Origin of the sequence: Pradoshia eiseniae (assembly GCF_002946355.1) — a bacterium.
In the GTDB taxonomy this organism is placed as follows: domain Bacteria; phylum Bacillota; class Bacilli; order Bacillales; family Pradoshiaceae; genus Pradoshia; species Pradoshia eiseniae.
Window position 1 is genome coordinate 1 of the sequence record NZ_PKOZ01000008.1, and the last position, 57,671, is coordinate 57,671.

A 57,671-nucleotide genomic window follows, 5' to 3' on the forward strand; every position below is an offset into this window, starting at 1 on the left:
TAGCTTGATCCGTTATAGTGTGCGATTGCGAAATTAGAGCAGTCGCTTTTTTACTAACGGGGCAGGTTAGCGGAAGAAGAAGGAAAACCAACTGCTATAATCGAATAATTAATAGAGTTATAAATAACAATCGTTCTGGGGGATATCTTTATGTTTGTAGTTAATGTAGAGGGTGCAATTTATCGTGATGAAAAATGGCTATTAATACGTCGTAGTGTAAAAGAAGAACACGCAGGGGGTTCGCTTTCTCTAGTTGGTGGAAAGTGTGAAATAGAGGGTGATTCAAAAGATATTTTGGAAAGAACTTTACGAAGGGAAATTCTTGAAGAAGTTGGAATTGAGGTAACAGTCTCTGGTTATGTGAATAGCTCATCATTTGTTACTGCTTCTGGAGTGAATGTGATAGACATAGTTTTTCTATGTAAGCATAAATCAGGAACTCCTTTTGCTAAAAGCATTGATGAAGTTGATGATGTTATTTGGTTGACAACTTCAGAGATTTTATCACGGAAAGATTCACCATATTACTTAAAAGACAATATAAGTCTTGCGGATAATTTATTAAGAAAAACCCAGCAAATATATTAAAAAGTGTTCAATTAACAGTAACGATTGTGAAATACAGTCGTTTTTTTACTAACGGGCAGTTTAGTTGAAGAAGAATTGTTGCAAAAAACAGGAATGAACTATAATGTTGTCGAAATATAAACTGTTAAAGCTGAAGAAATACAAAGGTTTTTTTAATAAAGGAGGTCAATGTTTTTGTACGATTACAAGAGTAACTTTGGGAGAAGTATAGGTGCAAAATAATGTATGCTAAAAAGAAATTTAGACTCTTAATGATTATAAGAAATTGTTTTCTACTTATCATTGCAATTATTCTAATTTGGTTTATTTTTCACCAAGTGATGAACTTGTATGAAAAAAAGCATTATTCTCCAATTGGCAAGAGATTCAATATAGAGGAATATAATATGCACGTTTATATGAAGGGTGAAGGCGAAAATACAATTGTTCTATTGCCTGGACTGGGTACGGCAGCTCCTGCATTAGATTTTCAACCATTGGTAGAAGAGATGTCAAAAGATAATAGGGTTATAGTTGTAGAGCCATTTGGATATGGATGGAGTGATATGACTAATAAAGAACGGACAGTAGAAAATATAGTTGAAGAAATAAGGTTGGCTTTGCAAAAAGCAAACATAGAAGGTCCGTATATATTAATGCCGCATTCTATTTCAGGAATTTATAGTATGTATTATGCTAATAAATACCCTGACGAGGTTAATGCGGTAATCGGAATTGATGCTACTTTACCAAAAGCAACTCAATATTTTAGTGAGGACGTCCCCACTATGCCTAAATTTATGAGATATGTAGCACCGACTGGATTGGCAAGAATAGCATTATATATTGAACCAGATGATTACCTCCCCTTAGCTGAGGATGGAACATATTCCAAAGAGAATTTACAGAATACCAAAGCGATTTCAGCTAGGAAAGCTTATAACAAGAATGTAGTTAATGAAGCAAATGAAATAAAAAATAATATTGATAAAACCAATCATATGTCATTCCCAACGGATATGCCTGTTTTATTTTTTGCTGCAAAAAAAGATAAAGTAAATGCAGAAGGTAAAACAAATGTTACGTTTTATCAAACTCAATTAACGAAATTTCCTACAAGTAAAATAGTCACATTAGAAGGACATCATTATCTTCATTGGACTCATTACAAAGAGATGAGCGATGAAGTAAACGAATTCTTAGTATCTATTAATGCTAATTAAGTTATTTGTTCTTTTCCTTTAAGGGCCATTGATCTGAGGAAGATTAATGCCCTTCCTTTTATGTTGAACTTCTTATGGAAGTAAAGGGGCAGGTTAGCGGAAGAAGGATTTCCTTCATCAACTCTAGAATAGTAATAACAAGGTATTTTAAGTAAAAGATATTAAAGAACAGCAAGGGATGAGAAGAATGACAAAAACAGGACTTATCATTATTCGCATTATTGGCTGGGTTTATAGTATTTTTCTAGGGATAAGTTATGCTTACTTTAAGGATGACCTTTCGTTCATAACTACTGATATGCCCAGTGCATTTATTTTTTTTATGATTGGTTTGTTTTTAATCATTTATGATTTTGGATACAGTAAGAACAACTGACTGCCTTATCGGCATTGATCCAAGGAAGGATTAATGCCTTTTTATGTTGAATTTCTTATGGAAGAAACGGGGCAGGTTAGTTCTAGAAGGAAATTTGAAGGAAGTAAAGAATTGTATAGGAAGGGGTGAAATTAAATGGATAAACTGCTTCAACAGTTACAAAGAGTTGGTGTGCATTATATAAAAAGTGATAGTGTAATCATTTTAGAAATTCTAGAAAATAGACATAATCAAGCTGATGAAATAGATATGCTAATAAACAAGCTATTAGCTCAACTAGAAAGCAGTAAACTGAAAAAAGTAAAGTTGGAGTGTCCTAAAACATTTTTGGATAGTTTAAATTTTACTAGAACTAAAATGAAAATTGTTGGTGAAAGGGTTATATATACGAGAACTCTTTCAACACCGTTAAATGTTTCGATACCAGATTATGAGGTTTGGTCGATTTCTGAGAATAAATCTATCTCTTTTTTATCGGAAGTGATGGATAAAAATTTTATTGATACCGAGAAGTTTTTAATAGGAATGAGGACGGAACTTCCATCGCAAGCAGAGAAAATGTATACAGTTTATTTAATAAATAATGAACCTGTTGGTGTAGTTTTTCCTCATATAGAACCAAATACAGATAGAGAAGGTCGCATTTTTTGGATAGGAATTCATCCTAATTTTCTCGGGACAGGATTGGGTAAGAACTTACATTCAATAGGATTATACAGATTGAAAAATGATTTTAAAGCAAAATCTTATCTAGGGATAACTCAAGTTGATAATATTCCAATGAGAAATATTATGGTTTCAAATGGATGCATTCAAAATAAAAGTACATTAATTTCTTTACAATATTCTATTTAGTTTTCGTTGAGTAATTATGTATGGGGAGGTACTATGGAACAAGTTAAATTTTTTGAAAGTAGTCTTTTTTCGGCAGATGTAGAGAAAACTTTTTTAGTACATAAAAAGATGATTAAAGAATATCTTCCAGAAGCCGATGTTCAGCACGTTGGAAGCACTGCGATACCTAACAGTTTGACCAAAGGTGATTTGGATATACAAGTACGTGTCACATCTGAACACTTCTCAAAGGCAGTACAGATACTTTCATCATTGTATGAAAGTAATAACGGTAGTGTGAAAACGGATTGTTTTAGAGCCTTCAAAAATGATTTGACCAATCCTCCTTTAGGAATTCAATTAACAGTAATCGGCTCTGAATATGATTTCTTTTGGAAATTTCGGGATGTTTTATTACTTAATGAAGTTTATAGAATCCAATATGATGACTTAAAGAGGGAATTTGAAGGAAAAGATATGGATGAGTATAGGAATCATAAAAGTATTTTCTTTAATAAACTAATGAATACTCCCGAATTTAAAAAACTTTAATCAATATTATGATCTCCTGTATTACTATTTCCGTAAGTTCAAAATGATAATAGAGTTTGTTAAATATTGCACTTAAACAAACAGGGGCGTTAGTTAAACAACGGAGACAGCAAAAATGCTGTCTTTTTCTTATGGCACTAGCAACAATCCTTATAAAAAAGCAAAAATAAAAAACGCGGGTGCCATTTGGAGAGCACCCGCAGGGAATTTTATTTTGTTGCCTTGCTTTGGAAAAGGAAGGCTGAGGCAAAAAATTGAAGTGCTTTAAGCAGGATATAACCCAAGAGCCCTCCGATTGTGTTTAGAATTATGTCGTCCACATCAAAGCCGCCTACATGGAAGGTGAGCTGGATGGTTTCTACTATGAGGGAAACGAAAAAGGATAGGACGGTAATTCTGAAGGCTCCTTTCAATCGCTTCGAAAGCAGAGGCAGCAAAAAGCCAAGCGGCATAAAGGCAGCGATATTCCCGAACAGATTCGCAAACCACGCATGAAAGCTGAAATAATCCATATAGACGATGTACATTTTTATTGTATCAAAAGGTGTTAAATTGTAATCCTCGACGCGGACGTCCTGCCGATAGAAGCCAAAAAACAATAAATAGGACAGGAGCAAAAGGTACATGACAAACAAAAGAGTTAGGATGACGGTCGCAATTCTGCTGTTCGCTAGTTGTTGAAGGAGCTTCATAGTCTGCATCCGCCTCCTTATTGTTTTGATTTTGCATTCAAGGCGGCATTGATTCCTGCTAAGCGGCCGGTGACTAGAGCAGAAGTGATATTATATCCTCCCGTGTAACCATGTATATCTAATATCTCGCCGCAGAAAAATAGTCCGCTCATGAATTTGCTCGCCATAGTCTTGGGCTCTACTTCCTTAACTGAAATTCCGCCGCCGGTGACGAACGCCTTGTCAAGGGAGAGTGTCCCATTGACGGCTACAGGGAATTTCTTGATATCCTGACAGAATGAGCGCCATTTATCATGAGAGATGGTAACCCCTTGTGCTGTCGGGTCGATTTGATTCCTTTCTAGCAGGAATAATAAATAGCGTTCAGGAAGGAGTCCTTTCAAGCTATTTTTGACAGCCTTTTTATCATCTGTCTTGATGGTCGCAATGACATGCTGGAACAATTGCTCACCATTCATGTCTGGAAGAGCGTCAATCTGGACGATGACTTCTTTTAGATTCCATTTCTTTTGTGCCTTTACGACAAACTGGCTGCATCTAAGGATGCCTGGTCCGGATAATCCAAAATGGGTAAAAATCATGTCCATGCGATGGGTGATAAGCGCCTTACCTTTCGGATTTAGTACACTGATGGAAACATCGCGCAGGGATAGACCTTGTAACTCCTTCTTTTGAATAAACGGTTCCTGTGAGGTTAATGGTACCTCTGTTGGGAAAAGCTCGGTAATTGTATGGCCGGCTTTTTCTGCCCAGGCGTACCCATCGCCAGTTGAACCTGTATGGGGGACTGATTTGCCGCCGACAGCAATAACAACTGATTCCGTTTCGATTATCTCACCTTGCTTGGTTTGAACGCCTTTCACTTGGCCATCTTCATAGATGACATCGCTGACAGGAGAGTCTGTCCGTACATGTGCACCAAGTTCAAGCAGACGCCCAATCATCGCATCAACGACAGATTGCGCCTTATCATTGACAGGGAACATACGGCCGTGATCCTCTTCCTTCAGTTCCACACCAAGTTCCTTAAAGAAGGAAATAATCCCTTCATTATCAAATTCAGAAAAAGCCCCATATAAAAACTTCCCGTTTCCAGGAATATGGCGGATGATTTCATCAACAGGGAGACGATTCGTTACATTGCAGCGGCCGCCTCCTGAAATGGCCAATTTTCTGCCAAGCTTTGAACCTTTATCAATTAGCAGGGTAGCGGACCCTTTCTCTGCGGCAGCGATAGCAGCCATCAGACCGGAGGGGCCGCCCCCAATGACAATAACATCATATTTCATCTATTCCACTCATTTCTAACATGCTTATAAGCTCTATTATAAGGGAATCTAGCGATAAGGCAAAAGGGAGAGCAAGGAATAGATAAGTATATATTGGTAATCCTGCTAATGAAGCTTGTCAGGAACTTAAGTTATCTCATTGTCAAAAAGAATGGAAAAGAGTAAACTACAGAATAGTGAACATACAAAGAATAATTTCTACTATATAAGTGAAAGTGCGAAAGGGTATGAAGCATGTCATCGAAACTGATTAGAGGAACATTTATTTTGACTATTGGCATGGTTTTTTCGAAGATGCTCGGATTATTCTATGTCATTCCTTTTAATAAAATCGTAGGAACTGAAGGTATTGCTCTATATGGGTTTGCCTATACGCCGTATACGATTTTCATTAGCATTGCAACGGCAGGAGTTCCGATGGCTGTAGCAAAGTTTGTCGCGAAATATAATGCGATGGGTGAATACGCAATCGGCAGAAAGCTTTTTGAATCAGGCCAAAAGGTCATGATGATGACAGGGGTATTTGCCTTTTTGCTCATGTATTTCTCCGCTCCTGGACTAGCTTCCGTCATGGAAACGCAGTCTTATTCCGTTGAAGAGGTCACCACGGTCATCAGGGCTGTGAGCTTTGCCTTGATTCTCGTTCCTTCTCAGTCCTTGTTCCGCGGATTCTTCCAAGGAAATGAATCAATGGGACCAACAGCTGTCTCACAAGTGATTGAGCAAATTGTCCGGATTATCTTTATGCTGGCGGGCGCTTATGTTGTCTTGAATATATTAAATGGAAGCATTGTAACGGCCATGGGTGTCGCAGTATTTTCGGCATTTGTTGGAGCTATTGCAGGTTTGGTTGTGCTGCTTTGGTATTGGAGAAAAAGAAAAGTACATATGGATGCCATGCTTCAGGAAAGCAAGAATGAAGTGGATATCTCTATGGGGGCTATTTACAAGGAGATTGTGCTCTATTCAATTCCCTTTATCTTTGTCGGCTTGGCGATGCCGCTTTTCCAAATGGTTGATACCCTTACCTTTAACAGGGCAATGGTATCGATTGGGCTCGATGAAATTACTGATACGGCTTTTGGTGTGCTGAACGTAACGGCTCAAAAGCTCGTTCTTATTCCAATGACACTAGCTACTGCCTTCTCTCTCTCTATCGTGCCGAGTGTTACGAAATCATTTGTGGAAAAGAAATGGAGCTTATATAATCAGCAGTTAACGGAGACGTTCCAGGTGCTCTTATTCTTGCTTATTCCAGCGGTTATGGGAATGAGTGTGCTCGCTGATAGCGTTTATGGGTCCTTCTATGGTTTTTTTGAACTCGGATCTACTGTCCTCTCGGTTTATGCACCAGTAACGATTCTATTCGCGTTATTTTCTGTGACCGCGGCGATCTTGCAGGGGATCAACCAGCAACGGTTTACTGTGCTTAGTCTCTTGACGGGTATCCTGGTCAAGCTAAGCTTAAATATCCCGCTCATAAAGATGTTTGAGACAAATGGGGCTGTCTATGCGACAGGCTTGGGCTTCTTAGTCGCTATTTTGATTAATTTATATATCATATATTATTTTTCTGGGTATAAGCCGGGACTGGTCATTCGCCGCTCCATGCTTGCCCTCCTTATCGCTTTAGTGATGGCGGTTGTCGTAAAGATGCTCGATATCCTCCTGGCTGGCTGGCTGGGTTCTGGAGGCCAGATGATTGCAATCTTACGTGTAGCTATTACTGTGCCGGTCGGAGTTCTTGTTTATCTCCTTCTCTCATACAAGACAGGTCTTCTTAAGGCGGTGCTTGGCGAGAGGACGGATGATTTGATGCGCAAGTTTCGTTTGAAGAAATAGATCATGGAAATGAGGATGGCCTGCTTTATTAAGCAGGCCATCCTCAATAATAATACCTCATGCCGAGCATGTTTTCGATTCGGTTCACGCGGCGATTTAGGCTGTTAATCTGTTTTTGCAGCTGTTCGATGCGTGCGTTTGTTCCACCTCCCGTTGGCGGGGCAGGAGGGCGAGGAGGCGGTGGTCCAGGCGGGCCGGGAGCATGCTTCTGCTGAGGAGGCGGCGCTTGCTGGCGGCTTTCCTGCTCTACCGACATGGGGTGATAATAGGAAGAATAATACATGGGAACACTCCTTATGTTTAAATTTGTACGATACAGTTTATTCAAGTAAAGAAAAGTGGGTGATTAATAATGAGGATTGATAAATTGCTTGCCAATTCCGGCTTTGGAAGCCGAAAGGATGTCAAAAAATTATTGAAATCAGGAGCAGTGCTTTGTAATGACGCGAAAATCGCAGACCCTAAGGCGCATGTTGACCCGGATTCAGACCAGATTACCGTTTATGGGGAGCCAGTTCAATACAGGGAATTTATATATTTGATGATGAATAAACCGAAGGGCTATATTTCGGCAACGGAGGATGATCGCCTGAAAACGGTGCTCGATTTATTAGAACCAGAGGATGCCCATATGAAGCCGTTCCCAGTCGGTCGGCTCGACCGGGATACGGAGGGGCTGCTGGTCTTAACCAATGATGGCCAGCTGGCCCATGACGTCCTTGCGCCAAAGAAGCATGTGCCCAAAACGTATTATGCAATTATTGATGGAGCAGTGGACGAGGTGGATATCGAACGCTTCAAACAAGGTGTTACTTTAGATGACGGTTATGTGACGAAACCAGGGAAGCTTACGATCATTAAAAGCGGTCAGCAATCGGAAATCGAGCTGATTATTACGGAAGGGAAGTTCCATCAAGTGAAGCGGATGTTTGAGTCAGTTGGGAAGAAGGTTCTCTACTTGAAGCGAATTGCCATGGGGGCGCTCGTGCTTGATGAGAGCCTTGAGCTTGGTGAATATAGGGAAATGACAGAAGAGGAATTAGCGCTATTGCAAACGCGCTCATGAGAAAAAGAAGACCGGAGGCGGTCTTCTTTTTCTCTTAAGGAAAGACTACGAGGTTAATTTAACTTTCTTTTGGGTGGTGGTCCACTTTCCACGACTGGGACTAACAACAAGTTCGTTATAAGCTAACACATTTAAGTCCCTTTGGATAGTGCGCGGCGTAATACCAAATTCATCGACCAGTTCTTGGGTGGTCACGGTACCATTTCGTACAATAAACATGTAGATGGACTTAATTCTTGTAAGCATACGGTTTGTTGAAGGTTTCAAAAAACCACTCCTTATGGATAGTTTCCGATGGCAACATCATACATTCTGCTTCTGTATTACTTGTTTACCATAACCACCTCTTTAAGTTATCACCTTTTCAGTACACCTTATATCTGATGCTTCATCCCTGAAGTCTTTCTAGTACTATAATACCCCTCCCTCTTGTTGAATTCCATAGATTTAACCAAAAAAAGTGAAAATTCATTTAATTATACATATAATGGGCTGGTACCATTTATGCCATTCTTTATAAATAAAGTATCCAAAAATCCGTATTATATTGAATGGCTGGATATAAAAATATATTTTCAGCGTACATGATATAATAACGGTATTGAAGGATAGCGAATGAAAAGAGGTAACGCGGATGCAAATCAATTGGCAAAAAGAAGTTGAACAAAGAAAAGAACAGTTAATTAAAGACACACAAAGATTGCTGCAAATCAAGAGCACCCTTGATGAAGAGACAGCAACTGAGGAAATCCCTTTCGGCAAGGGAATTAAAGAAGCGCTTGATTTCATGCTCGATCTTGGGGAAAAGGACGGCTTCTCTGTGAAGAATGTTGATAATTATGGCGCTCATCTTGAAATGGGCCATGGTGAAGAGCTGCTTGGAATCTTAGGGCATCTTGATGTCGTTCCTGAAGGAGAAGGCTGGACCACGGACCCGTACTCCGCTGATATTCGCGATGGCCGAATCTATGCGCGCGGTGCGATGGATGACAAGGGGCCAACGATGGCGGCCTATTATGCAATGAAGATTGTGAAAGACTTAGGTGTTGATGTCAATAAGCGTGTCCGTCTTATCCTAGGGACCGATGAAGAGAGCGATTGGCGCTGCATGGACCATTATTTCGAGAAGGAAGAGACACCAACGGTCGGATTTGTGCCAGATGCTGATTTCCCGATTATTTATGCGGAGAAGGGGATTGCTGATTTCACCTATGAGTTTAATGGATCTGTCCATGAAGGGGCAGAAGCCACTTTATTAAGCTTTTCCGCAGGACAGCGCTTTAATATGGTTCCTGAATTTGCTGAAGCTGTGGTTACTTCCGACAGCGTGGAAGCTGGTCAATGGGAAGAGCGATACAGCCGATATTGTGAAGATCACGGCCTGAGCGGGACATTCTCGGCAAAGGAAGGAACAGTGACCTTTACGATGGACGGGATATCTGTCCACGGCATGGAACCTGACCTCGGTGTTAATGCCGGCCTGCGGTTGGCAGAGTTCTTGGTTACGCTCCCGTTTATAGGAGATGATGAGCGCTTCTTGTCATTCATTAGCCAATTTTGTAAGGAATCAAGGGGCCGAGAGCTTGGGGTTGCGTACAGTGATGATATTACGAAAGATTTAACGATTAATTATGGAATTCTTTCGTACGAACATGGCGGTAAGGGCAAGATTGCGTTCAATATGCGCTACCCGGTGACATTTGACTTTGCAAACGGCTGGTCTGTTCTTGAGAAAGTAGCCTCTGATCATGGATTCTCCATTCAAATGAAGACCCATTTAGGTCCCCATCATGTAGATGCGGACAGCGATCTGGTTAAAACACTTCAAAAGATTTATGAGGAACATACTGGGCAAGAGGCTGAACTGTTAGCCATTGGGGGCGGAACATATGCACGTGCAATTAAGAACGCCGTTGCCTTTGGTCCCCTTTTCCCAGGCAGGGAAGATGTGGCCCATCAAAAGGATGAATATATTATTATCGAGGATATGTTAAAGGCGACAGCGATGTACGCACAAGCTATTTACGATCTAACTAGATAAAGAATCCTATTACATGGACAAAAGGGGAGAGGGAACATGAGTTATATTGTTTTTAATGGGGAGCTTACAAAAAGAGACACAATATCCATTGATATTGAAGACCGAGGATATCAGTTCGGTGATGGGATTTATGAGGTTGTCCGCGTCTATAATGGCCGCTTGTTCACATGGGAGGAGCACGTGGAGCGCCTGTACGCGAGTGCAGAAAAAATTCGCATGACTGTTCCTTATGCGAAGGAAGAAATGAAGGCCGTTATGGAAAAACTGATTGAGAAAAACCAGCTAACTGACGGGACAATCTATCTGCAGCTGACAAGGGGAATAGCGCCAAGAAATCATGCCTTCCCAGGCAGTGACGTCCAAGCCGTTTTAGTCGCTTACACAAGGGTTAGCGACAGACCGGTTGCACTAATGGAAAAAGGTGCCGATGCCTTAGTTGTCGAGGATAAGAGGTGGCTTCATTGTGATATTAAGAGCCTGAATCTGCTTGGCAATGTATTGGCCCATCAAGAAGCCCTTGATGCTGGATGCTATGAAGCAATCCTGCATCGTGACGGAGTTGTTACGGAAGGAAGCCATACGAATATCTCCATTGTTATGAACGGAACGGTGTATACACACCCTGCCAATAACCTCATCTTAAACGGAATTTCACGCAAGGTTATGCTAAAAGCATGTGATAGTACAGCCACCTCGTATAAGGAAGAGGCTTTTACGGTGGAACAGCTTTTGAAGGCTGATGAGGCTTTTATTACGTCTACCACTCTTGAGATTACGCCGATTCGGAGAATAAATAATCAGCCAATAGGCATTGAGGGTGAATATAAGGTTATAAAGAAGCTGCAAGAGGCTTTTACGGCAGACATTGAGGCTGAATGCGGTCCGCTTCATTAAACCTCAGAAAGCCTGGAATAATTCATTCCGGGCTTTTTTTGCATAAAGGTATGGCAATTGGCGGTTAAAATAAGTGTAAAATAATAAAGGAGTAGAACCGATGAACAGAAGAAGTCATTTTTTCTTTGCACTGGAATTGCCGCAAGCCTGTAAAAGGGAGCTGAACGATTGGGCAGCAAGGACAAGAGAAGTCTATTCCTTTAAGACCTGGGTCCATCCTGAAGATTACCATATTACCTTGGCCTTTTTAGGAGCTGCTGAGGAAGAGAAGTTAAAAAAAGCATGTGAACTTATTGCGGAACGAAAAAAGGGTTTTGGATCATTGATGATTCAAATAAAAGGATTGGGCACCTTTGGCCAGAAGAACAGTCCTCGAATACTATGGGCGGATGCGGAGGAAACAAAAGTGATGCTCCCCGTACGTAGGATGGTGTATGATGCTTGCCTTGAGGCAGGATTTGAATTGGATACAAAGCCCTTTGTCCCCCATATTACTTTGGCTCGAAGAAGCAGGAATAACATTGAGCCAGAAAGCATGATTGAATGGGGCAGACAATTACCTGCCATTGAGCAGCAAAAAATCAATCAGATTGTCCTTTACAGGACAGATACAGAGAAACTGCCAAAGTATGAACCAATCGCCCGTTTTACATTGGAAGAATGACTAGCCGTATAAAGGGGAGAGGACGGAGCTAATGAGTCAGTTGATTAAGCTACAAGACTTCATTTCCCGATATGAACAGGATATTTACCATTATTCATCCCAGTATGTCAGCGTTAAACACCAAGAATGGTCTCAACTAAAGCGAGCCTTTGATGCTGGTGATTTAAGCTCCTATCTTATTAAGGAAAAGATGGATTTACCTGTTATAGCTGAATTACCTGAAGAAGGCTCTTTTAGAAAGAAAGTCATAAGATTGTTTCGGAAAGATAGAGGAGCAGGTAAGGAAGCCGAGGATGTGAGTTTAAGTGAAACAGAAGATGAAAAAACAGAGCGCAAAAAGCGCTTCTTGCGTACAGTTCCGGCTGATGAGCAGGAGCTAAAGCAGGCATTTCTGAATTATTTTTATTCTTTTCAGCTGAAGTGGGCTATGTCAGCAAGTGATGATTCCTTTACCCATTTAGGGCGCTATCAATTCGATGAGCAGCTGCGCTTTGTCCTTCAGCGTTTCCCGGATAATTGCCTTGTGCTTTACAGGCCTGTGCTTGAGGTGAAGAATGTATCAGTGGAGCTTGATGTTATCCTCCTAACGCCAACAGACACTTGGTGCCTCGTCTTTCTTGAAGCGGAGGATGATTCTGTATTCACGAGGGGAGAGGGGCGCTTTTGGACCAGAACTCATCATAATAAAGCTGCTAAAAAGGTGCTTGATCCGCTGATAACACTGAACCGCATGCAATGGATTATTGAACAGATTTTTACTGCTAAGGGGATTTCATTTCCCGTAAGAAAGGCCGTTATTTGCCGGAACGGCTATATTAATAATCCAAATGCTGATTTAGAAGGAATCATCGACAAAAGAAAATTTACGAAATGGTTCGATTCAATTCGTCATAATCATTCCACAATAAAGCATCTGCAGCTAAAGGCTGCTAACGCTTTGTTGATGCATGGCAGCGGAATGAATAGGGAAAGAATGAATAAAGAAGAGGAGTTAAGTGGAAATCATGGGGAAAGTGGAAGCTGGTAGAGACCCTTTTGAAAGAAGAACCTATTATTTCATCATTAATCCTGTTGCAAAAAACGAGGGCAGCCTAAAAATTTGGGAGAAAACGATGGAGACACTTGAGAGGGAAGGGATAACCTATAACTACGCCTTTACCGAATATAAGGGGCATGGCGTTGAATTAGCCAGGGAGTTCCTGCGAAGGCAAGGGGATGCCATTCTGGTCGCTATTGGAGGGGATGGCACCATCCATGAAGTCGTAAACGGGGCCGCTGGTTTTCCGTCAGCAAGGATTGCCTATATACCTGCTGGTTCGGGCAATGACTTTGCCCGCGGTGAGGGAATCAATTCTCGCCCATCGAAGGCATTGGAAGGTTTGCTGCATTCTGAGAGGGAGCGTATCATTGACTTGGGATATTATAAAACTAGCAGTGAGGGTTATTTTTTGAACAGTTTGGGTATTGGATTGGATGCAGCAATAACAAGAGTCGTTAATCAATCACAAATGAAACGCTATTTTAATAAAATTGGAGCAGGGAAGATTATCTATTTTGCGTATTTCCTTTGGGAATGGATGACCTATAAGCCTGATGAGATGGAAGTGGTAATTGACGGGGAGCGTCATACCTTCACGAATACCTGGCTTGTTAATATTTCTAATCATCCATATTTCGGGGGAGGAATTAAGATATCTCCAAATGCTAAACCAGATGACGGAATTTTTCATATACTGGTCATACATAATATTCCAAGGCTTAAGCTGCTGCTGATGTTCAGTACTGTTTTATGGGGCGGTCATTTAAGGATTAAGGGCGTGGATTCCTTTGAAGGAAGGACCATCCGAATCACTTCTTCGAATGGAGCGCCAATTCAAGCAGATGGCGATAATGTTGGTGCGGGTGATGTTTGTATTGATATGCAGCAACAGATGGTGAAACTAGTGGTTCAAGGAGAGTGAAGACAGTGTATACAGGCAGGTTTTCTGCTTTTTTGGATGCCTTAGACAAAATTACGATTCTTATCCCTCAATCCTATCGTGCAAACGAAAAATTAAATTTCACGCTTTTTTTTGAGGGACAAAAAATGGGAGAGCTACTAGTTGATGATGTTATTCAAATCGAGCATTATACCAAGTACATATGCACAGCCCCATTCGAAGTTCCGCTTGGAGAAGAGTATCAAATAGAAGACGATAAGGGGATGGTTTTTGCCCTGCAGACAGGTGCGGTCATTCGGACCCCTGAGTTCGATGAGCTTTATTATTATGACGGCGATGATTTAGGAGCAGTTTATACGGAGGATAAAACAATCTTCAAATTATGGGCACCTACAGCCACGAATGTGAAACTGAAGCTCATAAGCGAATTTGGGACTGAAAAGGGAAGCATTCCAATGCAAAGAGGGGAACGGGGTGTATGGTCCTTGACGATTCCCCAAAATCTTGAGAATTGTTTCTACTCCTATTTGATACGGGTCAATTATATTTGGCGTGAAGCAACGGACCCTTATGCGAGGGCTGTTTCGGTTAATGGGCAATATAGTGCAATTATCGACCTGTCGAAATATCAGAGATATGAATATAGCCTGCCGAAGCTTGAAAGCCCAGTTGATGCCATTATTTATGAAACCCATGTGCGGGACTTTTCCCATCATGCTAATAGCGGTATGAATGCAAAGGGGAAATATGCCGCATTCAGGGAGAACGGGACGAAAACAGCCCAAGGCTACTCAAGCGGTATTCAGTATTTAAAGGAATTAGGTGTGACCCATATTGAACTCCTGCCGGTCAATGATTTTTCTGGTGTGGATGAGACCATGATCGACAAGGAATATAATTGGGGCTATAATCCAAGGCATTTCTTTGCACCAGCAGGCAATTACAGCGCTGATCCTCATTTGCCGGGGAAACGGATTGAGGAATTGAAACAGCTCATAGCGAGTCTGCACGAGCATGGCCTAGGTGTTATTGTGGATGTGGTCTACAATCATGTTTTCCAGAAGGAAATCTCGAACTTCGAGAAAATCGTGCCGGGATATTATTTCCGCTATGACGTGAATGGAATGCCATCCAACGGCAGCGGCTGCGGCAATGATCTCGCATCAGAGCGCTTAATGGTCAGAAAACTCATTGTATCTGCTGTTAAGTATTGGATGGAATTCTACCAAATCGATGGATTCCGGTTTGATTTGATGGGTCTTCTTGATTTAGAAACGATGAGGGAAGTTGAAAGAGTCGTTCATTCTATAAAGCCGGATGCGATTATCATAGGGGAAGGCTGGGACTTGCCAACCGCCCTTACTGGTTCTGATAAGACGACAATTGGGAATTCCCATAAAATTGACCGAGTTGGTTTCTTTAATGATAAGTTCAGGGATACCATCAAAGGAAGCAATTTCAATTTAAAGGATGCAGGCTATGTTTCCGGGAAGGGACTTAGCCATGAGGAATTCTATCATCTTGTCCTTAATATCGGGTATGACTATCCGCTCGGACCTGAGCAATCCGTCAATTTTGTGGAGTGTCATGATAACCATACCCTTTGGGATCGACTGCAGCTAGCAAACGGAGCTGAATCAAATGAGTCACGAAAGAGACGCCATCGTTTTGCTACAAGCATTGTTATCCTCTCTCAGGGAATTCCATTCCTGCACAGCGGTCAGGAATTCTTCAGGACAAAGCATGGCATCGAGAACAGTTATTGCTCACCTGATTGGATTAATGAATTGAATTGGGATTTGCGTGAGCAAAATGAGGAGACCATCTCATATTTGAGATGTCTGATGGCTATCCGCAAAAGTCACGGAGCATTCCGTCTCCGGAGCAGAGAGCAAATCGAAAAGCATGCAAAAATGGTTGATTTAGGTCCATCTTGTCACAGTCTCCTCTATGATAATGTCAGCGAATATGGCAGGTGGAGCCGCATCCTTGTGGTCTATCATCATGGGGAGCAGCAAACGGCGGTAGATCTTCCTGGTGACAAGAAGTGGGGAATGCTTTGCGGGGACTGCGGATTTGCAGCGAATCAAGGTATTGAGATGAACATGAAGGATTTCCTGCTAGAACCGTTAACGACGTATGTCTTTGTTCAGGAATAATTGTTGCTCGAACACTTGACGAAAGCGGTATAAACCTACTAAAATTTAAGAAGATGGCTATTGAGGAAAAGCAGTCAATGGCTGTCTTTTTTATTTATATGGAAATCATGCCATACAAGTTTACGTTATTGAAGGTGAATACCATGGATTATTTAGGGCGAGAATGGGAGATTACCCCTGCCGGAGGGGCGACAGGTGAAGCATTCATTGCCAGGCATGATGGGCAAAAGCTGTTTTTGAAGAGGAATTCTTCTCCTTTTTTGGCTGTGCTATCTGCCGAGGGGATTGTGCCAAAGCTCATCTGGACAAAAAGAATGGAGAATGGTGATGTGATCACAGCTCAGGAATGGATGAATGGAAGGGAATTGTCTCCTGCAGAAATGTGTGAGGAATCCGTTGCAGAATTGCTGCAGAAAATCCACCAATCTACTCCTTTGTTAAACATGCTCCGACGCCTGGGAAAAACAGCCCAAACGCCTATTCAAATCCTGGCTTCCGTGAAGAATTCCCTTGATGGAGAGCTTCGGGAAGACAAAGCCATAAAGGAAACAATACAATTCCTTGAGCAAAAGGTTAATGATGTGAATTGCGATCATTATGTCGTATGCCATGGAGATATTAATCATAATAATTTGCTTTTAAGTGATTCAGGAAATCTTTATCTCATTGACTGGGATGAAGCAATCATAGCTGATCCTGCTATGGATATCAGCATGCTTTTATATTCATACGTAGAGAAAGACCAATGGGAGGAATGGCTAGCCAAATATGGCATGAGCCTGACACAAGAGCTGAGTTTAAGGATGAAATGGTTTGTCCTCGCCCAAACGATTCAAACAACTGTATTGCACAAAAAGAAAAACCGGCTCAATGACATGAACCGGTGCATTGAATATTTAACCTTTGCTCAGGAATATTGAGTGATATCCTCAACCCACCCGGCAAGCTTCTGTTGATGAGACTCAATGTGATTTTCTAGATTGGCGGCATGGATGCCGCTTTGGCTGTATTGATAGATCTCTTGCAGCACAGACATGGTTTCTTCAGCAACTTCAGGCTGTCTCATAAGAGACATCACTGTCCGCTCCAGTTGTTCACATTCAGATTGAGAACCGCAGCAATCCTCCTGGTGATTATTCAAGATATCTTTAAGAAGCATCCAGCTATGATTTTGTGACAGTGGCATAGTATCCCATTCCTTTCCCTTATTGAATATCTATAGCTTGTGAAACTTAAGAACCGATTATTCATGATAAATCCGGCCTGTAAGCCGGTTTTTTGTTTTGTTCTGAGGGCAATTTAGACATATAGCCCCTAGTGAAAAGAAGCTAGCATGGAATTTCTATTCAGGATGTGCTACTCTTTTTACGTAAATTCAGCGGAGGTGCACGATTTTGAGACAAAGATACAAACCATGGGCAAAGGAGAAACTCCAAAATAACCCATATTTCTGCATACAAGAACCAGCAAAGCATAAAGGCGCTTGGTCTGAAGTGTTTGGGAATGATAACCCAATCCATATTGAGGTTGGAACAGGGAAAGGCCAATTCATCAACGGGATGGCCCAGCAAAACCCTGATATCAACTATATTGGCATAGAGCTGGCAGACCGTGTCATCGTAACAGCACTTGACCGACTGCTTGAATCCAATCTGCCGAACGTAAAACTGCTCAATGTGAATGCGATGGAGCTTCCGGATATTTTTGCCGAGGGCGAAGTTTCGCGGGTTTATTTAAACTTCTCTGACCCATGGCCAAAAACACGTCATGAGAAGAGAAGACTTACGTATAAAACTTTTCTTGACTTATATAAAGGAATTTTGCCGGAACATGGAGAAATTCATTTTAAGACAGATAACCGCGGGTTGTTCGAATATTCCCTTGTGAGCTTCTCACACTATGGGATGAAATTAAATTATGTCAGCCTTGATCTTCATAATAGTGACTTTGAAGGTAATGTCATGACGGAATATGAGCAAAAGTTCTCCGCAAAAGGCAATCCGATCTATCGCTGTGAGGCAGCCTTTTAATATCTGTCCTTCATACTATGATGAGCAATCCATGATAAAGGAGAGAAACCATTGGAGAATTTGCAGTTCGGGAAGTTTGCATTGACATGGCTTAATGGCGGAGATACACATATGGATGGAGGGGCCATGTTCGGAGTTGTGCCGAAACCTTTATGGTCCAAAAAGTATCCTGTCAATGAAAGAAACCAAATCGAATTGAGAACTGATCCCATATTGGTTCAGACAGAGGGCAAGAATTATCTGATTGATTCCGGAATTGGCAAAGGAAAATTGACGGAAAAGCAGCTCCGCAATTATGGCGTGAGTGTAGAATCGGAGCTTGATGAGGGTTTAGCTAGCCTAGGTCTGACGGTTGAAGATATTGATGGTGTCCTTATGACTCATCTTCATTTCGACCATGCCTGTGGCTTGACTGGCTATCAAGATGGTGAGCTGAAAAGCGTATTTCCCAATGCGGTCATTTATACATCCCAGGTTGAATGGGATGAGATGAGAAATCCGAATATACGTTCAAGAAACACGTATTGGGAAGAGAATTGGAAGCCGATTGAAGACCAGGTCAAAACCTTCGAGGAGGAACTGGTTATCACTGATGGCCTCAAAATGATTCACACCGGCGGTCACAGTGACGGTCATAGCATCATCATCATGGAGCAAGAAGGGGAGATGCTCCTTCATATGGCTGACTTGATGCCAACCGTTGCCCACCAGAATACGCTTTGGGTGCTGGCATATGATGATTACCCGATTGATTCGATTGCTGCGAAGGAAAAATGGGTGAAGCATGGTATCAAGAGCGGTGCCTGGTTCACTTTTTATCATGATTACGCCCATCGTGCAGTCAAATGGGACGATGGCGGCAAGGAAATTATTGAGAAGATAGAGCGAGATAGAGCATAAAGATGAAAGTCCTGCATAAGACCTCTAACGGCTTGTGCAGGACTTTTGTTGCGGAATAGATGGTAAATAGGCATGAGAAGGAATGAAGAGGTATAAACTATGTTTGCTTAAAACTTGGATTAGGGTCTTACTGCCATTAGCTTTTTAAGGGGCCAGAAAACAAAGATTATGAACGAGAAAAAAACCAGTCCCGGTATGGAACTGGCTGCTAGCGATAGAATGTTATTTGGTTTCAGCCTGCTTGGTAAATGTCTAGGATAGTGCCGGTATTGGCGTCTGCGATGAATTCGAATTGGGAGGATTCATGTCCATCAACTTTTGTTAAACCGCCTTTGTATACATCGTAATCAAGATAGTTTCTCGTATATTTCTCTGGTTTCATCATAATCCAGGAACCGCGGATATTGGTTCCTTCATCCCCAAGTGTGGTTTTAATGGTTGTTAGAACCTTCTCAGGAGATACCATGCCCTTCTTGTTAGACAGCTCCTTGACTACATAGCCAGCGGCAAAACCTGCTGCCGCGCCTGTGATAAATGTTTTCCAGTTCATTTTTATTCCTCCAATCACAATGGTTCGTTCATAGCTCTGTTATTCTATTCCCATCCATTATACAGATTAAGCGTATGTGAAGCTATTTTTTCAATATCTTCCAGATTGATAAGTTATCCGCTCAGCATGTACAATATGGATGAGTGAAAAAAATGGTAAAGGGGAACAGACGCATGAAGCAATCAACATTGGAATTATTTAAGACCCTGACCGAGCTGCCGGGAGCACCGGGATATGAACATGAAGTACGGGCTTTCATGAAGAAGCAAATGTCGAAATATACCGACGAGTTTGTGCAGGATGGACTCGGAAGCTTATTTGGTGTCAAAAGAGGCGATGAGGAAGGCCCGAAAATAATGGTCGCAGGCCATATGGATGAGGTTGGATTTATGGTGACCTCGATTACTTCTGAGGGATTGTTGCGCTTTCAGACACTTGGGGGCTGGTGGAGCCAAGTTTTGCTGGCTCAGCGCGTGCGAGTTTATACGGATAAGGGCCCGATAGTCGGGGTTGTCAGCTCCATCCCTCCTCATTTATTGAGTGAGGCCCAGCGGACGAAGCCGATGGACATTGCGAATATGCTCATTGATGTTGGGGCAGATGACAAGGATGACGCGATTGCGATGGGCATTAAACCAGGTCAGCAAATTGTGCCCCATACAGAATTCACCCCAATGGCAAACGAGAAAAAAATCCTGGCGAAAGCCTGGGATAATCGCTACGGCTGCGGTTTGGCGATTGAGCTTTTAGAGGAGCTTCAAGGTGAAAAGCTGCCGAATATCCTTTATTCCGGCGCTACTGTCATGGAAGAGGTTGGTTTGAGAGGAGCAGGGACAGCGGCAACTATGATTGATCCTGACTTGTTCTTCGCGTGTGACGCTAGCCCAGCAAATGATATGTCCGGGAGCAAGGATGTATTCGGCTACTTGGGCAAGGGGCCTTTGCTTCGTATTTATGACCGTACAACGGTTATGCATAAAGGTATGAGAGAGTTTATTCTTGATACGGCTGAATCTAATCATATTCCTTATCAGTACTTCGTGGCTCCAAACGGGGGAACCGATGCTGGCAAGGTCCATGTGACAAACCGCGGGATTCCAAGTGCGGTGATTGGTGTCTGCTCCCGTTATATCCATACTTCTGCATCCATTTTGCATGTGGATGATTATGCAGCAGCGAAAGAACTGCTTGTAAAGCTAGTAAAAGCTTGTGATAAGACAACGGTGGAAACAATCAAGCAAAATGGATAGCAATGACATGGAGGCAGCTGAAGCTGCCTTCTTTTTCAGAAAGGAAGTAAAGCAGGAATGTTGAAGATAGCCATTGGAACAAAGAACCCAGCAAAGGTTAAGGCTGCAAATCTGGCCACGAAGGAGTTAGGCGGGGAGTTACTTTCGGTTAATGTGCCCTCAGGAGTATCAGAGCAGCCTTTTTCAGATGAAGAAACGATGGATGGTGCCCTGAATCGCGCAAGAAACGCCTTAAAGGAAACCGGTGCTGATCTTGGCATAGGACTAGAGGGCGGGGTCGTTAGAACGCCTTATGGGCTATTTATTTGCAATTGGGGAGCGCTTGTTACAAAAGCAGGGGAATCCTTCATAGCCGGAGGAGCGAGAATAAAGCTGCCAGAAGAAGTGGCCCAAGAGCTCTTCGGCGGCCGTGAGCTTGGACCGGTCATGGATGAATATACGAAGAAGCAAGATATCCGAAAGTCCGAGGGGGCTGTTGGCATATTCTCGAACGGGCGTATTACAAGAGACAGGATGTTTGAGCATGTTATGGAGCTGTTAATTGGCCAGTATGAATATAGCAAGAGAGCTTAATATTTTTCCTCTCTAGAGGAGTTCATGATGTCCTCGTGTTTATCGGCCTTTTTTCGCAGAACCATCAGGATGAACTTGAATAATAGTTGAATCAATGATTTTTTCATACAGGAACCTCGGAATGGACCGCTTTATTAGCGGTCTTTTATATTAATAATACTTGTTTCATAGGAAAGATGAAATCGAATGCTGCAATTATTTGCTGACAGGTGTCTTGACAGCTGACTAGACAAATAGTATTCTTTCAAATTAGATGGTCAGAAAAAACAGAAAATGGGTTTGGGGGAAGAGTAATGGAAATGGCCTTTGAGCAAAAAAAGAAGGCAATGCCTAATAAGCTGCTAGGCGTTGCAGGTCTTGCCTGGCTTTTTGACGCGATGGATGTGGGAATCCTCTCCTTTGTTATCGCCGCCCTGCAAGAGGATTGGGGATTGACATCCCAGCAGATGGGGTGGATTGGCAGTGTCAATTCCATCGGCATGGCTGTTGGAGCACTTGTATTTGGATTATTGGCGGACCGAATCGGCAGGAAGAATGTGCTGATTATCACGTTAGTCTTATTTTCAGTTGCCAGCGGCTTTTCAGCATTGACAACGAGCCTAGCTGTCTTTCTTTTCTTTCGCTTTTTGATTGGGATGGGTCTCGGCGGAGAGCTGCCGGTGGCATCAACACTTGTATCTGAGAGTGTGCCGGAGGATAAGCGCGGACGGGTTGTCGTCCTGCTAGAAAGCTTTTGGGCTGGGGGATGGCTTGTCGCTGCGCTGATCTCCTATTTCATCATCCCGCTTTATGGCTGGCGTGTGGCCTTATTGATTAGTGCGCTTCCGGCATTTTATGCGATTTATCTACGGATTCATCTTCCGGATTCATCCAGGTTTGCGAACGTAAAAAAGGAACAGAGACTGTCTGTCCCGGCTTCGCTTGCCATGCTATGGAAGAAGGAATATGCAAAGCGCACTTTCATGATGTGGGTTCTTTGGTTCAGTGTCGTATTCTCCTATTATGGAATGTTCCTATGGCTTCCAAGTGTTATGGTACTGAAGGGATTCACATTAATTCAAAGCTTCCAGTATGTCTTGATTATGACCCTGGCCCAATTACCCGGCTATTTTACGGCAGCCTGGTTTATTGAGAAGTTTGGCCGCAAGTTTGTCCTTGTCACGTATTTATTCGGAACAGCCGTAAGTGCGTACTTCTTTGGCAATGCCGAAACCCTCGGCGCATTGATGACAGCAGGCTGTTTCCTTTCATTCTTTAATCTAGGTGCATGGGGTGCTTTATATGCCTATTCTCCAGAGCAATATCCAACTGTTATCAGAGGCACAGGAACAGGCATGGCAGCCTCTGTTGGCCGAGTAGGAGGGATATTAGGACCCCTCCTTGTTGGCAGCCTGCTGAATAGTGGAACATCGATTGAAACCATTTTCTTGATTTTTGGTGTTTCTATCCTCATTGGGATGCTTGCTGTTCTCTTCTTAGGAAAAGAAACAAAAAATGCAGCCTTGGATTAGCCAATCCGCTTTATTTTGGGTATAGTATTTATACAATACTGACCAATGAAGTGGAGGAACGATGATGAATAAGCTAGAAAGCATGGAGCAATATGAGGAATTAAAGGGAAACAGCAAGGTTATCTTTCTGTTTTCTGCTGATTGGTGTCCAGATTGCCGGTTTATTGACCCGTTTATCGATGACGTGGCTGCAGCATATCCGGAATTCACCTTTGTCTATGTCGATCGCGATAAGTTCCTGGATTTGTGCATCCAATTGGATGTATTTGGAATCCCTAGCTTTGTAGCTTTTGAACAAGGGCGTGAGTTAGGAAGATTCGTCAATAAGGATCGCAAGACACGGGAGCAAATTGAGGAATTCATTGCTTCATTGTGAAAATTAGACTCCCCGCCGGGGGTCTTTTTTTATTTTATTTAGGAGTAATGATGATATACTAACCGTTGATTGCACTCCAAAGGCGGCCGACTCCTGCGAGAACCCGCCAAGCAGGGTAAAACAAGCTCCAAGGCATAAGCTTTGACTGCAACAAAGATTCACACATCAGTTTAGCAAAACCTTTTTTGATAGATTTCTAAAAATGGGTAATCCCTAGAAAAGAATGCAGACAATTTGGCATGAAGTCCAAGTAAAATGGGCAAAAGTACGCTATAGTAATCTATAAGGAGGAATCATGATGAAAATGACGACAACGAAGATGAAAAACATACTGATGGAAAGACTCTCTAAAGGTTCAAGGACCTTTTCATATAATCGAGACCAGGAAGAATTAAGGATAGAAGATAAGGAAACGAAAAAGGGCATAACGGTGGCTTTGTCCCCGTTATTGGCTAAATATGATCAATCAGGTGAAAAAGCGATAGAAGAGCTCCTTTATTATGTGGAGGAATCCTTAAATGTGATGGGCAAGGAACAGGCACTAGAAGGAAACGAAAAGAAAATCTACCCAGTCATTCGCTCGGCCTCTTTCCCTAAAGAAGCAAAAGAAGGCGTTCCGTTCGTCATAGATGAACATACAGCAGAAACAGTCATTTATTATGCGGTCGACTTAGGAAATACGTATCGGATGATTGACCAGGAATTGATGGACAAAGAGGGCTGGGATAAAGAGACCATCCGCTCGATGGCCATGTTTAATGTCCGCTCACTGCCAGTTAAAGCGAAGAAGGACACAGTCAGGGGGAATGATTTTTATTTCATCAACCATAATGATGGATATGACGCATCCCGAATACTGATAGATTCTGAGTTGAAGAAATTTAAAGACGGCATGAAGGGGTCCATGGCAGTAGCTGTCCCTCATCAAGATGTGCTTATTATTGCGGATATTCAAAATAACGCCGGTTACGATATATTGGCTCAGATGAATATGCATTTCTTTACGAATGGCAATGTACCTATTACAGCCTTGCCGTTTTTATACGAGGATGGGGAATTGGAACCAATCTTTATCCTTGCGAAAAATAGACCAATGGAAGACAGCTAACCGTATAGGAAAATGATACTAATTCATAAGAAAACCCCTTAATAACATGAATTTTTTGATAAAATAAAGACTTATCATGAATAAAGAAAGTGTGAGGAAAGGTATGAGCTTTTTCAAAAAGATTGTTGATTGGTTTCATGATGATGTGGAAGACGAAGTTGAAGTCTATGACCAAGAGCCAAAACCTCAAAAGCCAAAGGATAATCGAAGCAAGCCGCAGGCTGAGAAAGAGACTGGAATAGAAACGAAAATTCAATATAAATATCCAAAAGATAATTTTAAATTTCCATTGATATCGGATGAGGAAATCAAGCGTTTGAATGAGCGGAAGAAAATGCAGAAGGCCGGGAGCAGAGAAGCATATAGCGAGTATAGCGAGTGGACGCCTGTTGCTCCTTCCTTAGAGAAAAGGCCGCTCCCAAAAGCGGAGAAACCCGTCGCGAAGGCGGCAAGGCAAAAGAATGTCCCGTCAACGATCCAGCCAAACAATACGCCATTCAGGAGAACGGAAATCCCGTCCCCTATATATGGGTTCCAAAATAGGGCGGCTGGGACGAAAAGACAAAAAACAGTTGAATATGAGTTGTCTACACAGCCTACGCTGGATTCTGTATTAGCCTTGATGAAAGGAAAGGGTCCGAATAAAGCCATCATGGAGAAAGAAGCAGCCGAGGCGCATCATACATATGAGAATGATGGTGCATTTAATGAGCAAAATCAGGAATGGAAGGAAGAGCGTCTTGCGACCAAAGAAGAGAGGTCGCTGATTCAGCAGGCCAATATGCCTGCCTATCCGGATATGCCAATAGCAGACATCCAGCAAGAAGAGCAGGATATACCTGCAAAGAGTGTTGCGTTCCATCCCGCTGTGGAGAATCATGATATCCATGAATCCTTTAAAGATGAGGCTGTTTTTGAACTAGAAGAAACAGCCCAAACTGATAATACTCAATTCCAGTTGGCAGAGGAAAATGATGCTGTCAAGTTCGTTAAAGAAGAAGAGGAACAGCCTCTTGAAGCGTTTAGGGAAGAGGCAATGCATATACCTGTGGAGACCAAGGCAATAAATACAGAAGAGACAAAAATGCCGGAAGAAAAGGTGGCTTTATCTGCAGAATGGAATGATTCTGAGTTATTGGTTGAGAGTTCAAGCGCAGAAGTGCAGGAGCTGCCGCCTTTAATGAGGATAGATGAAAGCAATGAGTCAGAACTAGAGCCAAATGATTTAGCAGTGAATGAGGCGATTTTTGTTGATGAGCCTGATACAGAAGAGAAAAAGGAAAACATCTTATCTGATATAGCTCAAGATGCTGCGGAGACAGTAAAAGAAATCCAGCTTGAGGATAGTGTGATAGAGGCTGTTGAGGCGCCCGTACAAGAGGAGGCTAATGGATTTGGCCAAGCGGAGGAGCAATCGTCTGTTGAGCCATCCCGAGAACCAAAGCTTGAAGTTATCACTAACCGGGTTGAGGAAGATGATGAGCGCAAAGCAGAACGTGCGAGAAGGATTCAGGAGCGAAGAAAGCATATTCCTTTTAATGTTTTAATGCTCAAGCAGGACAAGGCAAGGCTTACAACAGGCCAAGCAGGTGAAAAACCGAAACAAGCACAGCAGGAGCCGGCCGTCCTTGCGGATAAAAAAAAACTGATTGATTCCGATTACTATAACTATCCGGATATCTCTATCCTAAAGCCTAAAATGGCTGCTCAAGAAGATTCTGATTGGCTAGCTGAGCAAGCGGAGCTGCTTGATCAGACGCTAGAACAATTTAATGTGAAGGCAAAAGTGTTTGCCTACTACCAGGGACCTTCTGTTACAAGATTCGAGGTACAGCCTGAACCTGGAGTTAAGGTGAGCAAAATCACGAATTTGAGTGATGATTTGAAGCTTTCACTCGCTGCAAAAGACATTCGAATTGAGGCGCCAATCCCAGGCAAGCGCATGATTGGCATTGAAATTCCGAATTTGCGCACACGCCCCGTCTATTTACGTGAAGTATTAGAGGAGAATGTTTTCGTTCAATCGGAATCTCCGCTCACGACAGCGGTTGGGCTTGATATTTCAGGCAATCCAATCGTGACGGATTTGAAGAAAATGCCGCATGGACTAGTAGCCGGTTCTACAGGTTCTGGCAAGAGTGTATTCATCAACTCCATTCTTGTTAGCTTACTTTACAAAACTAATCCAAGTGATGTCCGCTTGCTGTTGATTGACCCGAAAATGGTCGAGCTAGCACCATATAATCATATCCCTCATTTGGCTGCGCCTGTGATTACGGACGTGAAGGCGGCAACGGCTGCCTTAAAATGGGCGGTTGAGGAGATGGACCGGCGTTATGAGCTTTTTGCTCACTCCGGGTCTCGTGACATCGTTCGCTATAATCAAAAGGCAACCGAGTCAGGACAGCTTGAACATAAGCTTCCTTACTTGGTCATCATTATTGATGAACTAGCAGATTTGATGATGATGTCCCCAGCCGATGTAGAGGAGGCGATTTGCCGAATTGCCCAAAAAGCAAGGGCATGCGGCATTCACTTGCTCGTGGCTACACAGCGTCCATCAGTCGATGTCATTACTGGTCTAATCAAAGCCAATATTCCTACGAGAATTGCTTTCTCTGTCTCCTCACAAGTGGATTCAAGGACGATCTTGGACCAAGGTGGAGCGGAGAAGCTGCTTGGACGAGGTGATATGCTCTTCTTGGAGAATGGCACATCCAAAGCCGTTCGTTTGCAAGGTACCTTTGTAACCGATGATGAAATTGAGAAGGTCGTAGAGCATGTTAAGGAACAGGCAAAACCGCATTACTTATTTGAGCCAGCAGACTTAGTTAAGCATGCCGATGTGCAGGAGGAGAAGGATGAGCTCTATTTTGAGGTTTGTGAATTTGCCGTAGAAATGGGCGGTGCTTCTATATCTAGTATTCAGCGCCGTTTCCGAATCGGCTATAATCGTGCCGCAAGACTAATCGATATCATGGAAAGAAAAGGTGTTCTTTCTGAGGCAAGGGGAAGCAAGCCTCGAGAGGTGCTTATTTCAGAGGCAGATTTGGAAGCCATCCAGGATTCTCACTTATCATATTAACGGTTTAATTTAATCTTTGGGATTCCTTTCGATAGAAGGAATCCCAAAAGGTTTTTCAAAAAATAAAGAAGATGAGCAATAAAGACATAGATATGTCATCTCTTTGGATAGAATAAAGGGTATAAAGTAAAAATGTTCCTCTAAAAAGAAGGAACGAAAGAAAAAGTGTACTAAATCATCTAATAGGTTTATAATCATACGAGTTGTGGTTATTATTCTATGTTGATTTATTATGTGTTTTCGTATATCCATTTTATAATAAGAGATCGAACAGAAAATTAGCAAAAAAATGAAACCGTCATATACTGTTATACAGGATAGACGTTTGTTGGAGGTTCATTCTATGACAGTTTATCACTTCGTAGGGATAAAAGGATCGGGGATGAGTGCACTCGCCCAAATCCTGCATGATATGGGATACCAGGTACAAGGATCCGATTATGAAAAACGTTTTTTCACTCAGGTTGCTTTAGAAAAAGCAGGCATTAAAATCCTGCCATTTAACAAAGAAAATATTCAGCCAGGCATGACCGTTATTGCGGGAAATGCTTTTCCAGACAGTCATGATGAGATCATGAGAGCCCTTGAATTAGGACTGCCGGTTATTCGTTACCCTAGATTCCTTGGAGATTTTATTAAAAAGTTCGTCAGCGTTGCGATTACGGGAGCGCATGGCAAAACATCCACGACTGGCTTGATGGCTCATGTTATCAGCGGTGCCGAGCCAACATCCTATTTGATTGGAGATGGGACCGGGAAGGGTCAGGTCGACTCAAAGTACTTTGTCTTTGAAGCCTGTGAATACCGCCGTCATTTCTTGTCCTATCAGCCGGATTATGCCATCATGACGAATATTGATTTTGACCACCCTGATTATTTCGCTAATCTTGAGGATGTATTCTCTGCTTTCCAAGAAATGGCCCTTCAAGTTGAAAAGGGAATCATTGCTTGCGGAGATGATGAACAGCTCCAAAAAGTTCAGGCGAAAGTTCCGGTCATTTTTTACGGCCTCAATGAGGAGAACGATTTCCAAGCGAAGAATATCGTTACATCCGAGTTGGGCACGACGTTTGATGTGCATGTGCGCAATAATTATTATGAAACATTTACCATCCCGATGTTTGGCCGTCATACAGTCTTAAATGCGCTGGCTGTAATCGCGCTTTGCCATTATGAAGGGATTGATGTGGAGGTTATCAAGGAACGTCTCTTGACATTTAATGGTGTTAAAAGAAGGTTCTCTGAGAAAAAGGTCGATAACCAAATCTTAATTGATGATTATGCCCATCATCCAACCGAGATTCGTGCAACGATTGATTCTGCGCGCCAGAAGTATCCTGGGCGTGAGGTTGTGGCAGTATTCCAGCCGCATACGTTTTCAAGAACGCAAAAGTTTTTGGATGACTTTGCTGAGGTGCTTGCGGAGGCGGATAAGGTTTACTTATGTGAGATATTTGGCTCTGCGCGTGAACTGAATGGCAAGCTTTCTGTCAAAGACCTGTGCGAGAAGATTGAAGGAGCAGAAATCATTCAAGAGGATGATCCTTCTGTATTAAAAAATCATTCCGATGGCGTCTTGCTGTTCATGGGAGCAGGAGACATTCAAAAGGTTCAGGCCGCCTATGAGAATCTAATCACAAATTAGTCAGTAAGACCCTCCAGAATTTTTCTGGAGGGTCTTCAATTTATCTTGACAGTGTTACGGCCTGAAGATGGCCGTCCGTGCGGTTGTGCCGTGTCCTACAGCTGCCAATGCCTTTATTTTAGATTTTCAGGGTTTAAGGCCAAGAGATCAGGATGCACGAAGATGCCATCCTTACGGATTAATTGGTCATCGAAATAAATTTCGCCGCCTCCATAATCCTTACGTTGGATGTTGACGAGATCCCAATGAATGCTAGATTGGTTTCCGTTATAGGCTTCTTCGTAGCATTGGCCAGGTGTGAAGTGGAAGCTGCCATCAATTTTTTCATCGAAGAGAATATCCTGCATTGGCTCTGTAATGAACGGGTTGACGCCAATCGCAAATTCTCCCACATACCTAGCTCCTTCATCTGTATCAAAGATTTGATTAATGCGATCAGTATCATTCGCTTCCGCTTTGACAATCTTGCCATTTTCAAATGTGAGTCGCACATTTTCGAAGGTAAAGCCTTGATAAGGAGAAGGCGTATTATAGGTAATAGTCCCGTTAACGGAGTCCCGTATTGGTGCTGTATAAACCTCCCCGTCAGGAATGTTTCTTAAGCCTGCACATTTAACGGCAGGGATATCCTTGATTGAGAAGGTGAGATCAGTGCCAGGTCCCGTAAGACGAACCTTATCCGTTTGATTCATTAGCCCTACGAGGCCATCCATCGCCTCTGCCATTTTTCCATAGTCCAAATTACATACATTGAAATAGAAATCCTCAAAGGCCTCCGTACTCATTTTGGCAAGCTGCGCCATTGAATTGGTCGGGTATCTCAGCACAACCCATTTCGTCTTTGGCACGCGGATGCCGAGGTGGACGTCTTGAGTAATAGACTTACTGAAAATTTTCATCTTTTCAGATGGTACATCAGAAAGTTCTGAAATATTATCGCCTGCGCGAAGGCCTATGTATGCATCCATCTCCTTCATAACGGCTGCTTCGAATTGTGCTACCGTCTTGTATTGCTCCTCAGATGCTCCGAGAAGAAGTTCTCTTTCAATGGAAGGGTCTTTCGTTGATACGAATGGATATCCTCCAGCCTTATACGTTTCTTGCACCAATGCCTTCACGAGGTCAGGCTGAATGCCTATATTCTCAATCAAGATTTTTTCGCCTTTTTGCAAATCCACTGAATAATTAATTAAGTTGTAGGCTAATTGCTGTATTCTTGGGTCTCTCAAGATTGTTCTGTCTCCTTTCAAATTCCATTTAGTATCATTGTACCGCAGTTTATCCTATTTATTAATATGTAAAGCCTCATTGCCTTTACATATAAAAATCCTTTATAGTTTAAATAAGACAGTAAGGGGTAAGAAATTAAGTATATTTTAGAGATGGAGTGAATGTGGATGGAAATTATTTTGTATTTGAGCGTGGCGCTTATCGCTATTGCTTTTGTGGTTTTGGTTGTTTATCTGTCCAATACCTTAAAAGCCTTGCAGGAAACAATGGAAAGCGTCTCTGGAACATTGGAAGGTTTAGAAACGCAAATGCAGGGAATCACAACTGAGACAGCCCTCTTGCTACAAAAAACAAATGCGCTGGCTGAAGACCTTCAAGTAAAATCTGAAAGCCTGAATACGGTAGTTGAAGCGGTCAAAGGTGTAGGAGGTTCTATCCAAAAGGTAAACACTACAATTGACCAAGTAACTGATCGTGTCCAAATCGCAGCAAATGAGCATAACCCGAAAATTGCCCAGGCTGTCCAATGGGGCAATGTATGTATCGAGCTGTTCAATAGATGGAAGGCAAAAAAAGCAGAGAGAGAAGCTGTACAGCAGCAAGAAGAGCTTCAAGATGAATATCTGTCAGTACCAGCACCAGAAACCAGATATCAGCGTTCTCATTCATAAATTAAACTTTGGAAGGAGAAATGAAAAATGGGTAAAAGTGATCTAACAAACAACACTAAAAGAGATGAAAGCATGTCCTCAAGTAATTTTGTCTTAGGAGCAATTGTCGGAGGATTAGTAGGAGCAGCAACAGCTTTATTCCTCGCTCCTAAATCAGGAAAAGAGCTAAGGGTGGACCTGTCTGAACAAAGCAGCGCCTTAATGGAAAAAGGAACTGCCTTTAAACAAACAGCAACCGAGAAAGGCTCAGCATGGAAACAAACAGCCCAGGAGAAGGGAACTGAATGGATTTCTGTAGCGAAGGAGAAAAGTGCTCCGCTTACAGATGCTGTCAAAACAAAGCTTAGCAAGAAAAATAATGAGGATATGACTTCTGAAGAAACATCCTCACCGGAAATGACCACACCCGGAATGGCAACAACAAATGTCGTCGTAGATTCACCGGATGATGTATATGAAGGTACTGAGGCAATCAGTGATAAAGACCGTGCTGAAGAGGAAACATATGCTTCTAATCAGACAGGATTTACATCCACGGCGAGTGGAAATGCTTATTCCGGAACATCTGCAACAACTTCTAGGGATGTTAAATCCGTGAAAGTGGAAACCAATTCTTCAAAGGATAAAGATTCAAACAAGCAATAAGTCCTTTTTCAGCTGTATCTATATAACAGCCAGGATAGAACCTAGCGGAGGAGATTAAGGATGAACAAAGTATCCAATGAAAATGAATTGACGCCACTATTAGAGCAGGACCTATTCTTATTCATGAAGCACAGCCTGACTTGTCCAATCAGTTTGGCAGCTTTCGGTGAATATACGAAATTTACCGAGATTCATCAAGACATTCCATCTGCCTATCTGGCCGTACAGGATTCAAGACCTCTCTCCAACTATGTGGCAGAATTAACAGGCATTAAGCATGAATCTCCACAAGCTATCCTTTTTCATCAGGGAAAAGCGGTTTGGGATGCCTCTCATCAGCAAATCACTGTGGAAAAGATGGAGAATGCTGTGTTAAAATACTCTAAATAATGATAAGCCGGTATGAAATTTTTCATACCGGCTTTTATTTATCTGGGATTATCATTATTTCACTGCTTTAACGCTTAAAAGTGGTATAGGTTTTTTGCGTGACAATCAGTCTTTAATCCGTTATAATAGGTTTCAATTATACTGAAAATAGAATATTTTAGCATTAGCTCTATTGAATTTTTATTCGTTATTTCAGTCATGGTTAAGCCGCTTTGCAAAACAGAAAGGGATGATGGTACTTGAGTAATAAAGAAATGGATCAATTAAGGGAACAACTTGACAGTTTGAATTTGCAATTATTGAACCTTATTAATGAACGTGGAAGAATCGTACAGAAAATAGGAGAAGTGAAGGGCAAGCAAAGCCAGTATCGCTACGATCCAGTCAGGGAAAGAGAAATGCTCAATACACTCATCGAAAACAATGATGGACCCTTTGAAAGGTCGACCATTGAGCACATTTTCAAAGAAATCTTCAAAGCGAGCTTAGAATTGCAAGAGGATGATCATCGTAAAGCCTTACTGGTTTCACGGAAGAAGAAGCCTGAGGATACGGTCATTACCTTAAAAGGGCATCAAGTCGGAAGCGGCGAGCCGTCCTTTGTTTTCGGACCATGTGCAGTTGAATCATACGAGCAAGTAGCTACGGTCGCTAAGGCTATTAAAGATAAAGGATTTAAGCTTATGAGAGGCGGTGCTTATAAACCGCGTACATCTCCTTATGACTTCCAGGGTCTTGGAGAAGAGGGTCTAAAGATTTTGAAGCAAGTGGCAGATGAATATGATTTAGCTGTCATCAGTGAGATCGTTAATCCAGCTGATGTCGAAATGGCAGCCAAATATATCGATGTCATCCAAATCGGCGCACGTAATATGCAAAACTTTGAACTATTGAAAGCAGCTGGCGCGATTGATAAGCCTGTCCTCTTAAAGAGAGGGCTCGCAGCCACCATTGAAGAGTTCATCAATGCGGCCGAATACATTATGTCGCAGGGGAATGGCAATATCATCCTATGTGAGCGTGGCATCCGCACATATGAGAAAGCGACACGCAACACACTGGATATCTCTGCAGTGCCTATCCTGAAGAAGGAAACGCATTTGCCTGTCATGGTTGACGTCACGCATTCAACCGGAAGAAGAGATTTGTTGATTCCAACAGCGAAAGCAGCGCTAGCCATTGGTGCAGATGGCGTCATGGCAGAAGTCCATCCAGACCCGGCTGTAGCCTTATCTGATTCTGCTCAGCAAATGGATCTCAAACAATTTGATGAGTTTGTCAAGGAAGTTCAGCCATTCAGCCAACAATCAGGTATGAGAATATAGTATTCGAGAAAGGACTGCACATATGGGGCAGTCCTTTTTTCATTAGAAGAAATTATATATACAATATTTTTGTCGTAGGTATTTTGGTTTATTTGCAGGAAACGGCAGGTTAGAGTATCATAAAAATAATAATATACTATTAGATACTTTTTTCACTAATACTATTGTAAAAAGTTAATTGATGAATTGGGCGGTGTATAAAAATGAATATTACCATCTATGACGTTGCCCGTGAAGCGAATGTTTCCATGGCGACGGTTTCACGTGTTGTCAACGGGAATCCAAATGTGAAACCTGCGACACGTAAGAAAGTTAATGAAGTTATTGAAAGGCTCGGCTATCGCCCGAATGCGGTTGCAAGGGGATTGGCGAGCAAGAAAACCACCACTGTTGGGGTTATTATCCCGGATATTTCAAGCATCTTCTATGCGGAACTCGCAAGGGGAATTGAGGATATTGCAACGATGTATAAATATAATATTATCCTTAGCAACTCTGATGCCAATCATGACAAAGAGCTGCATTTAATCCAAACGATGCTTGGTAAACAAGTGGATGGTGTTGTCTTCATGAGCTCCAATATCACAGAGGAGCATATTGAAGAATTGAAAAAATCGCCTGTACCTGTTGTTTTGGCTGGCACAGTCGAAGATACGGAGCAAATTCCATCCGTTAACATCGATTACAAACAGGCTGTTATGGATGCGGTTGCATTCTTTGAGGGTAACGGACATAGTCGCATAGCCCTTGTGACGGGCCCTGCGACAGATGCTATTACAAGAAAGAACATCATGCCAGGCTACCGTGAATCCTTGGAGAAGGCTGGCCTTTCCTTCGAGGAAGACTATGTCATCGAAACTGATTTTTCCTATGACAGCGGAGTGGAAGCACTAAGCCAATTGGCAGATTTGGATAAGCGTCCAACAGCCATTTATGTAAGTTCTGATGAAGCGGCACTAGGAATTATTCATGCTGCCTATGACAGGGGCATCAAGATCCCTGAGGAGCTTGAGGTCATCAGCTCGGATAACACGCGGTTATCATTGATGGTGCGTCCTCGGTTATCAACAGTTGTGCAACCGCTCTATGATATTGGAGCGGTGTCCATGCGTTTATTGACGAAATTGATGAATAAAGAGGAAGTCGAAGAATCCTCCGTCATCCTTCCGCATCGTTTGGAGCTTAGAGGCTCCACTAGAAACTAAAAAAAGAGCTGAACCTTGTTTATGCAATAAACAGCAGGTTCAGCTTTTTCTTTTATCAGGATGGTCCATTGTTATTATTCATTCCTATCTAGCTATTCTTTGGTGGATGTTCGTTGAATGGGATAAAGCGCTTGCTCAAGCGTCTTTCGATTCTTCTCGGTTATCTCTGCCTTTCTAGGTATGGGCTTGTACAATCCTGGCGGGTCCTCCCATGTCGATGGCAGGGTTACGGGAGATTGAGGGGACCATTTATCGATCCATTCTTTTGGGAGGCTGCCTGATGGAGAGGGAAGATGAGCCATCTCCAGCCAAACTCTTGACCATGCCCGCGGCACGACACGCCAAATGTCATATCCGCCGCCTCCTACGGCAATCCAGCGCCCATGGCAATATTCATGTGCCAGCTGATGAGCAAGCTTGGGGATTTCCTCGTAGATGCGAATGGTAGCCGATAAGTGGGTTAACGGATCATAGTAATGGGCATCAGCACCGTTTTGCGTCAGAATAACATCTGGTTTAAAGTACTCAATTACCCTCCTGAAGGCTAGTTCATAGCTCTCGAGAAACGACTCATCCTCCGTAAATGCATCAAGCGGCACGTTATAGGAGAATCCATAGCCTTTGCCATTTCCGCGCTCATTGACATTGCCAGTCCCAGGGAAGAGGTATCTCCCTGTCTCGTGGATAGAGAGGGTGCACACATTTGGGTCATCATAGAATGTCCATTGTACTCCATCTCCATGATGGGCATCTGTATCCACATAGAGCACCCGCGCATGGTATTTCTCAGTCATATACTTAATGGCGACCGAGCTGTCGTTATAAATGCAAAATCCGGACGCCTTCCCCCTGAAGCCATGATGCAGACCTCCACCGAGATTGACTGCATGCCGTGCGCGGCCTTCCATCACCTCATCGACGGCAGTAAGCGTTCCTCCAACTAGCAGGGCGCTTGCTTCATGCATGTTGGGGAAAATGGGTGTATCCTCCGTACCGATGCCATAATTTAACCCGGTATCAGGATCTAGTTTGCCTGTGCCTGCCTGTTTGATTGCCTCAATATAATTTATATCATGGACAAGCCTCAATTCCTCATCAGTGGCCATTCTTGGCATAACGCAATCCTCGGGCTTCAGCGCTCCAATTTGTTCAAGGAGGTCAACGGTCAGCTGCAATCTACGCTGGTTAAAAGGGTGTGTCTCATTGAAGCGATAGCCTTGCATATCTGGTGAGTATACAAAGGAGCCCTCTTTCATGACTCCATCTCCGGTCCGGCAGGCCAAATGACCTCAAATCCCTCAGATGACAGGCTGTCGATAATCTTGGTCGGATTCATTGTTTGCACTCTAAGGACAAGAACCTTGACGGCTGGGTCATCTTTAAAAGGATAGATGAAAATACTGTTTACATTTGCATTCATTCTCTTAATGATGGCTGCTATTTCACTTAGTGTCCCAGGCCTGTTTCTTACTTTGATTTCAATTTGGGAACCGGGCTGATTAGCTCCGGTCAATTCCACATATGTATGGAGCAGGTCGGTTTCTGTAACAATTCCGATTAACCTCTGGTTGCTGACGACAGGCATGCAGGAAATTCTCCGGTCATAAAAGGTGTACGCAACCTCCTCGACGAAATCAAGGGGATGTGCAGTCAGAACCTCCTTGACCATAATCTCGCTGACGGGCTTTAATAAATCATCCTTATATTCATCAATACGGAAGATTGATGGAGTAGCTGAACGAATATCAACATCACATAATAAACCGACAAGATTCTGATTGTCATCGACGATTGGAATATGCCGGATTTTCTTCTCTTTAACGGTCTCTATGGCTTGTTCTATGGTTGCGTCCTGTGTGAGTGTTATAACATCTTTAATCATGATATCTTCAATTATCACAGTGCTTGCCTCCTCATTAAAGATGATGTCTAGTACATATAGCGGTTCATGAACCTCAATTGGTCAAACTTTTGAATGCTTTCAGTGCTTACATTCTTGCCGATCCGAGCCATTAAGCAGTTCGCTGGATGGGAGCAAATCTCAGGGTCGTCTGTTGCATACCATTCAAGTCCCCCTGCACTCATCATCCGCTCCATCATTTTGCGATAGTCCCAAACGTTCAGACCGCTGCCCTTTAAATCCCAATGCCAATAATACTCGGTTGTAATAATGATGTAGTTCTCCATGAAATCATCCAGCATGGCAACCTGAAGCAGGTTCTTGCCGACAGAAGCTCCGCGGTATTCTCTAATGACTTCAATTGCACCAAGTTCCAATAAATCTTCCATCTTGCCTTCAGACCATCTTTCAAGAGGGTCAGGATATAGATAAGTGACGTATCCGACGATGGTATCCTCTTCTCTTGCTATGATAATCCTGCCTTCTGGCAAGTCACTGATTTGAATTAATGCTTGATGCTGTTTCTCTGGTACACGGAAAGCGACAAGCCCCTCATGAAATTTAAGCTCTTTTAATGTATCTTTTGTAACGGGGCCTTCAATGGTGAGCGGCCCGCGGGGGGTCTCTAACATCCTCTTGTTATACATTTTTTTATGTTGCATTCATACACCACCTAGGTCACTTAATAACGTTATTATACAGTATTTCAAAGATTGCTCATGGATATGGATATGAACATTTTTCGTCGAAGGGACGTTTATGAAGGTACCTAGATGATATAAAGCGCTTTCATTTTATGGTTGAAGAAGGATTTAGCTGGAAATCAATCTATTCATAAAAATTGTAACATACTTACATAAGTTATCAAATATTTAAAAAATTGAGATAAAATGGGTTTTATACTATACTAGGAATATCTTTACATTTGATTGAGGGGGTATTGGTCTATGAAACTGGAAGCGCTTTCTGTCGAACAAGGTCAATTTAATTTAGCTAATTATGATGAAGCCTATCGCAGCTTTGATTGGAAGGAAGTTGAAAAGGAATTTTCCTGGCATGAAACTGGGAAGCTTAACGCTGCCTATGAAACAATCGATCGGCATGCAGAGACATTCCGGCGAAACAAGGTGGCACTTTATTATAAGGACCCTAATCGTTTCGAGAAGTATACATTCAGTGAAATGAAGGACCTATCTAATCAGGCTGGGAATGTCCTAAAGGAATTTGGAGATGTTTCAAAAGGTGATCGGGTGTTCGTTTTCATGCCTAGAACACCCGAATTATATTTTGTTGTGTTAGGAGCTATTAAGCTTGGTGCGATTATCGGACCACTTTTTGAAGCATTTATGGAAGGGGCCGTTAAGGACAGGCTTGCAGACAGTGAGGCGAGCGTTATTGTCACCACACCTGAGCTTGTTGGGAGGATTCCTGCTGATGAACTGCCTCATTTGAAGCATATTTTTGTTGTCGGAAGTGATGTTGAGGAAACTGGTAAAAACATTGATTTCCTGAGCAAATTCAAGGATGCATCGAAAGAGCTGGAAATTGAATGGGTGGACAGGGAAGATGGTCTGATTCTGCATTATACATCTGGATCTACTGGTAAACCCAAGGGCGTACTCCATGCGCACAATGCGATGATTCAGCATTTGCAGACAGGAAAATGGGTACTAGATTTGAAGGAAGAGGATGTCTATTGGTGTACAGCTGATCCAGGATGGGTGACAGGCACAGCCTATGGAATATTTGCACCATGGCTGGGTGGTGCTTCCTCGGTTGTCACAGGAGGCAGGTTCTCGCCTGAAGCGTGGTATAAAACCATTGAGGAATTCCATGTCAGCGTGTGGTACAGCGCTCCGACTGCCTTCCGCATGCTGATGGGAGCGGGAGATGAGATTGTCCGTAAATTTAATCTTTCAAGCCTCCGCCATGTCTTAAGTGTCGGAGAGCCGCTCAATCCTGAGGTTATTAAATGGGGACAAAAGGTATTCAGCAAACGTATCCATGATACTTGGTGGATGACAGAGACAGGTGCTCAGCTTATTTGTAATTACCCATGCATGGAAATTAAGCCTGGTTCTATGGGCAAACCGATACCGGGTGTAGTCGCTGCCATAGTTGACGACCAAGGTAATGAGCTTCCGCCATACCGAATGGGGAATCTTGCCATCAAAAAAGGCTGGCCGTCCATGATGCGCCAGATTTGGAATAACGAACAGAAGTATGAATCCTATTTTATGCCTTCAGGCTGGTATGTTTCTGGAGATTCTGCCTATATGGATGAAGATGGATACTTTTGGTTCCAAGGAAGAATTGATGATGTCATCATGACATCTGGTGAACGGGTTGGACCATTTGAAGTAGAGTCCAAGCTGGTAGAGCATCCAGCTGTTGCAGAAGCTGGAGTCATTGGCAAGCCTGATCCTGTCCGGGGAGAAATCATTAAGGCGTTTATCGCTTTACGTTCCGGATATGAGCCATCTGATGACCTGATTGAAGAGATTCGCCAGTTTGTAAAACAGGGCTTAGCGGCCCATGCTGCCCCGCGTGAGATTGAATTTAAAGAAAAGCTTCCTAAGACAAGAAGCGGTAAGATCATGCGCCGTGTCTTAAAGGCATGGGAGCTTGAACTACCGACGGGTGATTTATCCACTATGGAAGATTAATTGACAAGAAAAAACCGGCCTGTCCGCTTACAGGCCGGTTTTTTCTGTCTTATTCGTCATCAAGGTCAATCGTTCCGGTACGGGAGCTGATTGCCACTTCTTGAAGGAGATTGTCAGCTGTTTTTACTTCAATTTCATATTCATATTCTGAGTCGGTCGGGTTATCCTCTATGTCAATCTCTTTTGTTATTGTTAGAATTTCTCCATCCACATGAGATAATGCAATTTCTTTTGCCTGGCTTTCTGTGTAATTGTTATTTTGGCTGGCATAATAATAGCCTAAGCCGATATAGCCACCTACGGCTATAATGCCAAGCGCGATGATTGAGCTTGCCGCCATGATGATTACTTTCTTCCTGCTTTTTATCTTCTCCTGCATGCTTTTAATTACGTCCTTCATATCCTGTTACCTCCATATTAGTTACTGTTTTTGTATAAAAATGTTGCATCCTGCTGCTGTTTTTTCCTCCCTTTATCCGGGTAAAAAACTTCTTTAGGATAACGCATGAATGAAAATATTGAGTAGGTTCATCTGTATTTCCTCCTTCACTATCATCATAAACGGTAAAGATTAAAGGAAGATTAATAGCATAAAATAGCGTGTTATTTTGGATTATCATGAAGCATTCGGTTTTCATTTTACCTTAATGTAGCAATGATATGATGGAAGAAAGGTAATCGCATAAAAGGGGGTCTATCAATGAGGATTCTTATTGTAGAAGATGAACAGGACCTGCGACAAGTGCTGGTTAAAAGGCTGATCGCGGATCATTACAGCGTGGATGCTGTAGATAACGGGGCGGATGCTCTTTATTATATGAGCCTGGCCGATTATGATTGCGTCCTATTAGATATCATGATTCCAAACATCAATGGCTTAGAAGTCTTAAGAACCATTCGCTCTGAAGATAAGACGATTCCAGTGCTCTTGCTCACGGCTAGGGATGCCATTGAAGACAGGGTAATTGGACTGGATAGCGGGGCAGATGACTATTTAGTAAAGCCATTCGCCTTTGATGAACTTCTAGCGAGAATTCGGGTTCTGACAAGGAGACAATTCGGAAGTGTGTCCAATATCCTTCATATTGAGGATTTGATGGTCGATTGCAATGCTCGTACTGTCATGCGCGGTAATAAGGAAATAGAGCTGTCGAGCAAGGAGTTCGCCATTTTAGAATACTTAATTCGGAATAAAGGAATCGTCCTTTCGAGAGAGAAAATTGAACAGCATGTCTGGAATTACGATTATGAGGGCGGTTCCAATATTGTTGATGTGTATATCCGTTATTTACGAAAGAAAATCGATAGCGAGCATGAGTTGAAACTGATTCAGACCGTCCGTGGCTCCGGATATGTATTGCGAGGGAAATCATGAAGAAATTATCCATAAAGATGAAGATAACTATTTGGTACACAGGACTCATCCTCCTCATTATGGGGTTTGCGTTCACACTTATCTGGCTGTTTGCTGGACAGGCGGTCACATATCAAGCTGAGAAACAATTAAAAGAAGCTGTCAGTGACAGTCTTGATGGTATCGCCATCAAGGATGGCGGAGCAGTCATTGATCACGAATTTGAATACTATGATGATGGTGTTAGCATCCTTATATACAATGAAGATGGGGGCTTATTGGCAGGAAATCCGCCTGCCGGCTACCAGCAAGAAGAAGGATTTAAGCATGATCAAATCAAGCGGTCAGAATATAATCAAACTGAATGGCTGAGCTATGATTATCAGCTCATCGAGAATGGTCAGAGTATTTGGGTGCGCAGTATTATGGCAATAGATTCATTTGTGAAAACGATGAAGATTATCTTTCTCATCGTGCTCGTTGCATTTCCGCTTCTTCTTCTCTTAGCCGGATTTGGCGGCTATTGGATTACGAAGAAAGCTTTTCACCCTATAGAAGAGATGAACCGTGCTGTTTATGAAATCAGGGATGGGAAGGACTTGTCGAAGCGAATCCATTTATCTGGCACCAAGGATGAAATTCATGAACTTGCTGAAACCTTTAATGGCATGTTTGAAAGGCTAGAGACAGCTTTTGAGAATGAGAAGCGGTTCACCGCCGATGCGTCGCATGAACTGCGAACGCCAACATCTGTCATCATTTCACAAACGGAATATGCTCTTACCCAGCTCGATAATCAGGCTGAAATGAAGGAAGCGCTGCAGTCAATCCTAAGGCAGTCGACGAAAATGTCTGAATTAATCCACCAATTATTGCAGCTGGCAAGGAAGGACCAAGACAGCTCACCCATCATATATGAGACCTTTGATATAAGCGAACTCGCCGAAATGGTTGCTGATGAAATGAGAGAGAGTGGGGAGAAGAACGGCATTTCTGTCGTAGAGGATATCCAGTCTGGATTGATGATAGAGGCCGATCAAACCTTACTGATGCGCTTGCTTATGAATCTGGTGATGAACGGAATTACTTACAATCGGGAGAATGGATTTGTCAAAATCAAACTCTATGAAGAAGCTGATCGAATTATTGGGGAGATATCTGATAATGGAATCGGCATTGACAAGAAGGAGCAGGAGAAAATTTGGGAACGGTTCTACCGGGTTGATTCAGCAAGAACGAGCACGGTAAACGGGAATGCCGGACTTGGACTCTCGATGGCTAAGTGGATTGTAGAAATGCATCAGGGAACCATTACGGTTGACAGTCAACTTGGTGCGGGCAGTTTGTTTCGATTTAGCCTTCCAAAAAGGAGAAATATGTAATAGCACAGATGGATTGGCTCTCGCTCCGAAAGCATTAAATATCAGATAAATTGGAGACAGGCATATAATGTCTGTCTCCTTAGTTAGTAATAAAGATGAATTTGTCTATTTTCCTAAATCAAAAAGGCTGCCTCCAAAGTCCGTTTAATAACGGACTTTTGGGGACAGCCCTTTTTTATTCAAATTGATTAGTTAAGCAGCCTCATCCTCATCCTCATCCTCTTCAGGCTTGGATTGCTCTCGAGGTTCTGCTGGTTGATCGTCAGATGATTCTCCTTCATCTGAGGGCTCATTCTGCTCATCTGCTGGCTTCTTATCTTCCTCATTTTTCTTGTCATCTTTTTTCTTGTCATCTTTTTTCTTGTCGTCTTTTTGGCTGTTCTCTTTCTTATCTTCAGCTTTCTCTTCTTTATTGAATTCAATCAGATTAGAAGGCTTTGATAGATTGCCGGCTATGTCGACAGCGACCACATGATAGGTCCCTTTTCCGCTTGATGAGAAGCTTCGAGAATCATCAACTTTTATGCTTGCGACCTTTTTGCCATCTTGGTATACATAATAGCCAATTACGTCGCTGTCACCTGAGGCACTCCAGCTGATCGCCTTGCCGTTTACCGTAACAGATGGGGCACCAGGTGCTTTACCATTATCATTTAATGTAGCTCCGCCGATGATAAGATTCTTGTAGTTATCGCCCTTCGGCATGATGGCTGATTTGTCGGTTACATATTGGCCGCCAATGCTATTGAAGAAGTCGCTGCTTACGGCAATTCCTTTTACCGTGAACTCAGCAGGTGTACCTTTGTGGGCGAGATATTTCTTGCCATTAATGAACACATAGCTTTCACTTGATGTCGGCATATTTCCGCCTCCATTAGGGAGATGGCTCGCATTGAAATAATCAGAGACGGTCAGCTTGGCTTCCGCGCATGCTCCAGATGCGAGTGTTCCTGTCAGCATGCAGTAGGATCTTGTCACGATTCCGCCAGGCATTTGATGCCGGCTTGATGGAGCAATCAGCTTAGGATCCACATCATAGGCTGAGTTGATCAATCGGGCCCATAAGCTTTGGTTACGTTGGGAATAGCTCATGCCACCTGTTTCCACGGAGCCATTTGAATCATAGCCCATCCAAACACCAAAGGTCACGTTCGGATTGGTAGCCACGAACCAGGCATCGCGGAAGCTTTGGCTCGTTCCGGTTTTGCCGGCCCAATCACTGTAGAATTTCAGCTTGCTATTAATCCCGGCAGCTGTCCCTGATGTAAGGACATCACGCATCATGTCCAATGTCAGATAAGCGGTCTGCGGACTGAATACTTTCGTCGCCTTTGACTTATGCTCGAAGATGATGTTTCCGTCATTGTCCTCAATCTTTTCAATCATATATGCATCAACAAATTCTCCGCCATTAGCAAATGTGGCAAATGCATTGGTGTTTTCCTCGACAGTGACCCCTCTTTCAAGGGCTCCCAAGGAAGTTGAAAGATTCGTATAATCGGCTTCATGTAGTGAGCTGAAGCCCATTTTTTTCAGATATTCTGCCGGACGGCGATTCACTATTTCTTTATACTGCAGTACGGCAGGGATGTTGTATGATTTCTTCAATGCTTCCCTGGCTGTCGTCAAACCAGTGATTCCGCCTCCAGCATAGTTTCCAGGACTATAGCCATTGATACTGATTGGAGCATTAATCAATGTTTTCGCTGGGAAAGATACTCCGTATTCTATTGCGGGAGCATATACCAATAATGGCTTCATCGTTGACCCATTTGAGCGGACAGCAGCGGTTGCATGGTTCAGCTGCTCACGTTCAAAATCACGCCCGCCGACAAAGCTTAAAATCTTGCCGGTAGAGTTCTCGATCAAAATGGCGCCAGTATCAACAGGCTCGTTCACTATTACCTTTTCGCCGGTATCCGGGTCAATCTTATCAGCTGGCCGGGTCCCTTGATAATAAGGAAACTCCTTCGTGACCTTCTGCATATTATCGTACATTTTCTTATTGACAGTTGTATGGATTTTATAGCCGTTTTGCCTGATGGCTTGGTCGGCTAGGTTATAGTATTGCTGATATAGCTCTTCACTTTCATTTAAATCCTTCTGCTTATATCCATCTTCCTTAGCAAGGATTGGCATCATGATTTCAATCGCTCTTTTTTCTACCTCATATGTGAGATAAGGATAACGCTCTGTTGAGGAAGGCTGTCTTTTCGCCAAATTTGCCTTTATATCATATTTTAAGGCTTCCTCATATTCCTTTTTCGTAATATCTCCGTTGTTGTACATCCGTTTCAACACAGTTTTCATTCGATTAAGACCAGGGCTGATATCCTCCTTCACCTCCCCAAACTGAGTAAATGGCGTATATGAATAGGGGTTTTGAGGCAAGCCGGCAATAAAGGCTGCTTGCGGTAAGGAGAGATCCTTGGCATCGACGCCGAAGATCCCTTGCGCAGCCGTTTGGACACCAGCTATATTTCGACCGGATGAGTTACGGCCAAATGGTGAAATATTTAAATATGATTCTAGTATTTCATCCTTTTCGAGAAATTTCTCCAAGCGCATCGCCAATAGGATTTCCTTCGCCTTCCGGTCAAAGGAGACCTCGTTTGTAAGGATTTGCTGCTTAATCAGCTGCTGGGTCAATGTGCTTCCGCCTGTTTGGACGGCTGAACCAGTTACTTCCTGGAAGACAGCGCGCATCAAGGCTTTCGGAACGACACCATCATGCTCGTAGAAGTAGGCATCCTCGGTTGCAATCAATGCCTTCTTGACATTATCGGAGACATCCTCGAGTTTCACTTCCTGCCGCTCAAGATCTGTGCGCAGCTTTCCTAAATATACATTGTCTGCGAAATAAACCTCTGATGTTTCCTCATAATTTAGCAAACTATTTTTTAATTGTTTTTCGCTTCGAACAGGCTCATCCTTCACGATGGAGGCAAAATAGCCTGCTCCTACTCCGCCTGCAAAAAATATTCCAAGAACGATGACAATCATGAATATGAGAATATAATTCCAGAGTACTTGATACGTAATGCTTGTTTTCCGCTTGAATGTTGGCTGAGTGACATATGAATAGAGGGATTGGACCCCTTTTTTAATTTTTGCGATTATCTCTTCCAATTTTTCACACTCCTATAAGAAATCATGTACATTATAGCATAAGGTAGGAAAATCGTATAAAAGATTCTATTTTTGTCATTTTTGTCTCGCTCATGTCTAAAATGGGTTTGACAAGGGGAGGATAAATATGATAAAAAGTTCATATCATCATATCCAATGAAAAAGTAAAATGCAATGACAGGAATCCAGTAGTTAATCCGTCCCTGTTCTAGAGAGCCGGTGGTTTGGTGCAAACCGGTATAAACGGGTTAATGAATTACCTCCTGTAGCAGCATTCGTGAAGGCAAGCCACTAAGGCAGGCTGTGTAGCGTATGCCGGGCCCTTGCCGTTATAAGGTGAAAGCGGCGGGAAGCTTTTATCCCGCAAGTTGGGTGGTACCGCGATAATCATCGTCCCTTCATATTTATGAAGGGGCGTTTTTGTGTTTATTTACAAAGCTTTGCTGCACATAGTCTTAAGAACCAATCATACAGCTTTATAGTGCAAGTGAGCGAATGAGGGCTATGTCTAGCTGTTTAACTAATAGGAGGAATGACAATGGATTTACTTCAGGATTTGCAATGGAGAGGCATTATTTATCAACAGACGGATGAAGAGGGCCTTAAGGAACAATTACAGAAAGAAGCAACATCCTTATATTGCGGTGTTGACCCTACTGCAGACAGCATGCATATCGGTCATTTATTGCCATTCTTGACTTTACGCCGTTTTCAACAGGCTGGCCATAAGCCAATTATCCTGGTCGGCGGAGCAACTGGGATGATCGGTGATCCGAGCGGTAAAACGCAGGAGCGTCAATTGCAAACGGTTGAAGCAATTCAGCATAATGTAAAGTGCCTGCAAAAGCAATTAGGGCGTATTTTTGATTTCGAAGGGGAAAACGGTGCAGTTATGACCAATAACTTTGACTGGATCGGATCCCTCGATATGATCACCTTCTTGCGCGATTACGGGAAGCATATCGGAATCAACTACATGCTGGCAAAGGACACGATTGCCTCACGACTCGATACGGGCATTTCTTTCACAGAATTTACGTACACCATTTTACAGGCCATTGACTTTAAGCATTTATATGAGAATTACAATTGCAAAATTCAGCTTGGCGGAAGTGACCAATGGGGCAATATCATTACTGGGTTAGACTTGATTCGTAAAACACAGGGTGAGGGCGCCAAAGCATATGGCTTAACGATCCCGCTTGTGACAAAGTCTGACGGAACGAAATTCGGTAAAACAGAAGGCGGCGCTGTTTGGCTTGATGCAGAAAAAACAACTCCGTATGAGTTCTACCAATTCTGGATTAACACAGCCGACCAAGATGTTGTGAACTACTTAAAAATCTTTACCTTCTTATCGAAGGAAGAAATTGAAGCACTGGAGGCTTCTGTCGAAACAGAACCGCATCTTCGCAAGGCTCAAAAAGCATTGGCGGAAGAAATGACCCGCCTTGTACACGGACAGGACGCGCTCGATAAAGCAATCAATATCACGCAAGCGTTATTCAGCGGCAATGTAAAGGAGCTAAGCGCGAATGATATTAAGCAAGGTTTCAAGGACGTGCCTTCCTATGTGCCGGCAGCTGATGAAGAGCTAACATTAGTAGAGCTGCTCGTGAATGCGAAAATCTCCCCATCTAAACGTCAAGCGCGCGAAGACATTACAAACGGAGCCATCAGCATTAATGGCGATAAAGTAACCGATCTTTCTTATGTATTGTCCGCTGAGGACCGGATTGAAGGACAATTCACGGTCATCCGCCGCGGCAAGAAGAAATACACGCTAATTAAATATGTATAAGAAATAGAGAATCCCAGGTGTCATAGGCACCTGGGACTTTTTATTGCTATATGACTAGGTGAATGGGTGTTTAGCAATAGCCAAGAATTCTTAAAGGAGTTTGCGAGAGAAGAATCATTATTGTGATGATAAAAATCAAAATATTATTAAAATTTCTTTTTTGATATATTTAATATAAGAAGGGAGTGGCTGGATTGTTGGGGAAATGGATAAAACGGTATTGGGGTAAGGGGAACATCATTACGTTTGAATTAGATGATTGGTACAAATGGTATAAAGAACCCGAGAAATTTCACCGTGCAGCTGTTAAACACCTTAGGGATGAAGGTCATATTGTAGAGACGATATCAGTTGTTCGTACTGTTTATAGCAATAAGATTTCAGTCTTAGTAGTCGATGGCATAAAATATGAGCTGAGTGCGATAACTGATAGACAAACAGGAATCACTCAGCTAGCTCAAATAAGAAGAATAGATGTATAAAGGAGTATTTGGAGTATGGGCTCCTTTTTACCTTTAAAAGCTTATTATAATCAGAAAAAAAGCCAAAACGATTGTCATTATAAATGAATACAATGATTATAGGGGCGATTATCTTTAGAATCCCTGGCTCTTTCTTCATATATCCCACAAAGCTAAAAATATTTTATGAGCAGCTGTAGTATTCAATACATCCACGTAACAAAAGAAAAAACCATCCCAAAAGGGATGGTTTTTCGTAACGAGCAGATTAACGAGAGTAGAACTCAACGATAAGAGCTTCGTTAATTTCAGCTGGAAGCTCAGAACGCTCTGGTAAACGAGTGAATGTTCCTTCAAGCTTGTCAGCATCGAATGTTAAGAAATCAGGTACGAAGTTGTTTACTTCGATCGCTTCTTTAATAACATCAAGGTTGCGAGATTTTTCGCGAACGCCGATTGTTTGGCCAGCAGTCAAACGGTAAGATGGGATGTCAACGCGACGTCCATCAACTAGGATATGACCGTGGTTTACAAGTTGGCGAGCTGCACGGCGAGTGCGTGCTAAACCTAAACGGTAAACAACGTTGTCAAGGCGAGATTCAAGAAGAACCATGAAGTTCTCACCGTGTTTACCTTGAAGTTTGCCAGCTCTATCAAAGATAGTGCGGAATTGGCGTTCGTTCACACCGTACATGTGACGAAGTTTTTGTTTTTCTTGCAATTGCAAACCGTATTCGGAAAGCTTTTTGCGTTGGTTAGGACCGTGTTGTCCTGGAGCGTAAGGACGCTTTTCTAATTCTTTACCAGTACCGCTTAGGGAAATTCCTAAACGACGGGACAGTTTCCAAGATGGACCTGTATAACGAGCCATAAGTAGACTCCTCCTTGATTGTTTTTATTTTTGTAAAATAAAAACCGATGTTTACATGCATTACTGCCATTTCATTTTCATGCACCTTCGCCCTAGCAGCAGCGGGTTACGAGATGCACCTCAAAGGCTTGAGGAATGAAATGAACGAATAAAGACGTGAACATAAGCTGCGATATTTTACACAAGGAGTATTGTATAATTTATTCACTGGGAAGTCAAGGTATTGTCTTCTAATTGGAAAATACGAGCATGGAAAACGGATAAAACGTCCCTTTTATAGGGCGGATTCCAGGATAGAGACGATTTGCTTAAGTCCTGCTTCATCTTCTTCATCAAAGCGGTCAAGAATCGGGCTATCGATATCGAGAACGCCAATGAGACGACCATCCTTCACAATTGGTAGAACAATCTCTGACTGACTGGCAGCGTCACAGGCGATATGTCCCGGGAAATCGTGAACGTTTGCAATGCGCATCACTTGCTGCTCTTCGGCTGCTTTGCCGCAAACGCCCCTGCCAAGGGGTATACGGATGCAAGCTGGAAGTCCCTGGAACGGTCCGAGAACCAATTGGCGGGTATCTTCCTCATATAAATAAAAGCCAACCCAATTGATATGATCGAGAAATACGTTCAAGAGAGCACTCGCATTGCTTAGATTAGCTATCCGATTAGGCTCTCCGGCAATTAAGGCCGCCAATTGTTTGCTAACAGATTGATATTGCTCTGGTTTAGTCCCGGTGTATTGTTCGACTTGAAACATGATATTTCTCCTTTCCTCCCTATATTGGGTATTGAAACCTTGCCAATGCTGTCTGATCCATTCTTTTTGTCGAGAACTTATTAAAGGATATCGCCCCCTTAAAACAGAAGTAATCTATAAAGAGAATTACCTTTGTTAAAAGGAGGGGAGTGTACGAATGGACAAGAACTCTAAGACGAAGGATTCCATTATAGAGGCTGCTATCTATTTATTTTACATGAAAGGTTACTCCGCTACATCTATTCGAGATATTGCCGGTCGTGCCGGAAGTAATTCCGCTAATATTTCTTATCATTTTCAGCATAAGCAAGGCTTGCTGGAGCATTGCTTTACTGATTTTTTTGAGGGTTACCTAGATGGGCTTGAGAGAATTGCCGAGCAATTGCCGCGTGTGGGCGCACAGGAATGTCTCCTTCAGTATGCGAGCTTTTGCCTGCATTATTACCGTGAAAACTTTTTGCTTACAAGGCTCGTGCTCAGAGAGATTTCAGTGGACACGAGCCTGAATCGGGAAGTCTACATGACATATTTGTCTAAGGAGAAATTCCTTCTCAAAATGATCATGGAAGAGGGAAGAAAACGGGGTGAACTTCGTCCCATCTCCATTCCGATGTTCGTGACAAAATTAAAGGCGATGCTCAATGAGCCTTTTATTCATTCGCAGTATTTCATGGAGGTCTGGCATATCTTCCCGAATGAGCCGTATTTTACGAATGCGTATTTCACAGAGATTGAGACTTTCCTGCAGGAATGCCTGTTCAAAGCGGTGTACCCGGCGCCAATAGAGCTGGCTAAGGCTTGATTAAGTGCTCAAGGATAGCAGGGTCAAGGGCATCAAGACCACGGCCTAAATCAGATGGATGGTGTGAGTCTGAACCATAAACGAGCGGGATGCCCATATTAGCAGCCGTATGCAGGATTGTTTCCGGCGGATAAATCTCTTTGCATAAGGGCTTGAATAAACCGGCTGTATTTACATCAAGCTGGTATCCCTTTTGTTTGATCAGGGGCAATAGACTAAGCATCTGCCTAGTGGAATCATAACTGCTAGGGTATTTTTTTTGGAATTTGGACACGAGCGAAAGATGACCGAGCCGTTTTGGCTTGTAAGGACCAAGATCGCTTAATATGGCTTTTTCAAGTGTTTTATAATAGGCATCATAAACAGCTTCTGTCGTGCCAAAACGCCCGATGATGCGCTCAAATTCCTTCTCGCTGTAATCAAGACAGAACCATTCATCCTTTAGTCGAAGAAAATGGACAGATAGGATTGAATCGGCCAAATTCGGGCCAAGCTCGCTTAATAATTGTTTCGTTTCTTCCTCATGCCCTTCGATATAATCAATCTCTAACCCGATTTTAATGGTAATCCTTCCAGCATAGGCCCTCTGGTAGTCTTTCAGCTCCTCTATATAAGAACGGAACTCATCTATGGCCATCGAGCTGTCCCTTGTAGGCGCGGGGTCGGAGAAGGTATCAGGGAGCGGAGCATGCTCCGTGAAAGAAATTTGGCTGTATCCTAATTGGAGTGCGCGTTCGATATAGGCGCTAATTTCTGCATTTGTTCCATGCGGACAGTAATGTGTATGTACATGACCATCAAAAATATCCATATTTTACTCCTCCTTTTCGACAAATTTTATTTCTTTCGAGAGTTTTTGGCAAAAGATAAGTCGTTTAGGACAACTTTTTGCAGAAAATATCGTATTTTATGGTTAAAAAAAGTCTGTACCATGTTATCATTAAATCATTGATATGAACTTGTATACATAAATATTTGTCTCGTGTTGAATAGGAGGCTTCTTTATGAAGTATGTGATAGGGGGACTAGCGCTAATCTTTGTTGCCTTTATCGTAGGGATATTGGTAAGAAAGAAGCACTATAAAGAAATTGACAGACTTGCAGATAAGAAAGTAGAGATTATGAACAGGCCGATAGCTGAGGAATTGGCTCGAGTGAAAAGCCTGAACATGACTGGTCAGACAGAGCGGTTGTTTGAACGCTGGCGCAAGGAGTGGGATACCATTCAAACGGACCGCCTGGCAGAAGTGGAGAGTCTGCTCTTTGATGCAGAAGAGTATACGGATAAATACCGGTTTAAGAAATCAGTGGCCGTCCAGCATGAGATTGATCGGATATTGGACGAAACTGAGATTACGCTGGCAGCGATTCTTCATGAACTGAACGATCTTATCGGCAGTGAAGAGCAGAATAAGAAGCTTGTCGAGGAGCTTTTAATGACCTATCGGGATTCGAAGCAGCATTTGCTTGCCCATCGTCATGCATTCGGGTCTGCAGCAGAACGTCTTGAACAGGAATTTGATGAATTGGCATTGGAATTCCAGACGTTTAATACACAGACAGAATCTGGCGATTATCTGGAGGCGAGAGAGCAGGTTCTGTCCATCGAAGCCAAGCTGATTGCCATTAAGGAGAAGATGGAGAAGATTCCAGATCTCTTGGCGAATTGCCAAATACATATTCCAGGCCTGCTGCATGAGCTGAAAACGGGATATACGGAAATGTGCTCACAAGGGTATCCGCTCAGCCACATTTATTTTGAGACAGAACTAGAGAAAATGGAACAGCAGTTAGCTGAAGCTAAATCACTCCTAAAAGAAACAAAAGCAGATGAAGCAAGCAGTGAAATCGAGCAATTGAATGATACGATTCAATCCTTCTACGATCTTCTTGAGAAGGAAGTGATGGCTCGTCAGTATGTAATATCTGCGAAAAATATGTATCAGCAGAAGCTCGATCAATCTGTTGACCGACTTGAGCAGCTAGATGCAGAGACCAATGTCGTTAAGCAGATCTATCAAATGCCTGAAAAAGAGCTTGTAGTGCGCACGAATATTGAAAAGACATTAATCAATGTTAAAGCGAAATGGGAGCTGCTGAAGGATAGGCTTTCTGAGGAGAAAACGGCCTACACGGTGTTGAAGGAAGATATTGTCGAGCTTGAAGGCAAGCTTGATGAGCTGACAAAGGCCCAAAAGGAATATGAAGAGAAGCTAAATGCCCTTCGTAAGGACGAGCTTGAATCAAGGGAGACAATCCGCAAGCTGCAAATGAATATGATTGAATCATTGCGGATGATTCAGGAGAGTAATATGCCGGGTATGCCAACCTCGTATGAGCTAATGGTTGTTCAAGCGAAGGAAAGTCTCTCTGATGTGAAAGATAAGCTGGATGAAAAGCCGCTGAACATGAATGCGGTCATGCATTATCTCGACATTGCCAGTGTCGCGGTCAGCAGGGTTCATGAGGCGACTGAGAATTTGACAGAGCAGGTGCACCTCGCTGAAAAGGTTATCCAATACGGAAATCGGTATAGAAGGCAATATCCATCTGTTGCAGCCGCTTTAAGCGATGCTGAGAAGAAATTCCGTAATTATCAGTATGAGGATGCACTCGAACAGGCAGCCACCGCGATAGAACAAGTGGACCCAGGCTCGCTCAAAAAAATCCAAGACTTACTGGAACAAGACTATATGGCTAAATAGACCAGTCCAATTTGACCATGGGCTGGTCTTTCCTTTTGGATAGCAGTCCTTAAGGGGTGAGAAAATAAGGCAAAGTTGAAATCTGCAGCTTTATAAAACGTTAAGTTTATGCTACATTTTCTTATTGATAGGCTAGGGGAGGAGAAATCCGATGATTTATTTGGACAACAGTGCAACGACACAACCATATCCGGCTGTGCTGGATTCATTTATGAAGGTTTCAACTGGCTTTTGGGGTAATCCCTCTTCGCTGCATGGTTTTGGAGGAAAGGCTGAACAATTGCTTGCGAAAGCGCGTGAGCAAGTGGCAGGCCTCTTGAAAGTCAATCCGGCCGAGATTATTTTCACCTCAGGCGGTTCAGAGAGCAATAATCTTGCCATTAAAGGAGCCGCTTTGCAATATAAAGCCCGGGGAAAACATATTATCACCTCTTCCATTGAACATCCGTCTGTCCTTAATCCGACAGAACAGCTGAGCGACTTAGGGTATGAAATTACTTATTTGCCGGTGGATGAATATGGACGAGTAAATGTGACACAATTGAAGGAAGCGATTCGAGAAGACACGATTCTCGTTTCGATTATGCATATTAATAATGAGATTGGCTCCATCCAGCCGATTGAGGAAATAGGGCAGCTGCTGAGACGCTATCCGAAGATTCTCTTCCATGTAGATGGGGTCCAAGGATTTAGTAAGGTAGATCTTTCTTTGGCAGCTACCCATGTAGACCTCTATTCATTATCGGGTCATAAAATACATGGGCTTAAAGGGACGGGCCTCCTTTATAAAAGAGAGGGAGTCAAGCTTTCTCCACTTATTGCCGGAGGAAATCAGGAGTCCGGCTTCCGAAGCGGGACAGAGAGTGTTGCCGGAGCTGTCTCATTGGCAAAGGCAATGCGTCTTGTAACCGAGGAAAGCAAGAGCAGCTTAGGGAAGATGAAGGAGCTGCAGGAATATGCGATGAGCCGTCTGGCAGCAATTGACGGGTTAGTCATCAATACGCCATATGAAAAAGCGGCACCGCATATCATTAATTTTTCCATTCCTGGCTTAAAGTCAGAGGCTTTCGTGCATACGCTTGAGGATGAGGAAATTTATGTTTCCACAACCAGCGCCTGCTCGTCGAAGAAGAAATCGATGAGCCATACATTGCTGCAAATGGGAAAAAGCGAGAAGATCGCCGGCAGTTCCATCCGAATCAGTCTTCATTTTGGTTTGGAGAAAACAGATATCGACAAGGCCATTGCCGCAGTAGGCAAGGCCATTCAAATGTTAAGTGAGGTTAATAAAAGATGATTAAATTTGACCATATCGTCGTTCGCTATGGGGAGATTACCTTAAAGAAGCGGAATCGGAAGAGCTTTATTACACAGCTCAAGAAAAATGTAAAAAACGCCTTGATGGATTATCCGAATGTACGAATTGAGGCACAGCATGAGCGTATGTATATCCATTTGAACGGAGCGGGCCACGAAGAAGTAATCGATCGTTTGAAGAAAGTGTACGGCATCTCTTCTTTAAGTCCTGCCTTAAAGGTAGAAAAAGAAATCCCAGCTATTCAGGAATCAGCGTTATTCTATATCAATCACCTTTCACGGGATATTGCGACATTCAAGATTGATGCTAAACGGGCTGACAAGACATTTCCTTATTCAACCTATGACTTAAACGGCCTCGTTGGGGGATATTGCCTGCAGCGTAAAGAAGGACTAAAGGTAGATGTCCATAATCCAGATCTGAAGCTGCGCGTAGAAGTTCGTAAGGATGCAGCTTATATTACTGGGGAAAAAATTGCAGCAGCAGGCGGCTTGCCAATCGGTTCAAGCGGTTCTGCGATGCTCATGCTGAGCGGAGGCATTGACAGCCCTGTTGCAGGGTTCTTGACGATGAAGCGCGGGGTGGAAATTGAATGCGTCCATTTCTACAGCCCGCCATTCACGAGTGAACGCTCGAAGCAAAAGGTTATTGATTTGGCAGAGAAATTAGCGGAGGTCAATGGACGGATGGTTCTGCATATCGTTCCATTTACAGAAATTCAAAAGCTGATTCAAAAACAAATTCCGGATAATTACACGATGACAACAACACGACGGCTGATGCTGCGCGTGACTGATGAGATTCGAGAGCAGCGTAAAGCGCTCGCCATCGTCACGGGCGAAAGCTTAGGGCAAGTAGCGAGTCAGACGATGGAGAGTATGTATACGATCAACGAAGTGACCAATACGCCTATTCTCCGCCCGCTATTGGCGATGGACAAAACAGAAATCATTGAGATTGCTGAACGTATTGGTACGCATGACATCTCTATCCGTCCATTTGAGGATTGCTGTACTGTCTTTACACCGACAAATCCTAAGACGAAACCACGAAGAGAGAAGGTTAATCACTACGAATCCTTCACGGATTTCGATCCTTATATTCAAGAAGCGGTCGAGAAAACGGAAACCATCATCTTCAGCAGCAAGGACAAGAAGAAGGTTGAGGCAACGGAAGATCTGTTCTAAATATAATATGTGAACAATTACCATATTGAGTTGCGCATATCGGCATGTGTTTTTACACACTCTATAATCACAAAGGAGGTGAAAAACACATGTCAAACAACTCAAACAACCTTTTGGTACCAGGAGTAACTCAAGCTCTTGACCAAATGAAATACGAAATTGCTTCCGAGTTTGGAGTACAACTTGGAGGAGAAACAACTTCTCGCGCTAACGGTTCTGTTGGTGGAGAAATCACAAAACGCCTTGTTCAAATGGCTGAGCAACAATTGGGTGGAGGATACTCCAGATAATTTCATACACTTGGCTACAGAAAGCGGACTTAGGTCCGCTTTCTTTTTTTTATCTCGATGTTTACATACAACAAAGGGGATAATTTCACAGAATATAATAAAATATTTTGGAAAATCATGTATAATGGCATTGATTACCATTAATTGCTAAGGGGAGTGGAGAGAATGAGTGAGAATCTTATTGCACCAGAGCAATACAATTTAGTGGCTGAAATTGAAAAGTATGCAAAATATGAAAGAAGAAAAGCTCTTATATGGAGAGATGAAAGCGGTTTAAAAAAAGAGATGACATATAAGGAGCTTATACGAACGGTTAATAAAACAGCAAATGTTTTCCTGAATGAAGGGCTAAAAGCGGGAGATAAGATGCTGATTATGGTGCCTAGGCTTATTGAAGCCTATACAGTTTACTTGGCTGCCCTAAAGGTTGGACTAGTGGTCATACCATGTTCTGAAATGCTGCGGACGAAGGATTTACAATATAGAATCGACCATTCCGAAGCGAAAGCTGTGCTTGTACATAAACCCTATACAGAGACCTTTGAAGGCCTTTCATCAAAAGACTCTTTACATAAATTCATTATAAATGGCCAGGTGGAAGGCTGGACACCGCTCGATGAGAAAATTAAGCATGCTAATCATGAGCTAGAGATCGCGAAGACAAAGCGAGAGGACATGGCCTTTCTCTCCTATACATCAGGTACGACAGGACAGCCAAAAGGTGTTGTTCATACACATGGGTGGGCATATGCTCATTTAAGAACCGCGGCGAGCAATTGGCTATGCATTGAGGAAGAAGATGTTGTCTGGGCAACAGCGGGTCCTGGATGGCAGAAATGGATTTGGAGCCCTTTCCTGTCAGTGCTTGGCTCGGGGGCAACAGGCTTCGTTTACCAGGGCAAGTTTGAGCCAAAGACGTATCTGCAGCTTCTAGATGACTATTCCATCAATGTTCTCTGTTGTACGCCCACCGAATATCGATTGATGGCAAAGGCCGATAATCTGGCTGAATATAAGCTGCAGCATCTTCATAGTGCTGTCTCTGCGGGCGAGCCATTGAACAGGGAAGTCATAGACACATTCCGCTCTCATTTCGGGGTTACGGTTCGGGATGGATATGGGCAAACCGAAAATACGCTCCTTGTTGGTGTCACAAAAGGCATGGATGTCAAACCAGGCTCGATGGGTAAACCAACACCCGGAAATAAGGTAGAGGTCATTGATGAGGAAGGACGGGTATGTCCTGCAGGTAAGACTGGGGACATAGCTGTGCATGTAGAAACACCGGCTCTCTTTAAAGAATATTATAAGGACCCTGAAAGAACGGCCATGCAATTTAGGGGAGATTATTATATTACAGGCGATAAGGCGAAGAAGGATGAGGACGGATACTTCTGGTTCGAGGGACGCAGGGATGATATTATCATTAGTTCCGGCTATACGATTGGACCGTTTGAAGTAGAGGATGCGCTTGTTAAGCATGCCTATGTCAAGGAGTGTGCTGTTGTAGCAAGCCCTGATGAGGAAAGAGGACAAATCGTTAAGGCTTTTGTCGTATTGAAAGAAGATGTGCCAGAGCCGTCTGATGAGCTAGTCAAGGAGCTGCAAAACCACGTGAAGGACTTGACAGCTCCTTATAAGTATCCTCGTAAGATTGCCTTCGTCGAAGATCTTCCAAAGACGATTTCCGGCAAGATTATGAGGGTTGAGCTAAGAAAAATGGAGCTGGAAAACCAGAAGGCGTAGAATATATTGCTGACTCGAAATTCCGTATTTAACGGACTCTCGGGTCAGCGTATTTTATTTGTAGGATATCGGGGAAGCAGGGTGAAAAATAAAACAGGTGAAAGCAGCCGGTATAGGCTCCTTTCACCTGCTTGTACTATATTCTTATAAGAATGACCTTTGCACCTTTTCCCAGAAGGAATTATCGCGCAGCTTGACCGTCTTAATCGTACGGCCGCTGAGTCGGAAATCTAATCGCTCGATATGCTGAATGCTCATCGCCTCATTGTCCATCCCGATGATTGGATAATCATCTCCTGTTTTTGATAGCTGGAGGGAGAGAACGCGTTCACTTCCAAGGATAAAGGAGGAGCCTAATGTCCGGTAATGATTATTATTCAGGGATGCGATTTCGCTCACCTGCATACAATGCAATGTTGGGTCAACGACAGCGCCATTGAGGGACTTATTGTAGGCAGTTGAACCAGTAGGAGTAGCAACGACCATTCCATCACCGCGGAAAGTCTCGAAAAGCTGGTTATCAATATGGACTTCGATGACAAAGGTCTTGATTAAGGAAGAACGGAAGGAGCATTCGTTCAGACAATCAAAGCTGTATTCATTATCAATTGTCACTTCTATCGTCGGGTACTTCCTTACCTCGATGACAGGTGTCGTAACAGCTTC

54 protein-coding genes and 1 other annotated feature (1 of these 55 running past the window's edge) are annotated in these 57,671 nt (G+C 42.9%); of the genes, 39 read left to right on the plus strand and 15 right to left on the minus strand.

What is annotated here, in order from left to right; all coding sequences use genetic code 11:
* Nucleotides 1-150 precede the first annotated feature (150 nt).
* The 4 genes from CYL18_RS12985 to CYL18_RS13005 all read left to right on the plus strand — a co-directional run bounded on the left by CYL18_RS12985 (nt 151) and on the right by CYL18_RS13005 (nt 3,552).
* Entirely contained in the window at nt 151-588 is a 438-nt protein-coding gene (locus CYL18_RS12985; protein WP_104849957.1) for an NUDIX hydrolase, read from the plus strand.
* Between the two features lie 221 nt (nt 589-809).
* Nucleotides 810-1,790 carry an alpha/beta fold hydrolase gene (locus CYL18_RS12990; RefSeq protein ID WP_104849958.1) on the plus strand — a complete coding sequence of 327 codons (981 nt, stop codon included), beginning with the start codon at nt 810-812 and terminating at the stop codon, nt 1,788-1,790.
* A gap of 511 nt (nt 1,791-2,301) precedes the next feature.
* Complete coding sequence (locus tag CYL18_RS13000) at nt 2,302-3,021, plus strand: GNAT family N-acetyltransferase (protein ID WP_104849960.1); 720 nt, start codon at nt 2,302-2,304, stop codon at nt 3,019-3,021.
* A gap of 33 nt (nt 3,022-3,054) precedes the next feature.
* On the plus strand, nt 3,055-3,552 hold the full coding sequence (locus CYL18_RS13005) for a GrpB family protein (protein WP_104849961.1): 498 nt from the start codon (nt 3,055-3,057) through the stop codon (nt 3,550-3,552).
* Between the two features lie 209 nt (nt 3,553-3,761).
* Here the strand turns inward: CYL18_RS13005 and CYL18_RS13010 are convergent, their stop codons facing one another.
* Nucleotides 3,762-4,253 (minus strand): VanZ family protein, encoded by a 492-nt coding sequence (locus CYL18_RS13010; protein ID WP_236636463.1) that lies wholly within the window; start codon nt 4,251-4,253, stop codon nt 3,762-3,764.
* 8 nt (nt 4,254-4,261) lie between these two features.
* Nucleotides 4,262-5,533: a BaiN/RdsA family NAD(P)/FAD-dependent oxidoreductase gene (locus CYL18_RS13015; RefSeq protein ID WP_104849963.1), complete on the minus strand. Its 1,272-nt coding sequence runs from the start codon at nt 5,531-5,533 to the stop codon at nt 4,262-4,264.
* Nucleotides 5,534-5,767: 234 nt separating this feature from the next.
* Here CYL18_RS13015 and CYL18_RS13020 point away from each other — a divergent pair, with 234 nt between their 5' ends.
* From CYL18_RS13020 to CYL18_RS13030, 3 genes are all read left to right on the plus strand, one after another.
* Nucleotides 5,768-7,375 carry a putative polysaccharide biosynthesis protein gene (locus tag CYL18_RS13020; protein WP_104849964.1) on the plus strand — a complete coding sequence of 536 codons (1,608 nt, stop codon included), beginning with the start codon at nt 5,768-5,770 and terminating at the stop codon, nt 7,373-7,375.
* Nucleotides 7,376-7,555: 180 nt separating this feature from the next.
* On the plus strand, nt 7,556-7,738 hold the full coding sequence (locus CYL18_RS13025; RefSeq protein ID WP_104849965.1) for a hypothetical protein: 183 nt from the start codon (nt 7,556-7,558) through the stop codon (nt 7,736-7,738).
* The gene (locus CYL18_RS13030; protein WP_104849966.1) at nt 7,728-8,441 is read left to right on the plus strand and encodes a pseudouridine synthase; all 714 of its coding nucleotides are present in this window, start codon (nt 7,728-7,730) and stop codon (nt 8,439-8,441) included. The genes CYL18_RS13025 and CYL18_RS13030 overlap by 11 nt, the downstream gene beginning before the upstream one ends.
* A gap of 45 nt (nt 8,442-8,486) precedes the next feature.
* Here CYL18_RS13030 and CYL18_RS13035 read toward each other — a convergent pair whose 3' ends face one another.
* Entirely contained in the window at nt 8,487-8,708 is a 222-nt protein-coding gene (locus CYL18_RS13035) for a DeoR family transcriptional regulator (protein ID WP_049669825.1), read from the minus strand.
* Between the two features lie 367 nt (nt 8,709-9,075).
* On the opposite strand from CYL18_RS13035, the gene pepV reads away from it, so the two are divergent.
* The 7 genes from pepV (at nt 9,076) to CYL18_RS13070 (ending at nt 17,059) form a co-directional block, all read left to right on the plus strand.
* Nucleotides 9,076-10,482, plus strand: coding sequence for a dipeptidase PepV (gene pepV / locus CYL18_RS13040; protein ID WP_104849967.1), 1,407 nt, complete (start codon nt 9,076-9,078; stop codon nt 10,480-10,482).
* 36 nt (nt 10,483-10,518) lie between these two features.
* Entirely contained in the window at nt 10,519-11,376 is an 858-nt protein-coding gene (dat, locus tag CYL18_RS13045; RefSeq protein WP_104849968.1) for a D-amino-acid transaminase, read from the plus strand.
* A gap of 100 nt (nt 11,377-11,476) precedes the next feature.
* Nucleotides 11,477-12,040: an RNA 2',3'-cyclic phosphodiesterase gene (thpR, locus tag CYL18_RS13050; protein WP_104849969.1), complete on the plus strand. Its 564-nt coding sequence runs from the start codon at nt 11,477-11,479 to the stop codon at nt 12,038-12,040.
* A gap of 31 nt (nt 12,041-12,071) precedes the next feature.
* The gene (locus tag CYL18_RS13055) at nt 12,072-13,067 is read left to right on the plus strand and encodes a nuclease-related domain-containing protein (RefSeq protein WP_104849970.1); all 996 of its coding nucleotides are present in this window, start codon (nt 12,072-12,074) and stop codon (nt 13,065-13,067) included.
* Nucleotides 13,045-14,001, plus strand: coding sequence for a diacylglycerol/lipid kinase family protein (locus tag CYL18_RS13060; RefSeq protein WP_104849971.1), 957 nt, complete (start codon nt 13,045-13,047; stop codon nt 13,999-14,001). The genes CYL18_RS13055 and CYL18_RS13060 overlap by 23 nt, the downstream gene beginning before the upstream one ends.
* 5 nt (nt 14,002-14,006) lie before the next feature.
* The gene (gene pulA, locus CYL18_RS13065; RefSeq protein ID WP_104849972.1) at nt 14,007-16,139 is read left to right on the plus strand and encodes a type I pullulanase; all 2,133 of its coding nucleotides are present in this window, start codon (nt 14,007-14,009) and stop codon (nt 16,137-16,139) included.
* 143 nt (nt 16,140-16,282) lie between these two features.
* Entirely contained in the window at nt 16,283-17,059 is a 777-nt protein-coding gene (locus CYL18_RS13070; protein ID WP_104850093.1) for a phosphotransferase family protein, read from the plus strand.
* On the opposite strand, the gene CYL18_RS13075 is transcribed toward CYL18_RS13070, so the two are convergent.
* Nucleotides 17,047-17,325 carry a YtzH-like family protein gene (locus tag CYL18_RS13075; protein WP_104849973.1) on the minus strand — a complete coding sequence of 93 codons (279 nt, stop codon included), beginning with the start codon at nt 17,323-17,325 and terminating at the stop codon, nt 17,047-17,049. The two genes, CYL18_RS13070 and CYL18_RS13075, sit on opposite strands and share 13 nt — an antisense overlap.
* A gap of 208 nt (nt 17,326-17,533) precedes the next feature.
* Here CYL18_RS13075 and trmB point away from each other — a divergent pair, with 208 nt between their 5' ends.
* Entirely contained in the window at nt 17,534-18,169 is a 636-nt protein-coding gene (trmB, locus tag CYL18_RS13080; RefSeq protein ID WP_104849974.1) for a tRNA (guanosine(46)-N7)-methyltransferase TrmB, read from the plus strand.
* A gap of 51 nt (nt 18,170-18,220) precedes the next feature.
* Nucleotides 18,221-19,069, plus strand: coding sequence for a YtnP family quorum-quenching lactonase (locus CYL18_RS13085; protein ID WP_104849975.1), 849 nt, complete (start codon nt 18,221-18,223; stop codon nt 19,067-19,069).
* A gap of 232 nt (nt 19,070-19,301) precedes the next feature.
* On the opposite strand, the gene CYL18_RS13090 is transcribed toward CYL18_RS13085, so the two are convergent.
* Nucleotides 19,302-19,619, minus strand: a complete 318-nt coding sequence (locus tag CYL18_RS13090) for a hypothetical protein (protein WP_104849976.1) — start codon at nt 19,617-19,619, stop codon at nt 19,302-19,304.
* A 173-nt stretch (nt 19,620-19,792) separates the two neighbouring features.
* Here CYL18_RS13090 and CYL18_RS13095 point away from each other — a divergent pair, with 173 nt between their 5' ends.
* From CYL18_RS13095 to murC, 7 genes are all read left to right on the plus strand, one after another.
* Nucleotides 19,793-20,869 (plus strand): M42 family metallopeptidase, encoded by a 1,077-nt coding sequence (locus CYL18_RS13095; RefSeq protein ID WP_104849977.1) that lies wholly within the window; start codon nt 19,793-19,795, stop codon nt 20,867-20,869.
* 60 nt (nt 20,870-20,929) lie between these two features.
* Entirely contained in the window at nt 20,930-21,442 is a 513-nt protein-coding gene (locus CYL18_RS13100) for a DUF84 family protein (RefSeq protein ID WP_104850094.1), read from the plus strand.
* Between the two features lie 293 nt (nt 21,443-21,735).
* The gene (locus tag CYL18_RS13105; RefSeq protein WP_104849978.1) at nt 21,736-22,953 is read left to right on the plus strand and encodes an MFS transporter; all 1,218 of its coding nucleotides are present in this window, start codon (nt 21,736-21,738) and stop codon (nt 22,951-22,953) included.
* A 64-nt stretch (nt 22,954-23,017) separates the two neighbouring features.
* Nucleotides 23,018-23,329, plus strand: a complete 312-nt coding sequence (locus CYL18_RS13110; protein ID WP_104849979.1) for a thioredoxin family protein — start codon at nt 23,018-23,020, stop codon at nt 23,327-23,329.
* Between the two features lie 298 nt (nt 23,330-23,627).
* Entirely contained in the window at nt 23,628-24,437 is an 810-nt protein-coding gene (locus tag CYL18_RS13115; protein ID WP_104849980.1) for a DUF1444 domain-containing protein, read from the plus strand.
* Nucleotides 24,438-24,540: 103 nt separating this feature from the next.
* Nucleotides 24,541-27,522, plus strand: a complete 2,982-nt coding sequence (locus tag CYL18_RS19670) for a DNA translocase FtsK (RefSeq protein WP_330847596.1) — start codon at nt 24,541-24,543, stop codon at nt 27,520-27,522.
* Nucleotides 27,523-27,865: 343 nt separating this feature from the next.
* Nucleotides 27,866-29,167: a UDP-N-acetylmuramate--L-alanine ligase gene (gene murC / locus CYL18_RS13125; protein WP_104849981.1), complete on the plus strand. Its 1,302-nt coding sequence runs from the start codon at nt 27,866-27,868 to the stop codon at nt 29,165-29,167.
* 113 nt (nt 29,168-29,280) lie between these two features.
* Here the strand turns inward: murC and CYL18_RS13130 are convergent, their stop codons facing one another.
* Nucleotides 29,281-30,396, minus strand: a complete 1,116-nt coding sequence (locus CYL18_RS13130) for an aminopeptidase (protein ID WP_104849982.1) — start codon at nt 30,394-30,396, stop codon at nt 29,281-29,283.
* Nucleotides 30,397-30,564: 168 nt separating this feature from the next.
* On the opposite strand from CYL18_RS13130, the gene CYL18_RS13135 reads away from it, so the two are divergent.
* From CYL18_RS13135 to ccpA, 5 genes are all read left to right on the plus strand, one after another.
* The gene (locus CYL18_RS13135; protein ID WP_104849983.1) at nt 30,565-31,068 is read left to right on the plus strand and encodes a DUF948 domain-containing protein; all 504 of its coding nucleotides are present in this window, start codon (nt 30,565-30,567) and stop codon (nt 31,066-31,068) included.
* A gap of 27 nt (nt 31,069-31,095) precedes the next feature.
* Complete coding sequence (locus tag CYL18_RS13140; protein WP_104849984.1) at nt 31,096-31,713, plus strand: YtxH domain-containing protein; 618 nt, start codon at nt 31,096-31,098, stop codon at nt 31,711-31,713.
* A 60-nt stretch (nt 31,714-31,773) separates the two neighbouring features.
* Nucleotides 31,774-32,103 carry a bacillithiol system redox-active protein YtxJ gene (gene ytxJ, locus CYL18_RS13145; RefSeq protein WP_104849985.1) on the plus strand — a complete coding sequence of 110 codons (330 nt, stop codon included), beginning with the start codon at nt 31,774-31,776 and terminating at the stop codon, nt 32,101-32,103.
* A gap of 239 nt (nt 32,104-32,342) precedes the next feature.
* Nucleotides 32,343-33,428, plus strand: coding sequence for a bifunctional 3-deoxy-7-phosphoheptulonate synthase/chorismate mutase (locus CYL18_RS13150; protein WP_104849986.1), 1,086 nt, complete (start codon nt 32,343-32,345; stop codon nt 33,426-33,428).
* Nucleotides 33,429-33,631: 203 nt separating this feature from the next.
* Nucleotides 33,632-34,633: a catabolite control protein A gene (gene ccpA, locus CYL18_RS13155; protein ID WP_104849987.1), complete on the plus strand. Its 1,002-nt coding sequence runs from the start codon at nt 33,632-33,634 to the stop codon at nt 34,631-34,633.
* 92 nt (nt 34,634-34,725) lie between these two features.
* Here ccpA and CYL18_RS13160 read toward each other — a convergent pair whose 3' ends face one another.
* The 3 genes from CYL18_RS13160 to CYL18_RS13170 are packed head-to-tail and all read right to left on the minus strand — an operon-like array spanning nt 34,726 to nt 37,195.
* Nucleotides 34,726-35,889 carry an acetoin utilization protein AcuC gene (locus tag CYL18_RS13160; RefSeq protein WP_104849988.1) on the minus strand — a complete coding sequence of 388 codons (1,164 nt, stop codon included), beginning with the start codon at nt 35,887-35,889 and terminating at the stop codon, nt 34,726-34,728.
* On the minus strand, nt 35,886-36,533 hold the full coding sequence (locus tag CYL18_RS13165) for an acetoin utilization AcuB family protein (RefSeq protein ID WP_104849989.1): 648 nt from the start codon (nt 36,531-36,533) through the stop codon (nt 35,886-35,888). The genes CYL18_RS13160 and CYL18_RS13165 overlap by 4 nt, the downstream gene beginning before the upstream one ends.
* Before the next feature lie 29 nt (nt 36,534-36,562).
* Complete coding sequence (locus tag CYL18_RS13170) at nt 36,563-37,195, minus strand: GNAT family N-acetyltransferase (protein WP_104849990.1); 633 nt, start codon at nt 37,193-37,195, stop codon at nt 36,563-36,565.
* 285 nt (nt 37,196-37,480) lie between these two features.
* On the opposite strand from CYL18_RS13170, the gene acsA reads away from it, so the two are divergent.
* On the plus strand, nt 37,481-39,199 hold the full coding sequence (gene acsA / locus CYL18_RS13175; RefSeq protein ID WP_104849991.1) for an acetate--CoA ligase: 1,719 nt from the start codon (nt 37,481-37,483) through the stop codon (nt 39,197-39,199).
* 49 nt (nt 39,200-39,248) lie between these two features.
* On the opposite strand, the gene CYL18_RS13180 is transcribed toward acsA, so the two are convergent.
* Nucleotides 39,249-39,599, minus strand: a complete 351-nt coding sequence (locus tag CYL18_RS13180) for a PepSY domain-containing protein (RefSeq protein ID WP_236636465.1) — start codon at nt 39,597-39,599, stop codon at nt 39,249-39,251.
* Between the two features lie 300 nt (nt 39,600-39,899).
* On the opposite strand from CYL18_RS13180, the gene CYL18_RS13185 reads away from it, so the two are divergent.
* Nucleotides 39,900-40,574, plus strand: a complete 675-nt coding sequence (locus tag CYL18_RS13185) for a response regulator transcription factor (protein ID WP_104849992.1) — start codon at nt 39,900-39,902, stop codon at nt 40,572-40,574.
* On the plus strand, nt 40,571-41,935 hold the full coding sequence (locus CYL18_RS13190; protein WP_104849993.1) for a sensor histidine kinase: 1,365 nt from the start codon (nt 40,571-40,573) through the stop codon (nt 41,933-41,935). Before CYL18_RS13185 ends, CYL18_RS13190 begins: the two co-directional genes overlap by 4 nt.
* Before the next feature lie 192 nt (nt 41,936-42,127).
* Here CYL18_RS13190 and CYL18_RS13195 read toward each other — a convergent pair whose 3' ends face one another.
* The gene (locus tag CYL18_RS13195; RefSeq protein ID WP_236636466.1) at nt 42,128-45,064 is read right to left on the minus strand and encodes a transglycosylase domain-containing protein; all 2,937 of its coding nucleotides are present in this window, start codon (nt 45,062-45,064) and stop codon (nt 42,128-42,130) included.
* A 165-nt stretch (nt 45,065-45,229) separates the two neighbouring features.
* Nucleotides 45,230-45,465, plus strand: a binding site (T-box leader).
* Between the two features lie 137 nt (nt 45,466-45,602).
* On the opposite strand from CYL18_RS13195, the gene tyrS reads away from it, so the two are divergent.
* Together tyrS and CYL18_RS13205 are read left to right on the plus strand one after the other, a co-directional pair.
* Nucleotides 45,603-46,865 (plus strand): tyrosine--tRNA ligase, encoded by a 1,263-nt coding sequence (tyrS, locus tag CYL18_RS13200; RefSeq protein WP_104849994.1) that lies wholly within the window; start codon nt 45,603-45,605, stop codon nt 46,863-46,865.
* Nucleotides 46,866-47,062: 197 nt separating this feature from the next.
* Nucleotides 47,063-47,347: a hypothetical protein gene (locus CYL18_RS13205; RefSeq protein ID WP_146102847.1), complete on the plus strand. Its 285-nt coding sequence runs from the start codon at nt 47,063-47,065 to the stop codon at nt 47,345-47,347.
* Between the two features lie 247 nt (nt 47,348-47,594).
* Here the strand turns inward: CYL18_RS13205 and rpsD are convergent, their stop codons facing one another.
* Together rpsD and CYL18_RS13215 are read right to left on the minus strand one after the other, a co-directional pair.
* Nucleotides 47,595-48,197, minus strand: coding sequence for a 30S ribosomal protein S4 (gene rpsD / locus CYL18_RS13210; protein ID WP_049669855.1), 603 nt, complete (start codon nt 48,195-48,197; stop codon nt 47,595-47,597).
* Nucleotides 48,198-48,471: 274 nt separating this feature from the next.
* Nucleotides 48,472-48,957 carry a GAF domain-containing protein gene (locus CYL18_RS13215; RefSeq protein ID WP_104849996.1) on the minus strand — a complete coding sequence of 162 codons (486 nt, stop codon included), beginning with the start codon at nt 48,955-48,957 and terminating at the stop codon, nt 48,472-48,474.
* Between the two features lie 157 nt (nt 48,958-49,114).
* Here CYL18_RS13215 and refZ point away from each other — a divergent pair, with 157 nt between their 5' ends.
* The gene (gene refZ / locus CYL18_RS13220) at nt 49,115-49,759 is read left to right on the plus strand and encodes a forespore capture DNA-binding protein RefZ (protein ID WP_104849997.1); all 645 of its coding nucleotides are present in this window, start codon (nt 49,115-49,117) and stop codon (nt 49,757-49,759) included.
* On the opposite strand, the gene hisJ is transcribed toward refZ, so the two are convergent.
* The gene (gene hisJ / locus CYL18_RS13225) at nt 49,749-50,570 is read right to left on the minus strand and encodes a histidinol-phosphatase HisJ (RefSeq protein WP_104849998.1); all 822 of its coding nucleotides are present in this window, start codon (nt 50,568-50,570) and stop codon (nt 49,749-49,751) included. The genes refZ and hisJ overlap by 11 nt on opposite strands.
* Nucleotides 50,571-50,763: 193 nt before the next feature.
* Between hisJ and ezrA the strand changes: the two genes are divergently transcribed.
* From ezrA to mbcS, 5 genes are all read left to right on the plus strand, one after another.
* Nucleotides 50,764-52,464 (plus strand): septation ring formation regulator EzrA, encoded by a 1,701-nt coding sequence (gene ezrA, locus CYL18_RS13230; protein ID WP_104849999.1) that lies wholly within the window; start codon nt 50,764-50,766, stop codon nt 52,462-52,464.
* A 151-nt stretch (nt 52,465-52,615) separates the two neighbouring features.
* On the plus strand, nt 52,616-53,761 hold the full coding sequence (locus CYL18_RS13235) for a cysteine desulfurase family protein (protein ID WP_104850000.1): 1,146 nt from the start codon (nt 52,616-52,618) through the stop codon (nt 53,759-53,761).
* On the plus strand, nt 53,761-54,969 hold the full coding sequence (gene thiI, locus CYL18_RS13240) for a tRNA uracil 4-sulfurtransferase ThiI (RefSeq protein ID WP_201741286.1): 1,209 nt from the start codon (nt 53,761-53,763) through the stop codon (nt 54,967-54,969). The genes CYL18_RS13235 and thiI overlap by 1 nt, the downstream gene beginning before the upstream one ends.
* Nucleotides 54,970-55,058: 89 nt before the next feature.
* Nucleotides 55,059-55,259 (plus strand): alpha/beta-type small acid-soluble spore protein, encoded by a 201-nt coding sequence (locus CYL18_RS13245; RefSeq protein ID WP_104850002.1) that lies wholly within the window; start codon nt 55,059-55,061, stop codon nt 55,257-55,259.
* Nucleotides 55,260-55,424: 165 nt separating this feature from the next.
* Nucleotides 55,425-57,005: an acyl-CoA synthetase MbcS gene (gene mbcS / locus CYL18_RS13250; RefSeq protein ID WP_104850003.1), complete on the plus strand. Its 1,581-nt coding sequence runs from the start codon at nt 55,425-55,427 to the stop codon at nt 57,003-57,005.
* 144 nt (nt 57,006-57,149) lie between these two features.
* Here mbcS and CYL18_RS13255 read toward each other — a convergent pair whose 3' ends face one another.
* Nucleotides 57,150-57,671 carry the 3' portion of an NAD kinase gene (locus CYL18_RS13255; protein ID WP_104850004.1) on the minus strand. The gene runs 279 nt beyond the window's last position, so only the last 522 of its 801 coding nucleotides appear in the window; its start codon lies off the right edge, out of view; the stop codon is at nt 57,150-57,152.

Coding starts and splice junctions, on each gene's coding strand:
- CYL18_RS13095 (WP_104849977.1), top strand. CDS start 19,793: ATGAAGCAATCAACATTGGAATTATTTAAGACCCTGACCGAGCTGCCG.
- CYL18_RS12990 (WP_104849958.1), top strand. CDS start 810: ATGTATGCTAAAAAGAAATTTAGACTCTTAATGATTATAAGAAATTGT.
- CYL18_RS13185 (WP_104849992.1), top strand. CDS start 39,900: ATGAGGATTCTTATTGTAGAAGATGAACAGGACCTGCGACAAGTGCTG.
- CYL18_RS13190 (WP_104849993.1), top strand. CDS start 40,571: ATGAAGAAATTATCCATAAAGATGAAGATAACTATTTGGTACACAGGA.
- murC (WP_104849981.1), top strand. CDS start 27,866: ATGACAGTTTATCACTTCGTAGGGATAAAAGGATCGGGGATGAGTGCA.
- dat (WP_104849968.1), top strand. CDS start 10,519: ATGAGTTATATTGTTTTTAATGGGGAGCTTACAAAAAGAGACACAATA.
- CYL18_RS12985 (WP_104849957.1), top strand. CDS start 151: ATGTTTGTAGTTAATGTAGAGGGTGCAATTTATCGTGATGAAAAATGG.
- ytxJ (WP_104849985.1), top strand. CDS start 31,774: ATGAACAAAGTATCCAATGAAAATGAATTGACGCCACTATTAGAGCAG.
- rpsD (WP_049669855.1), bottom strand. CDS start 48,197: ATGGCTCGTTATACAGGTCCATCTTGGAAACTGTCCCGTCGTTTAGGA.
- thpR (WP_104849969.1), top strand. CDS start 11,477: ATGAACAGAAGAAGTCATTTTTTCTTTGCACTGGAATTGCCGCAAGCC.
- CYL18_RS13070 (WP_104850093.1), top strand. CDS start 16,283: ATGGATTATTTAGGGCGAGAATGGGAGATTACCCCTGCCGGAGGGGCG.
- CYL18_RS13140 (WP_104849984.1), top strand. CDS start 31,096: ATGGGTAAAAGTGATCTAACAAACAACACTAAAAGAGATGAAAGCATG.
- CYL18_RS13060 (WP_104849971.1), top strand. CDS start 13,045: ATGGGGAAAGTGGAAGCTGGTAGAGACCCTTTTGAAAGAAGAACCTAT.
- CYL18_RS13170 (WP_104849990.1), bottom strand. CDS start 37,195: ATGCAACATAAAAAAATGTATAACAAGAGGATGTTAGAGACCCCCCGC.
- CYL18_RS13180 (WP_236636465.1), bottom strand. CDS start 39,599: ATGAAGGACGTAATTAAAAGCATGCAGGAGAAGATAAAAAGCAGGAAG.
- CYL18_RS13005 (WP_104849961.1), top strand. CDS start 3,055: ATGGAACAAGTTAAATTTTTTGAAAGTAGTCTTTTTTCGGCAGATGTA.
- hisJ (WP_104849998.1), bottom strand. CDS start 50,570: ATGGATATTTTTGATGGTCATGTACATACACATTACTGTCCGCATGGA.
- CYL18_RS13110 (WP_104849979.1), top strand. CDS start 23,018: ATGAATAAGCTAGAAAGCATGGAGCAATATGAGGAATTAAAGGGAAAC.
- CYL18_RS13000 (WP_104849960.1), top strand. CDS start 2,302: ATGGATAAACTGCTTCAACAGTTACAAAGAGTTGGTGTGCATTATATA.
- pepV (WP_104849967.1), top strand. CDS start 9,076: ATGCAAATCAATTGGCAAAAAGAAGTTGAACAAAGAAAAGAACAGTTA.
- CYL18_RS13020 (WP_104849964.1), top strand. CDS start 5,768: ATGTCATCGAAACTGATTAGAGGAACATTTATTTTGACTATTGGCATG.
- CYL18_RS13160 (WP_104849988.1), bottom strand. CDS start 35,889: ATGAAAGAGGGCTCCTTTGTATACTCACCAGATATGCAAGGCTATCGC.
- CYL18_RS13030 (WP_104849966.1), top strand. CDS start 7,728: ATGAGGATTGATAAATTGCTTGCCAATTCCGGCTTTGGAAGCCGAAAG.
- CYL18_RS13245 (WP_104850002.1), top strand. CDS start 55,059: ATGTCAAACAACTCAAACAACCTTTTGGTACCAGGAGTAACTCAAGCT.
- mbcS (WP_104850003.1), top strand. CDS start 55,425: ATGAGTGAGAATCTTATTGCACCAGAGCAATACAATTTAGTGGCTGAA.
- ezrA (WP_104849999.1), top strand. CDS start 50,764: ATGAAGTATGTGATAGGGGGACTAGCGCTAATCTTTGTTGCCTTTATC.
- tyrS (WP_104849994.1), top strand. CDS start 45,603: ATGGATTTACTTCAGGATTTGCAATGGAGAGGCATTATTTATCAACAG.
- CYL18_RS13010 (WP_236636463.1), bottom strand. CDS start 4,253: ATGCAGACTATGAAGCTCCTTCAACAACTAGCGAACAGCAGAATTGCG.
- ccpA (WP_104849987.1), top strand. CDS start 33,632: ATGAATATTACCATCTATGACGTTGCCCGTGAAGCGAATGTTTCCATG.
- acsA (WP_104849991.1), top strand. CDS start 37,481: ATGAAACTGGAAGCGCTTTCTGTCGAACAAGGTCAATTTAATTTAGCT.
- CYL18_RS13075 (WP_104849973.1), bottom strand. CDS start 17,325: ATGCCACTGTCACAAAATCATAGCTGGATGCTTCTTAAAGATATCTTG.
- CYL18_RS13055 (WP_104849970.1), top strand. CDS start 12,072: ATGAGTCAGTTGATTAAGCTACAAGACTTCATTTCCCGATATGAACAG.
- CYL18_RS13015 (WP_104849963.1), bottom strand. CDS start 5,533: ATGAAATATGATGTTATTGTCATTGGGGGCGGCCCCTCCGGTCTGATG.
- CYL18_RS13135 (WP_104849983.1), top strand. CDS start 30,565: ATGGAAATTATTTTGTATTTGAGCGTGGCGCTTATCGCTATTGCTTTT.
- CYL18_RS19670 (WP_330847596.1), top strand. CDS start 24,541: ATGAGCTTTTTCAAAAAGATTGTTGATTGGTTTCATGATGATGTGGAA.
- CYL18_RS13235 (WP_104850000.1), top strand. CDS start 52,616: ATGATTTATTTGGACAACAGTGCAACGACACAACCATATCCGGCTGTG.
- CYL18_RS13090 (WP_104849976.1), bottom strand. CDS start 19,619: ATGAACTGGAAAACATTTATCACAGGCGCGGCAGCAGGTTTTGCCGCT.
- CYL18_RS13115 (WP_104849980.1), top strand. CDS start 23,628: ATGAAAATGACGACAACGAAGATGAAAAACATACTGATGGAAAGACTC.
- refZ (WP_104849997.1), top strand. CDS start 49,115: ATGGACAAGAACTCTAAGACGAAGGATTCCATTATAGAGGCTGCTATC.
- CYL18_RS13215 (WP_104849996.1), bottom strand. CDS start 48,957: ATGTTTCAAGTCGAACAATACACCGGGACTAAACCAGAGCAATATCAA.
- CYL18_RS13105 (WP_104849978.1), top strand. CDS start 21,736: ATGGAAATGGCCTTTGAGCAAAAAAAGAAGGCAATGCCTAATAAGCTG.